Annotated in this window: 53 protein-coding genes and 1 pseudogene (1 of these 54 running past the window's edge); 21 read left to right on the top strand and 33 right to left on the bottom strand. The window is 41.8% G+C overall.

The features are described 5' to 3' along the window. Positions 1-171: 171 nt before the first annotated feature. The 4 genes from RMX98_RS18730 to RMX98_RS18745 form a co-directional block, all read right to left on the bottom strand. Positions 172-579 carry a response regulator gene (locus RMX98_RS18730; RefSeq protein ID WP_322678744.1) on the bottom strand — a complete coding sequence of 136 codons (408 nt, stop codon included), beginning with the start codon at positions 577-579 and terminating at the stop codon, positions 172-174. A gap of 114 nt (positions 580-693) precedes the next feature. Next, complete coding sequence (locus tag RMX98_RS18735; RefSeq protein ID WP_322678743.1) at positions 694-1071, bottom strand: response regulator; 378 nt, start codon at positions 1069-1071, stop codon at positions 694-696. Positions 1072-1299: 228 nt separating this feature from the next. Further along, complete coding sequence (locus tag RMX98_RS18740; protein ID WP_322678742.1) at positions 1300-3855, bottom strand: PAS domain-containing protein; 2556 nt, start codon at positions 3853-3855, stop codon at positions 1300-1302. Next, the gene (locus RMX98_RS18745; RefSeq protein WP_322678741.1) at positions 3852-5705 is read right to left on the bottom strand and encodes a response regulator; all 1854 of its coding nucleotides are present in this window, start codon (positions 5703-5705) and stop codon (positions 3852-3854) included. The genes RMX98_RS18740 and RMX98_RS18745 overlap by 4 nt, the downstream gene beginning before the upstream one ends. A 565-nt stretch (positions 5706-6270) precedes the next feature. Here RMX98_RS18745 and RMX98_RS18750 point away from each other — a divergent pair. From RMX98_RS18750 to RMX98_RS18780, 7 genes are all read left to right on the top strand, one after another. After that, positions 6271-6663, top strand: a complete 393-nt coding sequence (locus RMX98_RS18750; RefSeq protein ID WP_322678740.1) for a hypothetical protein — start codon at positions 6271-6273, stop codon at positions 6661-6663. A 403-nt stretch (positions 6664-7066) separates the two neighbouring features. Beyond that, positions 7067-9658 carry a chloride channel protein gene (locus tag RMX98_RS18755; RefSeq protein ID WP_322678745.1) on the top strand — a complete coding sequence of 864 codons (2592 nt, stop codon included), beginning with the start codon at positions 7067-7069 and terminating at the stop codon, positions 9656-9658. A 149-nt stretch (positions 9659-9807) separates the two neighbouring features. Further along, positions 9808-10023 (top strand): hypothetical protein, encoded by a 216-nt coding sequence (locus RMX98_RS18760; RefSeq protein WP_322678739.1) that lies wholly within the window; start codon positions 9808-9810, stop codon positions 10021-10023. A 264-nt stretch (positions 10024-10287) separates the two neighbouring features. Then, positions 10288-11646 (top strand): ABC transporter substrate-binding protein, encoded by a 1359-nt coding sequence (locus RMX98_RS18765; protein WP_322678738.1) that lies wholly within the window; start codon positions 10288-10290, stop codon positions 11644-11646. Between the two features lie 406 nt (positions 11647-12052). After that, positions 12053-12964, top strand: coding sequence for a sugar ABC transporter permease (locus tag RMX98_RS18770; protein ID WP_322678737.1), 912 nt, complete (start codon positions 12053-12055; stop codon positions 12962-12964). 3 nt (positions 12965-12967) lie between these two features. Beyond that, the gene (locus RMX98_RS18775; RefSeq protein WP_322678736.1) at positions 12968-13852 is read left to right on the top strand and encodes a carbohydrate ABC transporter permease; all 885 of its coding nucleotides are present in this window, start codon (positions 12968-12970) and stop codon (positions 13850-13852) included. Positions 13853-13926: 74 nt separating this feature from the next. Continuing rightward, complete coding sequence (locus RMX98_RS18780; RefSeq protein ID WP_322678735.1) at positions 13927-15018, top strand: ABC transporter ATP-binding protein; 1092 nt, start codon at positions 13927-13929, stop codon at positions 15016-15018. Positions 15019-15322: 304 nt separating this feature from the next. Here RMX98_RS18780 and RMX98_RS18785 read toward each other — a convergent pair whose 3' ends face one another. The 4 genes from RMX98_RS18785 to RMX98_RS18800 all read right to left on the bottom strand — a co-directional run bounded on the left by RMX98_RS18785 (position 15323) and on the right by RMX98_RS18800 (position 19307). Next, the gene (locus tag RMX98_RS18785) at positions 15323-16711 is read right to left on the bottom strand and encodes an ATP-binding protein (RefSeq protein WP_322678734.1); all 1389 of its coding nucleotides are present in this window, start codon (positions 16709-16711) and stop codon (positions 15323-15325) included. Between the two features lie 95 nt (positions 16712-16806). Next, positions 16807-16986, bottom strand: coding sequence for a hypothetical protein (locus RMX98_RS18790; protein ID WP_322678733.1), 180 nt, complete (start codon positions 16984-16986; stop codon positions 16807-16809). Positions 16987-17368: 382 nt separating this feature from the next. Beyond that, on the bottom strand, positions 17369-19033 hold the full coding sequence (locus RMX98_RS18795) for an FAD-dependent oxidoreductase (RefSeq protein ID WP_322678732.1): 1665 nt from the start codon (positions 19031-19033) through the stop codon (positions 17369-17371). Between the two features lie 64 nt (positions 19034-19097). Further along, the gene (locus RMX98_RS18800; RefSeq protein ID WP_322678731.1) at positions 19098-19307 is read right to left on the bottom strand and encodes a hypothetical protein; all 210 of its coding nucleotides are present in this window, start codon (positions 19305-19307) and stop codon (positions 19098-19100) included. A gap of 224 nt (positions 19308-19531) precedes the next feature. Here RMX98_RS18800 and RMX98_RS18805 point away from each other — a divergent pair, with 224 nt between their 5' ends. Beyond that, positions 19532-20590, top strand: a complete 1059-nt coding sequence (locus RMX98_RS18805; protein WP_322678730.1) for a glycosyl hydrolase — start codon at positions 19532-19534, stop codon at positions 20588-20590. Between the two features lie 194 nt (positions 20591-20784). On the opposite strand, the gene RMX98_RS18810 is transcribed toward RMX98_RS18805, so the two are convergent. From RMX98_RS18810 to RMX98_RS18820, 3 genes are all read right to left on the bottom strand, one after another. Continuing rightward, positions 20785-20982: an NblA/ycf18 family protein gene (locus tag RMX98_RS18810; protein WP_322678729.1), complete on the bottom strand. Its 198-nt coding sequence runs from the start codon at positions 20980-20982 to the stop codon at positions 20785-20787. Between the two features lie 886 nt (positions 20983-21868). Then, complete coding sequence (locus tag RMX98_RS18815; RefSeq protein WP_322677673.1) at positions 21869-22591, bottom strand: TerC family protein; 723 nt, start codon at positions 22589-22591, stop codon at positions 21869-21871. Positions 22592-22690: 99 nt separating this feature from the next. Then, a complete protein-coding gene (locus RMX98_RS18820; RefSeq protein WP_322677674.1) occupies positions 22691-22822 on the bottom strand; it encodes a hypothetical protein in 132 nt (43 codons plus the stop codon). 40 nt (positions 22823-22862) lie between these two features. On the opposite strand from RMX98_RS18820, the gene RMX98_RS18825 reads away from it, so the two are divergent. Together RMX98_RS18825 and RMX98_RS18830 are read left to right on the top strand one after the other, a co-directional pair. Beyond that, positions 22863-23099, top strand: coding sequence for a DUF433 domain-containing protein (locus RMX98_RS18825; protein ID WP_069068569.1), 237 nt, complete (start codon positions 22863-22865; stop codon positions 23097-23099). Then, positions 23096-23449, top strand: coding sequence for a DUF5615 family PIN-like protein (locus tag RMX98_RS18830; protein WP_322677675.1), 354 nt, complete (start codon positions 23096-23098; stop codon positions 23447-23449). The genes RMX98_RS18825 and RMX98_RS18830 overlap by 4 nt, the downstream gene beginning before the upstream one ends. Before the next feature lie 21 nt (positions 23450-23470). On the opposite strand, the gene RMX98_RS18835 is transcribed toward RMX98_RS18830, so the two are convergent. The 10 genes and pseudogenes from RMX98_RS18835 to RMX98_RS18880 form a co-directional block, all read right to left on the bottom strand. Beyond that, positions 23471-24856 (bottom strand): EH signature domain-containing protein, encoded by a 1386-nt coding sequence (locus RMX98_RS18835; RefSeq protein ID WP_322677676.1) that lies wholly within the window; start codon positions 24854-24856, stop codon positions 23471-23473. Between the two features lie 13 nt (positions 24857-24869). Continuing rightward, complete coding sequence (locus RMX98_RS18840) at positions 24870-25535, bottom strand: flagellar motor protein MotB (RefSeq protein ID WP_322677677.1); 666 nt, start codon at positions 25533-25535, stop codon at positions 24870-24872. After that, entirely contained in the window at positions 25513-25743 is a 231-nt protein-coding gene (locus RMX98_RS18845; protein ID WP_322677678.1) for a hypothetical protein, read from the bottom strand. The genes RMX98_RS18840 and RMX98_RS18845 overlap by 23 nt, the downstream gene beginning before the upstream one ends. 47 nt (positions 25744-25790) lie before the next feature. Continuing rightward, positions 25791-27044: a MotA/TolQ/ExbB proton channel family protein gene (locus RMX98_RS18850; RefSeq protein ID WP_322677679.1), complete on the bottom strand. Its 1254-nt coding sequence runs from the start codon at positions 27042-27044 to the stop codon at positions 25791-25793. Between the two features lie 31 nt (positions 27045-27075). Then, a complete protein-coding gene (locus RMX98_RS18855; protein ID WP_322677680.1) occupies positions 27076-27423 on the bottom strand; it encodes a hypothetical protein in 348 nt (115 codons plus the stop codon). A 152-nt stretch (positions 27424-27575) separates the two neighbouring features. Beyond that, positions 27576-27773, bottom strand: coding sequence for a hypothetical protein (locus RMX98_RS18860; RefSeq protein WP_322677681.1), 198 nt, complete (start codon positions 27771-27773; stop codon positions 27576-27578). Positions 27774-28079: 306 nt separating this feature from the next. Further along, the gene (locus tag RMX98_RS18865) at positions 28080-28520 is read right to left on the bottom strand and encodes a hypothetical protein (protein WP_322677682.1); all 441 of its coding nucleotides are present in this window, start codon (positions 28518-28520) and stop codon (positions 28080-28082) included. 68 nt (positions 28521-28588) lie between these two features. Then, positions 28589-29278 (bottom strand): hypothetical protein, encoded by a 690-nt coding sequence (locus RMX98_RS18870; RefSeq protein WP_322677683.1) that lies wholly within the window; start codon positions 29276-29278, stop codon positions 28589-28591. Positions 29279-29370: 92 nt separating this feature from the next. Beyond that, positions 29371-30074 (bottom strand): annotated as a pseudogene (locus RMX98_RS18875) (Uma2 family endonuclease). 54 nt (positions 30075-30128) lie between these two features. Beyond that, the gene (locus RMX98_RS18880; RefSeq protein ID WP_322677684.1) at positions 30129-30773 is read right to left on the bottom strand and encodes a restriction endonuclease subunit R; all 645 of its coding nucleotides are present in this window, start codon (positions 30771-30773) and stop codon (positions 30129-30131) included. 519 nt (positions 30774-31292) lie between these two features. On the opposite strand from RMX98_RS18880, the gene acs reads away from it, so the two are divergent. From acs to RMX98_RS18915, 7 genes are all read left to right on the top strand, one after another. Continuing rightward, positions 31293-33266 carry an acetate--CoA ligase gene (acs, locus tag RMX98_RS18885; protein WP_322677685.1) on the top strand — a complete coding sequence of 658 codons (1974 nt, stop codon included), beginning with the start codon at positions 31293-31295 and terminating at the stop codon, positions 33264-33266. A 263-nt stretch (positions 33267-33529) separates the two neighbouring features. Continuing rightward, on the top strand, positions 33530-34210 hold the full coding sequence (locus RMX98_RS18890; RefSeq protein ID WP_322677686.1) for a tetratricopeptide repeat protein: 681 nt from the start codon (positions 33530-33532) through the stop codon (positions 34208-34210). A gap of 173 nt (positions 34211-34383) precedes the next feature. Beyond that, positions 34384-35583, top strand: a complete 1200-nt coding sequence (locus tag RMX98_RS18895; protein ID WP_322677687.1) for a nucleotide kinase domain-containing protein — start codon at positions 34384-34386, stop codon at positions 35581-35583. A gap of 47 nt (positions 35584-35630) precedes the next feature. Beyond that, entirely contained in the window at positions 35631-36122 is a 492-nt protein-coding gene (locus RMX98_RS18900; RefSeq protein WP_322677688.1) for a DUF1643 domain-containing protein, read from the top strand. Positions 36123-36229: 107 nt separating this feature from the next. Further along, complete coding sequence (locus RMX98_RS18905) at positions 36230-37183, top strand: nucleoside triphosphate pyrophosphohydrolase family protein (protein WP_322677689.1); 954 nt, start codon at positions 36230-36232, stop codon at positions 37181-37183. Further along, complete coding sequence (locus RMX98_RS18910; RefSeq protein WP_322677690.1) at positions 37180-37875, top strand: dCTP deaminase domain-containing protein; 696 nt, start codon at positions 37180-37182, stop codon at positions 37873-37875. Before RMX98_RS18905 ends, RMX98_RS18910 begins: the two co-directional genes overlap by 4 nt. 150 nt (positions 37876-38025) lie before the next feature. Then, positions 38026-38784 (top strand): Uma2 family endonuclease, encoded by a 759-nt coding sequence (locus tag RMX98_RS18915; RefSeq protein ID WP_322677691.1) that lies wholly within the window; start codon positions 38026-38028, stop codon positions 38782-38784. Here RMX98_RS18915 and RMX98_RS18920 read toward each other — a convergent pair. The 6 genes from RMX98_RS18920 to RMX98_RS18945 all read right to left on the bottom strand — a co-directional run bounded on the left by RMX98_RS18920 (position 38781) and on the right by RMX98_RS18945 (position 46399). Beyond that, on the bottom strand, positions 38781-39362 hold the full coding sequence (locus RMX98_RS18920) for a Uma2 family endonuclease (RefSeq protein WP_322677692.1): 582 nt from the start codon (positions 39360-39362) through the stop codon (positions 38781-38783). The genes RMX98_RS18915 and RMX98_RS18920 overlap by 4 nt on opposite strands. 50 nt (positions 39363-39412) lie before the next feature. Beyond that, positions 39413-41008 carry a DHA2 family efflux MFS transporter permease subunit gene (locus RMX98_RS18925; RefSeq protein WP_322677693.1) on the bottom strand — a complete coding sequence of 532 codons (1596 nt, stop codon included), beginning with the start codon at positions 41006-41008 and terminating at the stop codon, positions 39413-39415. 178 nt (positions 41009-41186) lie between these two features. Then, complete coding sequence (locus RMX98_RS18930) at positions 41187-42437, bottom strand: MFS transporter (protein ID WP_322677694.1); 1251 nt, start codon at positions 42435-42437, stop codon at positions 41187-41189. 130 nt (positions 42438-42567) lie between these two features. Next, positions 42568-44040, bottom strand: a complete 1473-nt coding sequence (locus tag RMX98_RS18935) for an HlyD family secretion protein (RefSeq protein ID WP_322677695.1) — start codon at positions 44038-44040, stop codon at positions 42568-42570. Between the two features lie 159 nt (positions 44041-44199). Next, a complete protein-coding gene (locus RMX98_RS18940) occupies positions 44200-44667 on the bottom strand; it encodes a MarR family transcriptional regulator (RefSeq protein WP_322677696.1) in 468 nt (155 codons plus the stop codon). A gap of 73 nt (positions 44668-44740) precedes the next feature. Then, positions 44741-46399: a glycosyltransferase family 39 protein gene (locus RMX98_RS18945; protein WP_322677697.1), complete on the bottom strand. Its 1659-nt coding sequence runs from the start codon at positions 46397-46399 to the stop codon at positions 44741-44743. 137 nt (positions 46400-46536) lie between these two features. Between RMX98_RS18945 and RMX98_RS18950 the strand changes: the two genes are divergently transcribed. After that, complete coding sequence (locus tag RMX98_RS18950) at positions 46537-47181, top strand: class I SAM-dependent methyltransferase (protein WP_322677698.1); 645 nt, start codon at positions 46537-46539, stop codon at positions 47179-47181. An 845-nt stretch (positions 47182-48026) separates the two neighbouring features. Here the strand turns inward: RMX98_RS18950 and RMX98_RS18955 are convergent. After that, complete coding sequence (locus RMX98_RS18955; RefSeq protein WP_322677699.1) at positions 48027-48278, bottom strand: hypothetical protein; 252 nt, start codon at positions 48276-48278, stop codon at positions 48027-48029. Between the two features lie 401 nt (positions 48279-48679). After that, positions 48680-48979, bottom strand: a complete 300-nt coding sequence (locus RMX98_RS18960) for a ferredoxin (RefSeq protein WP_322677700.1) — start codon at positions 48977-48979, stop codon at positions 48680-48682. A gap of 728 nt (positions 48980-49707) precedes the next feature. On the opposite strand from RMX98_RS18960, the gene RMX98_RS18965 reads away from it, so the two are divergent. After that, positions 49708-50730, top strand: a complete 1023-nt coding sequence (locus tag RMX98_RS18965) for a Gfo/Idh/MocA family oxidoreductase (protein WP_322677701.1) — start codon at positions 49708-49710, stop codon at positions 50728-50730. Further along, positions 50730-51515 (top strand): type I methionyl aminopeptidase, encoded by a 786-nt coding sequence (map, locus tag RMX98_RS18970; protein ID WP_322677702.1) that lies wholly within the window; start codon positions 50730-50732, stop codon positions 51513-51515. The genes RMX98_RS18965 and map overlap by 1 nt, the downstream gene beginning before the upstream one ends. Positions 51516-51714: 199 nt before the next feature. Here map and RMX98_RS18975 read toward each other — a convergent pair whose 3' ends face one another. The 3 genes from RMX98_RS18975 to RMX98_RS18985 all read right to left on the bottom strand — a co-directional run bounded on the left by RMX98_RS18975 (position 51715) and on the right by RMX98_RS18985 (position 56586). Continuing rightward, positions 51715-53067, bottom strand: coding sequence for a pentapeptide repeat-containing protein (locus RMX98_RS18975; RefSeq protein WP_322677703.1), 1353 nt, complete (start codon positions 53065-53067; stop codon positions 51715-51717). 231 nt (positions 53068-53298) lie between these two features. Further along, entirely contained in the window at positions 53299-54942 is a 1644-nt protein-coding gene (locus tag RMX98_RS18980) for an acetolactate synthase large subunit (RefSeq protein ID WP_322677704.1), read from the bottom strand. A gap of 276 nt (positions 54943-55218) precedes the next feature. Then, positions 55219-56586, bottom strand: coding sequence for an NAD-dependent succinate-semialdehyde dehydrogenase (locus RMX98_RS18985; protein WP_322677705.1), 1368 nt, complete (start codon positions 56584-56586; stop codon positions 55219-55221). 226 nt (positions 56587-56812) lie between these two features. On the opposite strand from RMX98_RS18985, the gene RMX98_RS18990 reads away from it, so the two are divergent. Continuing rightward, complete coding sequence (locus RMX98_RS18990) at positions 56813-57436, top strand: Uma2 family endonuclease (RefSeq protein ID WP_322677706.1); 624 nt, start codon at positions 56813-56815, stop codon at positions 57434-57436. Between the two features lie 99 nt (positions 57437-57535). On the opposite strand, the gene RMX98_RS18995 is transcribed toward RMX98_RS18990, so the two are convergent. Next, positions 57536-57671: the 3' portion of an EAL domain-containing protein gene (locus tag RMX98_RS18995; protein WP_322677707.1), read on the bottom strand. It continues 2873 nt past the right edge of the window; 136 of the gene's 3009 nt are visible here — the last part of the coding sequence; its start codon lies beyond the right edge, outside the window — the gene reads right to left on this strand; it ends in the stop codon at positions 57536-57538.

The raw sequence follows: 57671 nt of genomic DNA on the forward strand, positions 1-57671 counted from the left end.
TGTTTATCGTGTAGTTGCTTGGCGCGCGGCGCGGCTACACCGCGCCATTGCTTGTGACAGTTGCGTAAGTCCTGTTTGAGAAAGTTCTGATTGTTGAATAGCGATCGCTAAGTGTGTTGCCAATTGTTGAAGGGAAGGGAGAAAAATACTTTGTTAGTTTCAGTATTCAAATCAAGTAAAATCCCAACCCAGCAGTTGAGCAACCTGAGCAGGTAGGGTAACTGGATTAAAGGGTTTGGGGATTACACCTGCGACTTGATACTGTTGCAAAATTTGCGAATCCAACCATCGCGCTTTAGCACTGAGCAGCACTACAGGAATAGCTTGAGTTTCTGGATGATTTCTTAGTTTATTCATAAAGTCAAAATTAGCTAAATCGCGGATTGAGATATCTAATACAATCGCATCAGGACTATGGTGTACCGCATTCTGTAATCCTTCTAATGGAGAATCTGCTGTCAGCACATTCCAACCAGCTAAATCTTGGAGGCAAAATTGTACTATCTCACGTACATTCAGTTCATCATCAATGAGCAATATCGTTTTGCCGATTATACTTACCTCCTGTAGCATATTCATGTCATTTCATATACCTTTTTAGGGGTATAAAATATTTTTATCTGTAAACAAAAAATATAGATGACAAAAATAAAAAACTAATAAAGATATAAATTCTGTTACAAAACTTAAAAGTTAACTGTCCCAGCCCAGAATCTTAGTAACTTCGTTGCAGATAGAGATGGGTTCAAAGGGTTTGGTAATAATCCCGGCAATTCCCATCTGGGCAAAACGAGCGCGATCACTCCCTTGGACTTTCGCTGTTAACAGAATCACTGGAATCCCTTGGGTTGCTGAATTTGCCTGAAGTTTTTCGTAGACTGCAAAGCCGTCCATGTCAGGCATAGAGACATCAAGTAGAATGGCATCAATATGTTCTATCTGGGCGATTTTTAGTCCTTCTGCTCCTGATGCAGCAGTCAGGGTATCCCATCCTCCCAAGTCTTCTAAACAAGCTTGTACTAATTCGCGGATTCGTTCTTCATCATCCACAATTAACAATCTTTTAGTCATTTGTCATTTGTCATTTGTCATTTATCATTTGTCATTTGTCATTGGGCATTGGGCATCCCTTCTCTGCGAGACGCTACGCGTAGCTTGCTTCCACGAAGTGGTACGGCTTACCTCGGCTCCGTTCGGCACAAGTCGCTCAGGGCAAGTGGGCATTGGGCATTGAGCATGGGGATTGAATCTTCAATTTTGAATTTTGAATTTTGAATTTTGAATTGATTTCTCCCCTGCCTAATTTCCCGGCAATGGCAGAGTGAAGAAAAACGTGCTGCCAACACTAAGAGTACTTTCAGCCCAGATTTGCCCACCGTGCTGATCAATAATACTACGACAGATTGCCAATCCCAAGCCTGTGCCGCCTTTGGTGCGAGAATCAGAGGCATCTACTTGCTGAAATCGTCCAAAGATTGCTTCTAACTTATCTGCTGGGATACCTCGTCCTTGATCTGCGATCTGGAATAGTACGCGGTCTGTTTGCTGTTGGACACTCAGGGTAATAGTAGAATTGGCAGGCGAGAATTTAATTGCATTACCTAACAGATTGGTGAGTGTCTGAACAATGGCATCAGCAGCCGCCCAAACTTGAGCATTGGTGGGGTGGATCTCAAAGGTAATATTTTGCTGATTGGCGATCGCTTGCACTCCGGCTACTGCTTGTTGAATTAAATCAGCCGCATTGCAGGTGGTTTTTTCTAAAACTGCTCGATCCGATTCTAAGCGTTCCAAATCGAGAATATCGTTGACAAGACGCACTAAGCGATCGCTATCGATGGCTGCAATCTCAATCATTCGCTTGAATTTGTCTGGTTTTTGATCGTAGATACCAGTTTGTAGTAGACCCAGTGCGGCGCGAATTGCAGTTAAAGGAGTGCGGAGTTCATGACTAACAATGGCAATAAACTCACTCTTAATCAGATTAACCTGCTCTAGTTCAGTGATATCTTCGGCAATACCAGCAATCCGAACTACCTCGCCTAGTTCATTTTTGATCGGAAATGCGCGATCGCGAATCCAACGGATTGAACCATCAGGACGGATAATGCGATATTTTTTATCGTATTGCCCTGATTGAAGCTGTTCAACAAATTCTATTTCGACGCGCTGGCGATCTTCTGGGTGAATTGCATCTAACCAATCTGAATAGTTGTGATACAAGTTTTCACAACTTCTTTGCCAAATCGTTTGGTATGCATTGCTTACATACAGAACTTGCTGACTTTGATTATCGATCATCCAAAATACTGCTTGGATGTTTTCTGCCAGCTGACGAAACTTTTCTTCGCTCTCGCGTAAAGCTTCTTGAATGCCTTTGCGCTCAGTGATATCTTGGTGAACCGCAACCAGAACGTCGCCATAGTCGGGATGTTTAAATACAGAAGCCGTCACACTACACCAAAATGATGTACCATCTTTTTTAAGATTTTGAATTTCGTAGCTGGCTTCAGTATTTTGTAAAAAGGCAGATAGAATTGCTTGATTTACATCTTCAGTAGTTAGCGATTTGGTGACACAGTTGAGAATCGAAACGTGCTGACCGTTGAGTTCGCTAGAGTTATAGCCAAACATCTGCTCAAACTTAGGATTGGCATAGACAATAACTGCATTATCAATTCTTACTAAGCAAATGCCTTCGCCCATATTTCGGGTGATTACAGCCTGAAGCTCTAGCTGATGTGCCTGTTCTAAAAGTGTAAGTTGGGTTTGTTGCTGCTCTATCACTGTTTTTCGCAGGCGATCATTCGTCTCTGTCAGTTGTGCAGTGCGTTCTTGCACCCGTTGCTCAAGTTCGGCATTCAGTTTTTGTAGGTCAATTTCTGCCTGTTTGCGCTCTGTCAGTTCTGTCTGTAACTGTTTGAACAAAGCTGCTTGCTGGATAGCAATGCTTACCTGCGCTCCTAGCTGCCGCAACAGAGCAATTTCTGAAGATTGCCACTCACGAGGAGCCGCACATTGATGAGCCGCCAGTAATCCCCACAATTCATCTCCTAAAGGAACGGGAACGACAAGATTTGCCCTCACCTGAAGACTTGCCAAAAATTCAACGTGACAGGGACTAATTCCGGCAGTATAAATATCAGTTTTCGCAGTGACTAAGCCTTGTTTAAAGGGTTCGACGTTCTCTTCACCAATGCAAGGGTCATGAATCTGGAGTGGTAAAAGAGCCATCCATTCCGGTGCAACAGACTCAACAATAATCGTTCCACCCCAACCTGGATAAAATTGGAAGATAGTGACGCGATCGCACTCTAGAAATTGCCGCACTTCCTCGACAGTGGTTTGCAAGATATCTTGTAAATTCAGCGATCGCCGGATGCGCTGGCTCATCTCCATCACTAAACGCTGTTGCTCAAATTGCTGTTGCAGCGTTTCTTGTGCTTGTTTGCGTTCCTCAAGAGTCATCCGCAATTGCTCGGCATTTTCTTGAGACAATTGTTGGTTGAGTTGTTGAATCTTCTGTCTGCTGTACTGAAGATTGCCTGTTACCAGATTAATTATCAAGGCAACTAGTAGGAAAAGTCCTAGCCGCAATATATCTCCTGGTTGATTAATCCCCAATTGATATTGAGGTGGAATCAAGAAATAATCAATTGCCAGTGTGGAAAGGACAACTGTAACGATCCCTGGTCGAAAGCCACCATACCAAGTACTGGCAATGATAGCTATGTAGAAAAATGCACCAGTGGTTCGAGAAATTAGCGGTTCTAGCCAAAGAGACAGCAGCAGTGCGATCGCAGTTGAGCCAATAGCAACACCGTACTTCAATAATCGCAGATAATTTCTGATCATTGTTTACCTCTCCCCGCCTGAGAGCGCCAGCGCGTTCTTTGAATGCGGCTCAGTACCCGTGTTACAAGTTCTGGCCCTAGCACTGGCTTGCTGATAAAATCATCGGCTCCGGCAGCAAAAGCTTGCTGAAGAAATTCTGCTTCAGTATGAGCTGTTACTACTAAAATAGGTAAATCTCCCCACTGGGCATCCTGGCGCACGACCTGGCATAACTCTAATCCGTTAACTATTGGCATTTCTAAATCTAGTACAACCAAATCGGGAGATGTTGTAATTAGCACCTTCCAAAATTGTTGTGATTGGGAGAGGGTGATTACTTCCAGCCCCCAAGGAGTTAGTAAAGCCGATAATCCAGCTAGTATTATAGGGTCATCATCTACGATTAAAACTTTGGCTTCAGAAGTTTTCGGTTGAGGTACGACACGAGCGATCGCCTGAAAAATCTGCTCGGTTGTCGCCGGTTTATGCAAAAATTGTTTAGCTCCTAAACGCGATACTGCCAGTCGATCTGCCAGGGTGTCTCGTCCTGTAAAAACAATCACTGGGATATTTGGCGATCGCTCTACTATCTCGCTCAATAATATTAATCCATCTTCCTCTGTTGTTGGAAAACTCAAATCTAGTAAAACAACGTCAGGAGTTTTTAAGGAAAAAAGCGATCGGGCCATTGCTAAATTTGGTGCAACCTTCATTCTGATTCCCCATAAGTCGGCTTCTGCCTGCAACTTCTCTGTCAGCGTCGTATCATCATCGATTACTAACAGACGATAAGTTTGCTTCACCGGGAAGTTTTGAGCAGTGGAAGTGACAGCAGGCTTGGTTAACTCTTGCTGCAATGCTGTCACCAGTTGCGAGAAATCAGAAATTTGATCGGCAGATAGCGAGGAATTTTCAAGCAACAAATGCTCTATTTTCCGTGCTAGCCGGGAACCCTCTGGATAACCGAACGACCCCATCGAGCCTGCTAGCTTATGGGCTTCACGCAATGTATGCTGTTGTAAATCTTCATTTAAATTCCCTGCTAAGAGTGCAGTTTTTGCCTGTTCCAGCACTCCAACCTGTCCAACAAAGGAATTACGAAATCGCTCCAGCACCCGATTTACAGAAGTCATATCTTTGAAGCCAGGTTTTTTCTTTCCATCTTGATTTTTTTGCACAATAGAGATGGAGCGATTCGGTGCAGGCTTGATGCGATAGCCCATGCCATATACTGTTTCTAGAAATTCTTCTGCTAGACCTGCTGTTTTCAATTTCTTTCGCAAGTCTTTAATATGAGTCGTAACTGCATTTTCAGTTGGTGCATCCTCAAATCCCCAAAGCCGATCTAGAATTACTGCACGACTAAATATCCGATCTGGGTTTTGCAAAAACAACTCCAGCAGTTTGTATTCTGTTGCTGTGAGGGGAATTTCCTCCTGATTACAAGTGACTCTGCCGGCATTTGGATCTAAACAGAGATTTCCCCAGGTTAACGTAGATGGTGAGATGGCCTCATTGCGTCGTAATAAAGAGCGAATTCTTGCTAGTAATGCTTTTGGGTCGAATGGCTTAATGACGTAATCATCTGCTCCGGCATCTAACCCGGCGATAATATCTGCATTAGAATTTTTCCCTGTTAGCAACAGAATAGATTTACGGTAGCCTTGCTTTCGCAGTTGCCGACACAAGGTAATGCCATCCAGTTTTGGAATTAGCCAGTCCAGCAAAATCAACTCATATTCAGCCGATAACGCTAGTTCTAATCCAGCTTGTCCATTGCTTGCGATGTCGATAGTATAATGATTTGCACTCAACAAGTCTGCTAGCGCTGTACTTAGTAATACGTCATCCTCTACCAACAAAATTTTCATAAGTTGCACCCAAATAAGATGCCTATGACACCTTTGTTATCAAAAGCACGTACAATTTGCGTGGCTAAGTTTACTATGCAGTTTTAAGATATTGTTACGAAGTTTACAACAAGTTAATTTAAATCTTTTATTATCATAATTTTTTTTACAAAACTTAACTAAATTTAATATTTATCTAGAATTGGATTATGAGAAATTTATCCATAGGATTCATATTTAATTTCTGAAAAATTCAGTACAACTCAAAGAGGCTTCTTGCCTACAAACCTCTTGCAAAAAGCACTTTTGCAAGAGGGGAAAAGGCTAAAGGTTATGGTTCGGCAAGCTCACCAACCAGGGGAAGGGGACAATACAGAACCTTTTACCCTTTTCCCTACTTATGCAAGAAGTCTATTGCCTATTGCCTCTTACCTCTTACCTCTTGCCTCCTACGCCACGCTGTGCGAACAGAAATCAAATCGGATTCCTATAGATAGATATTTTTTCTATAAAAACCTAGAATCCTCATTAAATCTTTAGATTTAGAGATTATTTTATTTAAAGTCTTAATTCTGTTCTAGAAATTATGCAATACCTCTACAATCTGGCCAACGCTAGTCTTACACTGCGTGTTGTTGAATATTTTAGTAGGAATGACTTTTCTGCTGATGTTGAGTATATTACTGTAATTAATCAATTTCATGGTTGGATAATTAACGTTAAAATGAAATCTTTTGTTTCGGTACAAAAGCATAAAGATATTGAAGCTTTCTTGAGTGAGATGGGAATTATTTACTTACCATCCGAGGTCATTAGTAAAGTTCTCAGCAGTTTGGAAGCTGGACAATCAGCAATTAATGTTATGGAACGCTATCAGGTAGCGATAGTTTCTCATGGTAGACCGCAGCCCGATGAGATTGAAGTGTTCCGACAAAGTTATATCCGAGGATTGGGCTACTGTCCACAAAACTTAGCTTGACTTTAAATTGTATCACTCCGGCTACTTAGTTACAGTTAGCACATTTGTGCAAAAATTGGAAAACTCTCTTTCCCGTCTGTTACCCCTGCTATAGCTAAACAAAGGTATTACCTTTACAGTCAAATTTCCTTTGCAAAACTAAACTAGCAGTTATCTGTTTATCTAACTCACGTTGGGATTCAAAGTGAGTTAGATAAACACGATCAATGTATTCTTTCAGAAAGTCCTATTGGCAAAGCTCCGATATACCGCATCTCTCTTGAGATAGATAATAATTATATCTTTGGAAATAGAAAAATTTCATTCTGATTTCATGATTTTATGAAACCCTATGAATAGGGTGAACGGTAAGACATTTCAGACATTTATATACCTTCATTGATGACAAGTGATTGCTAAAAATATGTTAGCCAGGGGTAAAATTCTCTGGTTGAGGCTTTCCCGTCAGATGCTTCGACCCAGGCGGTTAGCTTTCGTGGAAGCTTGCCTGATTGGTTTAGTTTCTGGACTAGCAGCAGTTCTTTTAGGACAGGCAGTGGATTGGGCCGGTGCATGGCGAGTGCATGTTTCTTACCAGTGGCCTGCCTACTTGGTACTACCAGGTATTGGGCTAGTAGGAGGAATCTTAGCTGGTTGGCTAGTAGAACGCTTTGCACCGGAAGCATCAGGTAGTGGGATGTCTGAAGTCAAAGCGGTATTGGCTCGCGTGCCGATGCCGTTAAATCTGCGGATTGCTTTGGTGAAGTTGATCAGCGCGACATTAGTGTTGGGTTCGGGAATGCCTTTAGGACGGGAAGGGCCGACTGTCCAAATTGGGGCAGCCTTGGCAAATCAACTTAGTAACTGGGTTCCGACTTCACCAGAGCATCGTCGCCAACTGATTGCCGCCGGGGCTGGGGCGGGATTAGCTGCGGCTTTTAATGCACCGATCGCAGGTGTACTCTTTGTAGTGGAAGAATTACTCCAAGATGTATCAGGTATTACTCTTGGTACTGCGATTTTGGCTTCTTTCATCGCTTCAGTCATCTCCCGGCTCTATGGTAGTCACAGCTTGGATCTGAATCATCTGAATTTAGGTCTTCCCGATACAACTTTCTTTGCTCAGGAAATCCCTTTCTACTTGATTTTGGGAGTGCTGGCGGGACTTCTAGGTATTCTGTTCAATAAAAGTATTCTTGAGAGTTTGGCATTTAACCGTCGCCTGGTAAGCTTGAGTTTACCCTGGCGAATTGGAATTGTTGGGTTAATCAGTGGTCTGGCGATCGCTTTATTACCTATAACCTTTCGCAATAATGCCGGACTCAGAGAGATTCTACTTATAGGTAATGTTAACTGGGTATTTGCAGCGATCGCTTTTTTGGTTCAATTTGCCCTAATTATTTTAACCTATGGCTCTGGAGCGCCAGGGGGTTTACTAGTTCCTACCCTGGGTTTGGGAGCTGCCCTTGGTTACTTAGTGGGTGCTGTTGAACACAGTTTACTGGGAATGAGTGCTGCAACAACTTATGCTCATGTGGGCATGGCTGGCTTTTTTAGCGCCGTCTCTAAGGTTCCAATTACAGCAGTTGTTATTGTGTTCGAGATGACGACAGATTTCAATCTGGTGCTACCGTTAATGATTGTATCTGTAATTGCCTATTTAGTAGCCGAAAAAATTGACCCGCGATCGCTCTACGACCTTCTACTAGAGTGGAAAGGGATTCACATCAGCAAAGAGCCAAGTACAGAGGGGCTTTTAGCCAAACTGAGTGCCGCAGATGTGATGCAACGGCGTGTGGAAACTCTCTCAAGTCAAATGAGCGCTAATGAAGCAGTACAGGCGTTTTCTGACTCTCAGCATCGCAACTTTCCGGTTTTAGAGAAAGGTAAAGTTGTTGGCATTGTCACTCAAAAAGATTTAGTTAACATTGCTTCCCAACATTTAGGCAAAGATACAACTATCAGCGAGATTATGACACCAGAGCCAGTAACAGTAAGTCCCAGAGCTACACTGGCTCATGTCTTGCATATACTCAATCGTTATCACCTCAGCTGCTTGCCTGTTACAGAAAATCGTAAACTAATAGGAATTATTACTCGTAGTGATATTATCCGCGTAGAAGCAGAGCAACTGAGTGGCAATTCCCAACAAATAGAACCCAAATCAGCACCTTCTTATGTAGTTTACCAAACTCACGCTCCGGCTACAGGCAAAGGACGGTTACTAGTACCACTTTCACATCCACAGACGGCAGAGACTTTACTAGAAATGGCAGTTGCGATCGCCAAAGATCGCAATTACGAAATAGAATGCTTACAAGTGATTATCGTTCCATCTAACCGCATCCCATCAGAAACACCAGTGCAAATCAGCAAAAGTCTTCAACTTTTGCAACACGCAATACTATTAGGCGAGAAGTGGCGGATTCCCGTTCACACCCAGATCCGAGTTACCCATAATGTTGCTGGGGCAATTTTGGAGACTGTCAAAGAACGACACATTGACTTAGTGTTGATGGGATGGAAAGGCACTACCTCAACTCCTGGTAGAGTATTCAGTCGAGTGGTGGATACGGTAATTCGACAGGCAGGTTGTGACATTATCTTAGCTAAATTGGATAATAAAAGAGCTTTTGACCGTTGGTTGCTGCCAATGGCAGGCGGCCCTAACTCCAGCCAAGCAATTAAGTTATTACCAGCTCTTGCTTCTCTAAGTACATCGCCGCAAATCAAGCTATGTCAGGTTTTCCAGACTACTGATTCCATTCCTGACACAACATTACTAGATAAATCTGTCCACTTTCTCCAACGCCGAGTTAGTGGTCAGGTGATAGCTACTCCAGTTCGTGCCAATTCTGTTTCTGATGCTGTCTTGAAGTGTGCAGAACAAGATAACAGTGATGTGATTGTTCTGGGGGCTAGCCGTGAAAGTCTATTGCAACAAGCGATTCAAGGAAATATTGCCGAGAATATTTCTCGCAAAAGTAATTGTACAGTGATCATGGTCAAAACTTAATTACGAATTCTGGTTTGATTGCACTTGGATTTATTGAGATGATTGCTCACTTGTGCCAAAAGAGCAATTACCTATTTTTTATATAGGACTCATATTTGATTTTTGGAAAAAATTCGGTAGACCTTAATCTTCTGAAATCCTATTGCCTATTGCCTACCAAGCCAAGTGATTTCAGTAATCAAACCGGATTCCTATATATTAAGAATGATGGGATGAGGGGGCTAGCACTGCAATCGTTAAAGTATTGCTACCAATATAATTTTCATAATCAATCCCTGTGGTTAGGGATTAATTATGGCGATCGCTCCTACGGAACTGCGATCGCTTCTCTAATGGATCAACCCGCCATAGCTTCTAGAATTTGAACGTCACTAGACTTCTTGGCATTGTGGGGAAAAGGGGTAATTAAACAGTTTTTTCTCATTGAATGGGCTACTGTATACTTAGGATATTTTAGTAAAATTATTACAATAATTTACAATCGAATTACTTATTTTTCAGCCAGTTTTATTTTAAGTTTATTGACTTGGTTATTGGTTACTAAAACATTTTGATACAAAATAATCTTTTTTAAGATATTTTATGTTTTTATTTCTGAATAATTACCACTAGCGATCGCTACATTGATAATGTTGTACCGAAAGCCAATAAACAAGTTACAAAAATTTATCCAAAAACAAAGTTATTTCCATATAGGGGTTTTCCTGGCAACTCTGTTGAGCATCATATTGTTCAGTTGGGTAGCCCTCTCACAGCAACCAGTTACCCTCAATCTGTTAATGACCGCCCCTGATGCCGAACCTTGGAGGCAGGGTTTGATTAGAGACTTCGAGGCTGAGAACCCAGGTATTCGCATTAACCTGGTTGAAGGGCCGAATGCCACAAATTTGCTCGAAGACCTGTATACCTCATCTTTTATCTTAGGTGAATCCCCTTATGACCTAATCAATATGGATGTTATTTGGACATCCAAGTTTGCTGCTGCTGGATGGTTGCTACCTTTAGGCGATCGCATTTCTAAACAGGAGTTAGGAGCATTTTCATCCCAAGATGTAGAAGGGGGACGTTATCAAGACAAGCTGTACCGCATTCCAATACGTTCCGACGTGGGAATGCTCTACTACCGGGAAGATTTAATTAAACAAGCAGGATTGAAACCACCTGAAACATTTGATGATTTGATCCGAATTTCCCAAGTCTTGCAGAAGAAAAACCAAGTGAAGTGGGGCTATGTTTGGCAGGGTCGGCAATATGAAGGACTTGTGGCGATGTTTGCGGAAGTTCTCGGTGGCTTTGGTGGCTTCTGGGTTAATCCCGACACCCTCGAAGTTGGACTAGATCGACCAGAAACATTACAAGCTATTGAGTTTCTGCGTAGTACTGTCAAGGAGGGCGTTTCTCCTCCTGGAGTCACGACTTATCAAGAAGAAGATACCCGGCGCTTGTTTCAAAGTGGTGAAGTTGCGTTTTTACGCAGTTGGCCTTATGCGTGGCCTTTAGCCCAGGCAAAAAATTCGCCAATCCGGGGCAAAATAGCAATTAAACCGATGGTTCATGCTCCTGGTAAAACGGGAGCGGCAAGTCTTGGGGGCTGGGGTTTAGGGATTGCTAAATCTTCTCAACATCCTGAAGAAGCTTGGAAAGCAATTCAGTATTTTACCAGTCGGAAAGCACAGCGCCGATTTATTTTCAGTGCAGGCTATGTGCCAAGTCGCCGGGATTTATTTACAGACCCAGAGATTGTTGCTAAATACCCCCACTATCCGCAATTATTGAAGGTCGTGGACAATGCAGTTTTACGTCCACCGATCGCCCAATATGCTCAAACATCAGATATTTTACAGCGTTATCTCAGCGCCGCCTTATCCGGTCGGATGAATTCTCAACGAGCAATGCAAGCTGCTGCTGCCGAAACGCGGCGATTGTTGGGGGCAGGGGGCAGGGGAAGCAGGGGAAGCAGGGGAAGCAGGGGGAGCAGGGGGAGTTAGAAGTTAAAGCATTGGCTTAAAGACTTGTTCATCCACCTCGGATACTCATTAATCCACCTCGGATACTCATTAATCCACCTCGGATACTCATTAATCCACCTCAAAGACTCATTAATCCACCTCGGATACTCATTAATCCACCTCGGATACTCATTAATCCACCTCAAAGACTTATTAATCCACCTCAAAGACTTATTAATCCACCTCAAAGACTCATTAATCCACCTCAAAGACTCATTAATCCACCTCAAAGACTCATTAACGGAGTTCAAAGACTCATTCATCCACCTCAAAGACTCATTAACGGAGTTTAAAATCCCCAATGCCCAATTCTCAATGCCTCATAACAAATAACCAATGACAAATGACAAATGACCAATGACCAATGACAAATGACAAATGACAAATGACAAATTTACATACCCTCAGAAGTCGAGAACAACAGACAGCCTGGATATTACTAACACCCGCATTGCTGCTGCTGTTGTTTGTATTTGCCTACCCGATTTTACGAGCATTTTGGTTAAGCGTATTTACTAGAAATCTGGGAACAGAACTACAACCTGTATTCTCTGGTTTGGAAAATTATGTGCGGATGGCGGGGGATGGTCGTTTTTGGCAGAGTTTGTGGGCGACAACGGTATTTACAACAGCATCAGTAATCTCAGAATTATTGCTAGGACTGGGAATTGCGCTAGTTCTCAATCAGGCGTTTTTTGGGCGCGGCATAGTGCGTACAGTCGCCATTATCCCTTGGGCTTTGCCTACTGCTTTGATTGGTCTAGCTTGGTCTTGGATTTTTAACGACCAGTTTGGGGTTGTGAACGATATTCTGCGGCGGTTGGGGCTGATTGGGACTGGAATTAACTGGTTAGGAGATCCAACGCTGGCGATGATCGCAGTAGTTTTTGCTGATGTTTGGAAAACTACGCCGTTTATCAGCATCCTGTTGCTAGCTGGGTTGCAATCGATATCACAAGACCTCTATGAAGCTTACTCAGTCGATGGGGCGAATGCTTGGCAAAGCTTCCGCAATATTACTCTGCCACTGCTGCTGCCACAAATCTTAATTGCAGTGCTATTTCGGTTTGCTCAAGCTTTTGGGATTTTCGACTTGATTGCTGTGATGACCGGGGGTGGCCCTGGTGGCGCTACGGAAGTGGTGTCATTATATATTTATTCTACGGTGATGCGCTACTTGGATTTTGGTTATGGAGCAGCCCTGGTAGTAGTGACATTTTTAATATTAATTGCTGCGGTGGCGATCGCTAGTTTCTTACTTAACAAATACCGTGCCAAAACATCAGGAGCCATTTAACCCATGAGTGTTACTCCCCAAGCAGTTCCAACGACTCCAAAACCAAAAGGGGAAAGCAAGTTTTCTCTTAAAAAAATCTTGCTGCCCATAATAGTTGTATTAGTGGTGGTATTTAGCTTATCCCCAGCCATCTGGCAATTACTGACCTCGTTTAAAGTGAATGAGGATATTGCCGCCGTTCCTACTGTCTATTTTCCTACACGATTCACTTTCAATCACTACGTTGAGTTATTCACCCGCCGCCCATTTTGGCGCTATATCTTCAACAGTGCCTTTGTCTCGATTACTTCTACAGCTGTATCTTTAGCGATCGGCGCACCTGCGGCTTATGCTCTGGCACGGTTACGCCCTTGGGGTGAACAATTTATCCTCGCCAGCGTTTTAATTGTTACCTTATTCCCTGGAATTCTGTTGTTCTTAGGATTGTTAGAAATTATCCAAGCGCTTAAACTCGGCAACAATTATCTGGCGCTGATTATACCCTACACTGCCATCAATTTACCGCTAACAATTTTGGTGCTGAGAAGCTTTTTCCAACAATTACCAAAAGATTTGGAAGATTCTGCTAGGGTCGATGGCTACAACACCTTTCAGTTACTATGGCAAATTGTGTTGCCGATGACCCTTCCCGCCTTGGTGACTACTGGAATCCTCACCTTTATTTTTGCTTGGAACGAGTTTATTTTCGCTCTCACATTTATGACCCGTGAAGAGTTGAAGACAATTCCCGTTGCTGCGGCTCAGTTGGGTGGTGCGACAATATATGAAATTCCTTATGGCCCGATCGCTGCTGCAACTGTCATCGGGACGTTACCCCTGATTTTACTAGTTTTGTTTTTCCAGCGCCGGATTGTCCAAGGTCTTACTGCTGGTGCTGTCAAAGGATAAGGGGGAGCAGGGGAGCAGGGGAAGCGGAGGGGAGAATAATAATTTCTGACAAAATGACCAATGACCAATGAAAAATGGCTAAACTCGAACTTATAAACTTAAACAAAACCTATAATCCTAAAGTCGTTCCTGTCAAAGACGTTAGCTTAAGTGTAGATAACCATGAGTTTCTCACTTTACTTGGCCCTTCTGGCTGTGGCAAATCTACCGTTCTACGCATGATTGCGGGTCTTGAAGAACCGACTCGTGGTCAAATCAAAATTGGGGAAGTGGATGTTACCTATAAACGAGCAAGCGATCGCAACATTGCAATGGTATTTCAAAGCTATGCACTCTATCCTCACATGACAGTGTACGAAAACCTCGCTTCTGGACTCAAGCTGAAAAAAGTACCACCTACAGAAATTAAACAGCGAGTCGCAGAAGTGGGAGAAGTTTTAGGATTAGTAGAGTTAATGAACCGCAAGCCTGGACAAATGTCTGGAGGTCAACGGCAGAGGGTTGCTGTTGGTCGTGCTTTGGTGCGTAATGCTGATGTATACCTGCTAGATGAACCTTTAAGTAACCTGGATGCACTACTGCGCGAAAGAGTCCGAGCCGATATCAAGCAAATTTTTGCAGCCCAAAAAGTGCCAGTTGTCTACGTTACCCACGACCAAACCGAAGCGATGACGCTTTCTACGAAAGTTGCATTGCTCAACGATGGCTATGTCCAGCAACTTGACCCACCTGATCGCATCTATAACCATCCAGCGAATCTATTTGTAGCTGGATTTGTTGGTAGTCCACAAATGAATTTGCTGACTCTACCTTGTAAGGGAAAATATGCGTTGCTGGGTAACTTTCAGGTTCTTCTCCCAGATATACCAACAGTACCACCGCAGATTGTTTTAGGAATCCGCCCAGAAGATGTCCGCATTGCTCAACCAGGTGATACCCAGACTATCCAAGGAAAAGTGTTTTTAGTGGAAAACTTGGGTATGCACTATTTGGTTAGTGTCAAGATTGAGGGTTCACAAACCGAAGCGATTACGGTACGGGCTTTGTTGCCAACAGATCAAAATTGGAGTGGTGAAGATATTAAATTAGCATTGCCTCCTGAGAATATTCACTGGTTTGATGTTGAATCTGGCCATGCTGTTGTTAGGAGACAAATGTTAACGTGAGTTTGATGAACCTCTCCCGGACAACCTCCCTCTCCCACGGGGAAAGGGAGGAGCAACGATAAATTAGGGTTTTGGCTCCCCCTGCTCCCTGCCCCCTGCCCCCGGTCACTGAATCTCGACTCACTTCGACGCCGCGGTAGTTGAGCGTAGTCGAAACTCAGTGCAAGTCGCTCGATTTCCGCGTTGGTCATTGAATCTCGACTCACTTCGACGCCGCGGTAGTTGAGCGTAGTCGAAACTCAGTGCAAGTCGCTCGATTTCCGCGTAGCCGAAATGAGCCGAAGTGCTGCCCCCTGCCCCTACCCTATAAGGGCAAGCAAATGGCGAAACAAGTTTTACCTGGCTGCGACTCAAATGAAAGCGTACCGTGATGGCGATTTTCTACAATCCGGCGAACGGTTTCTAAACCAAGTCCTGAACCATGCCCTACTGATTTGGTGGTGAAGAAAGGTTCAAAAATGCGGGTTTTAATTTCAGGTGGAATTCCACTACCAGAATCGATGATGTCAATATGGGCATAGCGATCGCAATGGTATGTTGTAATTTCCAGCAGTCCCTTACTATCCATTGCATCGATGGCGTTGTCAATTAAGTTTGTCCACACCTGATTGAGTTCACTGCCATAGGCAAGAATTTTCGGAAGACCTCGATCGTAATTGCGTTGCACTTGGACACCGCACTTGAGTTTATGAGCAAACAATCGCAAGGTATCTTCTATGCCTTGATGTATATCTACTTCTTGCTGAGTGCCTTGATCGAGGTAAGAATAAGACTTCATCGCTTGCACAAGTTCGGAAATCCTCTCAGATCCTCGCAAACCATGTTTAATCATCGACATGACTTCAAAGGAAAGCGCTAGCCAGTGCAATCCCATTTCTCGCAATTCCGTGGTGTCGTTGCGCCAACGTTCCATGAGTTGCTCTAGGGTTTCGACCTCAACACCACCCTCCGCTAAAGGTTCTGCTAATTTCCACGCCTGCTTCACACCATAGTCTTCTAACCATTCCAACAATATGTCTTCGCGATCGCTTAATGTCACCGGATCTAGACGATTATTCAAAATCGCATCATAGCCTTGATCGCGTACTTTAAACCAGTGCTGAGTATGGGCTTCGTCAACATTGCGTTGCCCATAAACTAAGTTCATTCGTTGTAACTCTAAGATGGCGGCGGGCATTTCTTTTAAAGTCCGAACGAGAGCTGCGGCTGGGTTGTTGAGTTCATGAGCTAGACCGGCGGCAAGTGTCCCTAAAGCTGCCATCTTTTCCCGCCCACGAATGAAAGACTCTAGCCCCCGGACACGACGTTGCATAATCCGAAAAACCATCCGCTCAAAATCACGACATTCATGCAGCAGTGTACGGAAATCTTCTCCCTTCATTTCATAGATATGGCAATTTGCCGATGCCCGCATTGTCACAGGTGCTGGTTCATCTGTGAGTACTGGAATTTCACCAAAAAAGGATGGGGCTTCGTGTTGCCCGATGGGAATTTCAACTCCTTCACTGCGGCGGGTGATGTTGATTTTACCTTTGACTAAGATAAATAAGCGACATACAGGGTCTCCCTCATGGGACAACACTTCTCCGGGGGAAAGTTCAACTGTTTGGGTGCGATCGCAAACCCACTGCAATCGCTCTTGGGGAAGTTGTTGAAACGGATCTAAGTTGATTAATTCTTCAACACATAGCATAAATGAACCTCCTTCAGTGTGCAGGGGAGCAGGTTACGGTGTAGACACAAGTCTGGAGACAAAGCATAGCTTTGGCAGGGTGGGGTTCTTCGAGTTTAATAAGTAATCAAGCGGACATTATATGACAATGCGAATGCATCGACCTGCAATGCTAATGTATCAACTTGCAATGCCATTGCATCGACCTGCAATGCTAATGCATCAATTTGCAATGCCATTGCATCAACTTGCAATGCTAATGCATCGACCTGCAATGCCATTGCATCGACTTGCAATGCTAATCATCGACTTGCAACAATTAACCCACCCTACTGGCGTGGCAAGGCTAAAGTAGTGCATTAGCAAACTCTTGTGGGATGGGCTTCTAGCCCGTCCTAATTGGCGGGCAAGATGCCCGCCCCACAAGAAAATTTATTGCACTATTTTAGCTGTGTCAGTCCACTACGTTAACGTGAGTTCGACGAACCTCTCCCTCCCAGCCTCCCTCTGGGAAACCCAAAGGGGGGAGCAACGAAAAATTCAGCTTTTGCTCCCCTGCCTCCCCTGCCTCCCCTGCTTCCCCTGCCCCCGGTCACTGAGCGTAGCCGTTGGCGAAGCCTCTCGTAGAGAAGTGCTGCCCCCTGCCCCCGGCTCCCCTGCCTCTTTTGACCGTTTCAGTTAAACATTACTTAGGTAGCGGTGAACGAATTGAATGGCGATCGAACCTTCTCCCACACCGGATGCCACGCGTTTAATTGAGCCGTAGCGGACATCTCCGGCTGCGAAGATTCCCGGAATGTTGGTTTCTAATAAGAAAGGAGACCGTTCCAAATTCCATCCACGAGGAGATTTGCCATTATGCACTAAGTCTGGCCCTGTGATGATAAACCCGTGAGCATCGCGGTGAATAACACCATCAAGCCAATCAGTTTTGGGGCTAGCACCGATGAAAATAAACAGCGATCGCGCTGGTACGGTTTCGGTTTGTCCAGTTTTGGCATGGGCAATTACAATTGCTTCTAAATGTTCCTCTCCTTTAACTTCTACAACGCTGCAACTTGTACAAACTTTGATATTTTCAGTGGCAGCAATTTGGTCAATCAAATATTGGGACATACTCAATGAGAGTGATTCACCCCGCACCAGCATAATCACTTTGCTGGCATACTTAGAAAAGTGCATTGCTGCCTGTCCGGCAGAGTTTGCCCCGCCTACCAAGTAAACCTCTTCATTGGTGCAAGCGATCGCCTCAGTCATAGCAGCACCGTAATAAATTCCTGCTCCTGTGAGCTTATCGGCTCCTGGAACATTTAGCCAACGGTAGGAAACACCGGTTGCAACTAAAAGTGCATGGCAACTAATCTCGCTACCATCTGCCAATTGCAGAATCCGATAAGGATCTTCCAATCGAACCCCAGTTACTACTTGAGGAGTGAGAATTTCTACCCCAAATCGCCGCGCCTGGGTGACTCCCCGCCTTGCCAAATCACTGCCACTCAAGCCAACAGGAAAGCCCAAATAGTTTTCAATCCGCGAACTCGTACCTGCTTGTCCTCCTGGCGCTTCACGCTCAATTAAGACAGTACTCAATCCCTCGGAAGCACCATAGACGGCGGCTGCCAGTCCGGCAGGGCCAGCACCGACGATCGCTAAATCATAGAAGGGTCGCTCTGCTTGAGTTTGCAGTCCAATTTTAGCGGCAATCTCTAAATTAGATGGTTGAATTAACCGGGAACCATCGGGAAACAGCACCAATGGTAATTGCTGTCTGCCATCAGCTTGAGCGTATTCTACTAATTTTGCGGCATCCGGCTCCAGTTCAATATCTAACCACTTGAATGGAACCTGGTTACGTGCTAGAAAATCTTTTACCTGATGTGAAAAAGGCGACCAGCGATTACCAATGACTCGAATGCCTTCAAAAGGCGGGCAAAATCCAGCTAGCCAGTCATCTAGCAAATCATCTAAAACCGGATATAGCCTCTCTTCTGGTGGATTCCAAGGCTTGAGTAAGTAATAATCAAGTCTGGCACTATTAATCGACTTAATCGCAGCATCGGTATCTGCATAGGCCGTCAACAAAGCGCGTTTCGCATTGGGAAAAATGCCTTTTGCCTGTTCAAGAAACTCCACGCCTCCCATTTGGGGCATTCTTTGATCCACTAGAAATAGAGCAACTGCTTCATTCCGTAATTTGAGCTGCTGTACCACATCCAGAGCCGTGATCCCGGAATCTGCCCGGACAATGCGGAAGCGATCGCCATACTGATACCGCAAGTCTCGTGACACCGCTTGTAAAACTTCTGGATCGTCATCGACGGTTAAAATTGCTGGTTTCGCCATAACTACTGTTACTCAACAATTGCAGTGCCTAGCCGTTATCTTCAAAAATCCGTCGTTAAAATATCTACTCTTTAACCAATTGCTTTAAACGAAAGTATGCCTCTTCTGGTGTCAGAGGTTCTGATTGACTTTCATTAGGTATATAAAATACCCAAGTATCGAGAAAGTAATGTACCACAAAGCTTGGAATCAAACCCAAGCTAACTGCTTTCTTTCCAAGTTTTTCAGTTTGTTCTTCTAAACTCAGTTGGTCATGAAATGGGTGTTCAGCCATACTTTTTTATCTCCCTGAACTTTATTTGACCCTGGAAGAAGGTTTAACACTAGCATTACACGAATCAGTTAAAGGTGATTCACCAGGTTCCAGAGTGAGCTTGAGAATATTTTGGTTGTAGACCTAAATAATTTCAAAAATGCTTTCGTAGAGAATCATAAAACTATTTTGGTCATTCAGGGTAATCTGAAATTGGATTAAATATAGTGTTTCCTGACGCTCTTATGAGTCACCCAAAAACCCCAAATCATGAACCGGGATTGATCTTAATGCCTGGAACTGAAGGCTGGTGGGATTCTGAACGAGTTTCTTCGCCGCAAGTCTTATACTGTCCCGATGGAACTTGGAAGATGTGGTACTACGGTCGAGATGCGTCCTTTGATCGGCAAATCAATTTACCCACTGGTCGCTGTGGTTTAGCGATTTCTGCTGATGGAATTGATTGGCAACGCGTCCAGGGATTATTAACTATGGGGGCTGTCTTTGAGCCTAACCGAGATTCTAGTCGGTTTGACTCAGCCCATGTTGGTGTGAGCAATGTCTACTTCCACGATGGTCTTTATTGGATGTGGTATTTCGGTGGAGACCACACAGTTGTTGAGATGGCAGGCTTTAAAGCTAAAGGGTTAAATATGCGCCCTGGCTGTGCTATCTCGCGTGATGGTATAAATTGGGTACGGTTGGAAGGTAATTATCAAGGAGCTTTTCTCGATTTGGGTAAGGCAGGGGAGTTTGATGCCCTGTTTTGCGCCTGGCCACAAGTCTTGCCTGATGATGATGGAACTTGGAAACTTTACTACCATACCTTAAATCCTGACAGAGGATTCTTAGTCGGTTTAGCTGTGTCTGACGATGGTTTTAATTGGCAAAAAGTTGGTGAGATTTTAGAGCCAGGCGAGTCTGGAAGTTTTGATGAGAGAGGCATTGGTACTCGCAATGTTCTGAAAATAAACGGACAGTACGTAATGTTTTACGAAGGTGTTAACAGCAATGGTTATCACTCCATCGGTCTAGCTGTTTCTGAGGATGGGATTCATTGGCAAAAACATCGTGGGCAAGAAGTTGGAGGTGCTATCTTTTCTCATGCTCAAAAGGGTTCTGGTCGTTGGGATGCACGGGCAGTAGGCACGCCTTGTGTAGTAGCAATGAATGATGGCAGTTTCCGTATGTACTACATTGGCGCAAACGAAGGTGGCCACGATGAACTATCTTCACAGCACCAAATTGGTTTAGCTGTGAGTGCCGGAACAGATTTTTGCCAGTGGCATCGTTGGGGTGAATAATACTCTACACTTACCCGTAGGGTGAGTGGTTACAAACTTGGGATCTGCGATCGCACCCAGTGTCAAGCGTCATAAGTAGCTGATTTGAGACATTAAACAAATGCGATCGCACCAAAGTTGATACTGCAACTAGCGATCGCATTTCGAGAGAACTTGTTATATCCGCAATACATCCTCATATTCCAAGGTATGCTTTAGCCAAAGTTTGGGTCTGAACCAATTTCCCACTGATGTTTAAGCAATTCTTGGTAAGTCGTTTCCCGAATTATCATCTGCTTATAGAGCATAAGCAAAAACTCTTGAGCTTGTTCACGAGACATCTGCTGCACTTGGTCAGCGAAAGTTCTCAGGCTAAATTCTTGTTCTAAAGATAATGTTATGGGTTGATTCATTGCAGGTTCAATCGCCCAACTAGGCGAAAACTAAAAGGTCAATGTTGGCAATCTTGAGAAGAAGCGTCCATACCTAGCTGCCATTAGCAGTAATAGACTCATTAAGCTATTAGGCATTCCCCGACTTAGCCGTGTTACCCCTAAACATGAACTTCTGTTAACTAGTATAACAAAATATTTACAAATCTGGGATTATGGCAAATTAATGGTTTAATATATGTCCTCCGGTTGATACCCCAGATATCCTGGTGACGTTCGTCAGTCTGCCCCAGCCAGACGCTTTCACATTCCTCCATATTTTGCAGCAGTGTCTCGAATACATCCTTGCAGCTGCAAATAGATTATGGCGTTGCTGATTGCGGTATAGAAAAATAATTTTGCGTTATTTCAAAATCCTTGTAGAGACGTTGCAATTGCTAGTCTCTACATCCAAATTCATACCTCGATTCAGCAACACCTAAATTATTAATGCGGTATTGCATATATGCGGGAGCATAGCAGCGAAAGGGGGATGATTTGGCAACTTCTAAAATCCCTCTCCAGCAATCGGCCGTTTCATATCATGTCCGGCTAATTAGTTACAGTTACCACATCTATGCAAAAATCGGAAAACCCTCTTTCCCCCTTCCCCCCGGTCACTGAATCTCGACTCACAACGACTGCGCGGTAGTTGAGCGTAGTCGAAACTCAGTGCAAGTCGCTCGATTTCCACGTTGGTCATTGAATCTCGACTCACAACGACTGCGCGGTAGTTGAATCTCGACTTCGCTCGATTACCGCGTAGCGATGCACTGAGCGTAGTCGAAGTGTCAAAACTCAGTGCAAGTCGCTCGATTTCCGCGTAGCCGAAATGAGACGAAGTGCTGCCCCCTGCCCCCTGCTCTTTTTATTTCGAGACTTCGCTCTTTTCTGGTTCTACTTGGGGCAATTCAGTGGCAACACGCTTGGAAAATCCCCAGCCTAAAATCAGGAAGATGGCAGCAATCATGATCCATTCTGGTGGAACTAAACTATCGTTGACCACTTTCAACAACAAGCGCAAGCCCACCAAGGCTACAGTTACATAGCCTGCGTCTTCTAGGTTTTCATATTCGTCTAGCCAACGGATAAACAATCCCGCCATGAATCGCAGCGTAATAATACCAATTGTTGCACCCGTCAGCACTAGCCATTTTTCTTGAGAAACTGCGATCGCAGTTGTCACGCTATCCAAAGAAAATGCCAAATCTGTAAATGCAATCACGGGTATGGCTTGCAACAATGAATTAAAACGCGGCCCGTGATGGTGATCGTCCTTAGATTCTTCCGAGGTAAAGTGTTGGAATACCAACCACAGCAGATAAGCAGCGCCCAATAATTCAAATTGCCAGAATTGTTGTACCCAAGTGGCAGTGAGAATCAAGGTGATTCGCAGCACATAAGCAACGACTAAACCAAAGTTGAGTCCTTTACGCTCAAGTTCTTCGTCTTCCAGCCCCCTAGCGATCGCAGCGAGGGCGATGGCATTGTCGGCAGATAACAGCGCCTCTAAAAGCACCAGGATCAGCAGAACTATCGGGGCTTCAATGCTGAAATGAAAGTCGAGGTAATCAAAAATTTGGTCTAGCATTCCGGGTTTCTCAAGCAGAAAAAATTAAAATTTGACAAGAACAGAGATTTGCATATTAAAAAGCGCAATAAATTGCCACTCTAATTCAGCTTAACGTGGTTATGGTGCATTTTGAAGGGGGTTAAATCTGTGCGATCGCCCTACGAGTGGGGTAATTTGCGTATAAGTCAATACACCCAAAGTTTTAACATCTGCTGGGTGCGATCGCAATGGACTGCTGTCAGTTCGCATCTAGAATTAGAAGATGACAACAAAAATATGGTAAGAGTTTATGGATAACACACTTCTACAACGCATCACTCATAATCCAAATATCTGCCACGGTAAACCCTGCATTCGAGGACTTCGTTATCCAGTTGAGTTTATTTTGGAACTGCTCAGTTCTGGCATGACTACTGAGGAAATATTGGCAGATTATGACGATTTAGAATCTAAAGATATTTTGGCTGTCTTGTTATTTGCCGCTCGACTCAGCCAAGTCAAAAGCATTCATCGAATCGCCTCATGAAATTTATTGTCGATGCTCAGTTACCAGTTCGTCTTGCCCGTTTTCTCAAAACTTTAGGTTATGACACGATCCACACCAGAGACTTACCAAGGGAAAATGCTACGCCAGATAATGAGATTAATACCGTATCAATTCAACAAAATCGAATTTTAATTACTAAAGATGTGGATTTTGTCAACTCTTTTTTAACAGTTCAGCAACCTTATAAACTCCTTTTAATCACGACAGGGAATATCAATAACTCAGAATTGGAATCTCTATTTATAGCTAACTTCCAATCTATAGTTGAATTGTTTAAGCAGCATTCCTATATTGAAATAAATCGAGACACCATTATTGTGCTTCAGTAGTTTCTATAAAAATTCCTAACATCACACGTAGGCTCTAGCTTCCCTTTCTAGACGTTCAATCTCTCTTTGCCACCGCTCAAGCTGGTTTTCTCGATCTCGTAATTCATCTGCTGTCGGGTTTGTGTAAGGTTTAATACCTGGGTTTGGGTTAATTCCCTTGTTTGCAAGCCATTGACGGCAAAAAAACTGCCAAAGAAACACATGATCGTGCCTATCGCCACCAAGACAACGAATTCGTTTCACCGAAAGTGTGGATTCACCAAAGAGAATTTGCTGATTTCTAGAATTGTTAGGAAGCAAGAGCATCTCACTACCTCTTCCGCGAAAGAATTCGACTACAAACCACTCGCCGAAATCAAATATACAAACCTCTGTCGAGTCGCTACCATCATCCTGTAATAGATCAATATCACCTTGGATTTGATACCCTATGGCAATTTGTGATGTCTTAGGTAACAAGATGCGAAGCCGTTCAAAGCGGTTACTGTAACTAGCCCAAAACTTTCTGCGACTACGTAGCCGATCTGACTCGAACTTTTGCAAATCGAGCTTGTTTAATATTATATCTACTAGCTTTTGGAAATCAGCATAATTGATACCTCCAATCCACTCTCGAAGTCTTTGCCTTGCTGAATCTGAAAGCTTATACCAATTTTCACCATTTCTATAGTTGTGTTTCAACCAATCAATCAGTACAGAATGATTGCTTGCTATATCATTAGAAACATTAGTGAGTAAATGATCAACAGCTTTTATTTGCTGACTCTCTGACATTTCATCCAAACAACTTAACAACCATCTTACTTGCTGCTGACTTGGAGAGCAAATTGTAGTAAAATAGGGAGTTATTTCTTCTATAAACGTGCTGAATAATGGAATCCAAATAGGTAAATCTTCTTTGATTATGTTTAGCAATCCAGTTCGATTAACACGCTTTTCACAAGCAATTTTTGCTAATTCTATACCTGCTTGTGTACTGCGAAGCGCCCGAATAATTTGAACTGGTAGCAGGTGACTAACTAAACCAGAACTAGCAAAAATATCAAAAGATTTAGCTATAGACTGTGCTAACGCCTGTTCTTGGCGATCGCCATAATAAAGAGCTAAACGCCACACTAGCTGATGCTGCAACCATAAATTAGAAATTGCTACGTTCCAAATGGCTGCTGATGTTTTCCCGGATCGGTCAATATTTTGCTGATCCCACTGTGCTTTAGCATGGATGCAATAAATCCAGTCCAACTTACTTATTTGATCAGCTTTACCCTGTTCAATAGCTTCCAATACTTTATCAACACTTGGGATTGATATTGTTACATCTGGTAAGTTACTTGCAAGCTGAATAAGTTGATTAGGACTACACTGAGGAGTTTCAGGTAGGGAAGGAATAGAAAACTGATAATTCAAGATTATTTCTCCTTTAAAGAGAAGTTTTGGTGATATTTTTCTTTAACTCATCACTACGAAACTGAAAACGGAAAATTACCTTGCGATCGTCTGGATTATCATGTTTCTTATCAGATTCAATTTCTCCACGACCAGCAGCTAGTATTTTCTGGCTTAAAGGTACTTTGGTAAGGAAATTCATCTCATAAAAAATGTATTTGTAAACTGATGCCGATCGCAACAAGCTTAGTTGTAGATTGGTCTTATCGTCTCCATCTGAGCTAGTGTGACCTTCTATAACTACGCGACTAATTTCCTGCTCAAATTCTGGTTTTGAGAAAATCACTCCACTGTAAACGGGAATAAAGCGGCGTAAAAAAGCTTTACCATCTGGTTTAAGCTCGGTACTTCCCTTGGCAAAAAGAATTGATTCTTGGATACTTACATCTCCAGTTTCTGGGTTAACTTTGACATTGATATTGTTGCTTTTCATCTGCCCAACAACATTACCAATTACTACCCGTTTTGGTACATCTTTTTGTGCAAGCTGGAGTAGTACAGTGATAAAGAGCAAAGCAAAAAACATTAGTAAACTAGACATCAGATCGGCAATAGACAGATAAATACTAGAGTCATCATCCTCTATAATTTCTGCATCAATTTCACCTCTGATAAAATCATCCATGATTGCTTCTACCATTAATAAATTGGTGGTTATCGAGTGCAGCACGCAGCACTTCTGCTGTCTGTAGTAAACGTCCGCAAACTCTAGACATAGAAGTATCTGCTTCTTGGAAAAAGCTTAACTGTGAATTAACACTCCTTTGCATAGAAACTTCAAGATGACTCTGCCAAGACTGAAGGCTATTGTCAAATTTTTCATTCAAATTTTTGTATGAATTGTCCACTGTTTGCACTTGTTCACCAATATTACAAGCGAGTTCTCGCAGTTGAATTAATCGTTGTGTAAAACACCTCTTGTATCTGTTTTGAAGTGATTTAGAGTGTCTCCCAAATTGTTAGCAAATTTCTGGAGTTCTACCAAAGTTTCTTGTTGAAAGTTCTGAATTGTTAAAATGGAACTTGCCAAACTTTCAGAGATACCACCGAGTTCTTTATGCAGTATTAGCACTGCTGTGGAAGCTTGCTCAGTTAACTTTGCACTTTTATCTAGTCGATCTGCAATCGGTTCGAGTACCTGAACTCGCATATCCTTGATGAGTTCTTCTAAAACTCTCTGTCCCTGATTTTCTTGGAGTTCTCGGAGTTGTTTCTGCTCTTTGAAAATTGCTTCTAAAGCTGGAAATATCTGCTGACGAACGGCTAGGCCAATAGCTTGGGCTGACAACTGATTTAAACCGACAAATTGTTCTGCAATACTCTTACCTACAGCTTGTCCAATGGCTTCTGCATTTAGCTGCTTTAGTTCGGTTAAGTTTTTTGCTACAAGACTAAGTGCTTCAGCTACTTCGCGGTTGGCATTTTGTTCTGCAATACTCTTACCTACGGCTTGACCGATGGCTTCAGCACTGGGTTGGTTTAACCCTGACAACTTATTTCCTACACGGATAAATGCTTCAACTAGATTGCTATTGCTATTATCTGTTGTTTTCAAAGTTGCGATCGCATTGAGTTTATGGCGTAAACTATCACGCTTTGCCTGCCGTCCCGAATCACATACAAACAAAACTAAAGTGAATACACTACCAGAACCAAGCCCCATCATGGAAGTGGAAAAAGCTGTTTTCATTCCTACCAGTAGCTCTTTACTGGCAGTCATTAGTTCGTTGGTATCTTTTGTAGATAAATTGATTCCTTGGAGTCCTTGTTGTATACCATAAAAGGTTCCTAAAAGCCCAATGGCAGTACACAAGGTTGTCACAAAACGCAGGGAACTTCGAGGTATTGGACGGGCTAAGACAGATGGATATTTTATCAGTATGTAATTACCATCTTGCTGTCTAAACCTACTAGAGTCATCGGTTCCTATATGGTCTTTTAACCATTTGTTAACTCCGTTTGAAAGCTTTATCTTTTTACCCTTTTTCAAATTACTCAAAAACTTAATAGAGGCTCTAGTTGTGCCACATTCTGAACGCCAATACTGCCCTAATGTGTAAAACTCGACAAGAATTGCGACTAATAATACAAAAGCAATTGCCCAATGAAAAGGTTCGTTATGCCAAATAATGCCCCAAACTTTTGCCATTTTGACGCTGTACCCCTCTTATTTATTTTGGTTATATCTTTTTAAATTGCTCTAATTCTTTATCCGCAAGAACTTCTTGATCTACCCGCATTGGGAGATGTTCTGCATCGAGGCGGTTTCCTATAAGTTTTCGGAGACGTAAGCTGTAAAGTGGCTCACCCTCAGACTTTTTGTCCTCAATTAAATAAACCTGTTCTGGTGCATAGCTTCGCAATAGACGCACCTGCAAACAGGTTTTTAAATCCCGCGAAGAAATAGATAGCGGTGAATCTTGTCCAAATAATTCACGAGCCACTTTCCAAGCGTGGTTAACCGCCACAATTTCGTTAACCAATTTTTCGACTGAGGGATACAATAGTTTTGCAGTTTCACTAATCAATGCTTTTGACCTACTTGCTTGAGCTTCAGTAGGTCTATAATTCCCAAAAGGGAAACTTATTTAACTTTTGTTGATAAAGCTATATTTATAAAAGTAGTTTTTGATGCCAAACTGCTCTTTAGACGTTGAAAAAGTGTAGTGGCGTGTCAAGGCTAAAATGTTTGTTGCAAAAAAATTGTAGGTTGCGGAGCCACTACGCCCTTGTGGTTTCCCGCATTGTAGCAAGTGGCGTTGGAGGATTTGCGTAACTCAACATCCTGTATATGTTGGGTTGCGCTCCGCTCCACCCAACCTACGTCTAATACACTTTCAGCATTAGTCACAGTTATTTCAACATTGATAAGCAACATTTGAATGTTCGTAACGAATGCTTAAATGTTGGTCACAATTATTTCAACATTGATAAGAAACATTTGAATGTTTATAACAAATGCTTAAACATTTATTATCAATGCTTGAATGTTAATCACAATTGTTTCAATCTTAATAAGAAACATTTGAATGTTTACAACAAATGCTTCAATATTTATAATTATGAGCGACCCAAGCCTTTGCTTATCCTACCTTGTGCGTGATATTTTTATCCACAATCTACATTGAGGATTTAAAAAATGTAAATAGCGTCTGAAAGCAATTTACTACAATAATTTCAAATTTCACAAAATCTCTGCCAGCTTTCCCACCAAACTATTTACTAAATCTAAGAACCTGATATTATCTGTATCAATGCTATTTCCTTCACCAGCTAACAACTGTCTGACAGCAGATAGCCTGTCATTTACTTCAGAAATTCTCCAAGATTCATCTAAGTTTACTGCAAAATCAAACAGCGATCGCTCTCCTAAATGCTCTCTTACCTTCACAGCTACACTATCATTACTTACCAAAAATTCTTTGATAGTATCTAATTGAAAATTACCTAAAATCTCGTCATGTCCCCACGTTTCTAGCCAGTCTCCCTCTACATCTTCAACGTAAATATTGACAAAATCAACTCCATAAGTTAGCCAGTTTTGCTGCATTTGTCGCGCCGTTGCTAAAGCTTCAGCAAATGTATCTACTTGATTGTTGCAGTGAGTTTCTCTTTTATTAGGCATAAAAGCTGTAATTAGCACGTAAGTATATAGGCTAGAACACAAACCCGAAATCTCAAATTCCTGAAAAGTCACGAAAATTTTAAATATTTGCCACCAGAAAGGTAATCACTGTTATACAGGGCCACGTTGACTAACTGGTTGACAAAATTAGCATCCTTGGGATTGTAACTTAAGAACAGCCCCCTCTCGATTTCCCACGATCGCAGTGTATTTTGCCAAGCTTCATACTTTTGGTGATTAAGTTCTTCACTAACACTGGTAACTTGAATGCACAGTGGTTGATTGTTACGACTAACAATTAAATCTGTTGCCATTGAAAGGTCGGCTATATAACGCTGCCAAAAACTACCTTCTCGCTGAACAATATCTTGGGCTATTGATTTAATGATATCATCATCTACCTGATTAAATTCGCCTGCCATCAATTTTTGCTTCCAAATATAAAACTTGGAGTCACTTGCATTAAACCATCTGGGAAATAAATAACCATACCAGTATCTCTCAATCGGCGTCATCAGCTCGAACTTTGCTTTTTGTTCTTCTTCTGACGGTAAGGATTTGATTATCAGCCAAATTGTCGAATCCGTAATTACCTCTAACAGAAAGGCAATGACAAAAGGTTTTGCAGTCAGGGAACCTGGTTTGATGTCTTTTATCCAACGATTGATTTCATCTAATCTTCTCGCTAAATTATGATCTATCGAGGAGGCTTGCTCGATAAGGGACTTTAGCTGATCCTTAATTTCTGTTGCTTGCAAACGATGCCCTACTTTCAGAAGATTACGCTTTTTTTACACACTTTTAACTAGATTTTAACTTGAAAATGTCTTTAATTAATTTCCTGATGTCATTAAATATTCTCTAGGTTGATGCCTTGTGTACGTAAAACCTCCCGCAGTGGAGCAATTTCTTGCTCTGCTCGTTCGGCACGTTCTTCTGCCTGTTCGGCACGTAAACGTTCAAGTTCCCCCAATTCTTCTGATGATAGTATCAATTGATTTTCAGTAGTGAAGAATCTTAATTTACCTTCATAAACTCCCAAATAAAGTTCTAACTGCTGACTCCACAAACGGCCATCAGTGGTTCCTTGGATTTCTTGATACTTACCATCAACTAGATGAAATCCCTGAAGTTCCATTGTTACAGGGTCAAACCAGAAATAATCTGGTGTACGGAATGTATCTTGGTAAACTTGTTTTTTTAAACCTTTATCAACTGCTGTCGTTGAACTTGACAAAATTTCCACAATCACATTGGGATATTTGCCGTCTTCTTGCCAAACTACCCAACTTTTACGGTCTTTTTTCTGGGTTCCCAAAACTACAAAAAATCTGGGCCACGAAAATATTCTGATTTTTTCTGGTTATGACTATAGTAAATGGTCAAATTGCCAGAAGCATAAAAATCTTGCCTATCTCGCCACCATAATTTGAGGATGCGAATTAGCAAATCGATTTGCTTTCGGTGTAAGTCACTTTCCAACGGTGGTTCGTCACTCAGTATATCACCAGAAGGAAAAATAACTTCGTCCTCTGAAATCCTATCAGAGATGATTTATAGAGTAGCAGGTTCAGATATCAGCGATCGCCCCGCAATTATACGTTTATTTTACTGAAAATTCGGTAACTTGCAGAGGGCTTTGAGAACTTGTAATAACTCAATTGCACCAGGAGATTCATTCAGATTTAATAATGGCATTAACTGATAAATTGACTGTTCGTCATGTCTTAAATAAACAAATTGATAACGTAGTCCGTTAGTTACTAAACCCCAAACAGATGGTTGTTGTTCTAAACTTTTAAAAGCATAAGCGAGTAATTGAGGCAAACCTTCACCCACTTCAATCGCACTATTTTTCGTTTCAATTACTACAACCCAAAAAGGCGGTGCAATATTACTTTGAGGATTGTTGATTGCTAAAATATCCATCCGTCCGGTAATTCTTCTGTCTTCATCTTCGACTGCGATCGCAATGCTATCTTCCATTGTCAACCGAATCGGTACATCGTAAAATCCAGCTAGCCGCATTAATGGTGCGATCGTTAAAAATTTAACCAACCCTTCAGAAATTTTTCGATCGCTTAGATAACGATCAAAGTCGTTTCTGATTCTTAATAAATCCTGCTGTTCAAACTCAGAGAGTGGTTCTAAAGTTAAGAAGTCTGTAAATGAAGCATTAGAAAGCTTTTCCAGTTTGAGAAAGCGATGAACATCGTTGAGAGATAAGCTGCTAGCTTCGACAGTGAGGGGCATAATTTCAGGCGTTTTTTGTCAAGATTACTTATATTTTGCAACATTGGCGGTAGATATGAATTTTCACAGTATGTGGAAAACCTCTCTCTAAATTTCTCTCCTAAAAGGAGAGAGACTTTAAATTTTCCCCCTTAGAGCATCGGGAAGGGGGTTAGGGGGTTAGGTTAATCGTTAGCTTTTCCACAACATGACCTGAATTGTCAGTTTGGTAGATATAGGAATCCGGTTTGATTACTGAAATCACTTGGCTTAGTAGGCAATAGGCACTCTTGCAATAGGCAAGAGGATTTTAGAAGATTAAGGTGTACCGAATTTTTTTCAAAAATCAAATATGAGTCCTATAGGTTCCAATGTAACCTCTTTAAATTTCTTGATCGCTTGCTTTTGCTAGATGAAAATCAATGTAAACTAAATAACTCAGCAATTTCTACCTAGCTTAACGAAAATCTAAATAGTGTCTAGCACAACTGGGCTAAGAATAGTTTTTAATCACAATAGCGATCGCACTCATAAGTAACTATGTCTGAACCAAATATCGAATCAATCCTCCAAGAGAACCGCCTCTTCCATCCTCCTAGTGAATTTTTGCAGAATGCCCATATTAAAAGCTTGGATGACTATCAGCGTCTCTACGACCAAGCCAAAGCCGATCCGCAGCAATTTTGGGCAGATTTGGCTGGAAAAGAATTAGAATGGTTCCAAAAATGGGATACAGTATTAGATTGGCAACCGCCTTTTGCGAAGTGGTTCGTTGGTGGTAAGATAAATATTTCTTACAACTGCCTTGACAGACATCTCACTACCTGGCGCAAAAATAAAGCAGCATTGATTTGGGAAGGAGAACCAGGTGATTCGCGTACCCTCACTTATGCCCAACTGCACCGAGAAGTTTGCCAGTTTGCCAATGTATTGAAGCAACTAGGCGTACAAAAAGGCGATCGCGTTGGTATTTATATGCCGATGATTCCCGAAGCGGCGATCGCAATGTTAGCCTGTGCCAGAATTGGCGCACCCCACAGCGTAGTATTTGGTGGTTTTAGTGCCGAAGCTTTACGCGATCGCTTAATCGATGCTCAAGCTAAACTGGTAATCACGGCTGATGGTGGTTGGCGCAAAGATGCGATCGTTCCTCTCAAAGAACAGGTAGACAAAGCCTTAGCTGATGGTGCTGTTCCCAGTGTTGAAAATGTCCTCGTTGTCAAGCGTACCGGACAAGAAACTTATATGCAATTGGGGGGACGTGATCATTGGTGGCATGATTTGCAAAAAGGTGCATCAGCAGATTGTCCCGCCGAACCAATGGATAGCGAAGATATGCTGTTTGTCCTGTACACTTCCGGCAGCACGGGCAAACCGAAGGGCGTAGTGCATACAACTGCTGGTTATAATTTGTATACCCATATCACCACCAAGTGGATCTTTGACCTGCAAGACACAGATGTATATTGGTGTACCGCCGATGTAGGTTGGATTACGGGACACAGCTACATAGTATATGGCCCTCTTTCCAACGGTGCAACCACGGTGATGTATGAAGGTGCGCCCCGTGCTTCTAATCCTGGCTGTTTCTGGGATGTAATTGAAAAATACGGCGTTAATGTTTTTTATACTGCACCTACGGCAATTCGGGCATTTATTAAGATGGGAGAACAACATCCCAATGCGCGAAACTTGTCTTCGTTGCGTCTGCTGGGAACCGTCGGCGAACCGATTAACCCCGAAGCTTGGATGTGGTATCACAAAGTTATTGGTGGAGAACGTTGTCCAATAGTTGATACTTGGTGGCAAACAGAAACCGGCGGTATCATGATTACACCGCTACCAGGGGCAATTCCTACTAAACCCGGTTCCGCAACTCTTCCCTTCCCAGGAATTATTGCAGATGTCGTAGATTTAGAAGGAAACACTGTACCCAATAACGAAGGCGGTTATCTAGCGGTGCGCCATCCGTGGCCAGGAATGATGCGGACAGTCTACGGCGATCCAGAACGCTTCCGCCGCACCTACTGGGAACACATTCCACCTCAAAATGGTAACTATACTTACTTTGCCGGTGATGGTGCAAGACAAGATGAAAACGGCTACTTCTGGGTAATGGGTCGTGTGGATGACGTATTGAATGTATCAGGACACCGACTTGGTACAATGGAAGTAGAATCAGCTTTAGTGTCGCATCCAGCAGTTGCAGAAGCGGCGGTAGTGGGTAAACCGGATGAACTTAAGGGTGAAGAAGTAGTGGCTTTTGTGACTTTAGAAGGTACTTATCAGGCAACTGAGGAACTGAGTAAAGAACTTAAGCAGCACGTTGTTAAAGAAATAGGTGCGATCGCACGTCCGGGAGAAATTCGCTTTACAGACGCTTTGCCCAAAACGCGATCGGGTAAGATTATGCGCCGCTTATTGCGAAATCTAGCTGCCGGACAAGAGGTATCTGGTGACACTTCCACATTGGAAGATCGGGGTGTGTTGGATAAGTTACGAGAAGGTGTGTAAATAATTCCAAATTAGCTTAATAAGGGCGCATATCAATACTGCACGCTTTGTGGATTTCTAACTCGGAATTGGATTTGGGAAAAGGTTAAGGGGTAAAGGTTAAAGGTTTTTTCTTTCCCCTTTTCCCTGCCCCTTTTCCCCAAAACCCGACAAGTATTGGGGTGCATATATATGCGCCCTTATCGTCTCTCTTGTGATGCATTACGCGCTAACACAGCCCAATTTATCATAAAGATTAGAACATTATTGAGGCATTCAGGGCGATGAAGGTGAAGTGCAAATCCAAATCAGCATTTGTTCAACCTATTGGCTGCATGATGCTGAGTATTATCAGTGTAATGGGGATATCACCATTAGTGTTAGCGGTTCCTGGACAAGTTTCTTTGCATTCGCCAGAACAGTCTGCACAGAGACAACCACAAAAAATAGCACAAGCTTCAGGTACAGATTCACCACAGCGATCGCAGCTAATCCAACAAGCTAATGCTTTGTATAGTCAAGGAGACTTTAAAGGTGCAGAAGAAAATTTACGCCAATTTATTAAAAAATTCCCAGAAGATGCTTTTGGGCACTTTCAATTAGGAAACGTGCTTTTTCAGCAAAAAAAATCAGATGAAGCAATTAGCGCCTATCGAGAAGCTATTCGCCTCAAGCCAAAATATGCTCTAGCATACAATGCAAGCGGTATGGTTTACGCAAGTCAAAGTCGCTGGGAAGAAGCCATTACCGAATATAAGAAAGCTCTGGAAATTAATCCGAATTATGGCGAGGCGCTGACTAATTTTGCCTTAGCAATGTGGCAAACAAATAAAAAAGATGAGGCGCTATCTTCTTTAGAAAAAGCTTTAAATATTTTCAAAGAACAGAATAGAGGTGAAAAAGTTAACCAAGTTGAGCGAATTTTAAAAGAGATCAAAACTGCTGAAGATCCTAGTGTTTCCTGAAAATCATATTATTCAGTGGATAAAAGTTAAAAAGAGTTGCTGCGATCGGCTTTAAGGATGCTTTGCCAGAAATGCGAGCGGGTAGGAAGATTATGCGGCAGTTGTCGCATAATCTTCGCTTATGAATAAAAAACAAGTTTGAAACTGATAACAATAAACGAGGAGAACCGTGTATGCAAGTAAGACAAGAAATTTTTGATACTTATTGGCGATTTGCTGCTATGCGCCAGGAAGTATTTTTCAACAAAATTAACAACTTACCACCACCGTGGACGAGTGACCCGATTATTAATACTTATAAATTTTGTAATGCATATCGAGCAAGCGATCGCGTTTCACAATATCTGATCAAAAACGTAATTTACGATGAAAATAGAAGCAAGAATGAAGAAGAAGTAATTTTACGGATTCTGCTATTTAAAATCTTTAATAAAATCGAAACATGGGAATACTTAGAAAAAAAAATAGGAGATTATATTACACTGTCTAATTTCGATTCAAATGTATATTCAGATATATTACAAGAGGCTATGAATCTTGGATATGTCATTTATACCAGTGCATATATGTCTTGTGCCAGCAAAGAGTTTGGTTATGATAAAAAACACCAGAATCATTTGGCATTAATTGATAAAATGGTTATACAAGATAGAGTAGTCAATCGCATAGTTAAAGCAAAAAAGTTTGAAGACGTTTTTCAAATCATTCAAGGATATCCATTGTTAGGTAAGTTTATGGCTTACCAATTAGCGACAGATATTAACTACAGTGAAATTATCAACTTTGACGAAAACAGTTTTACTATAGCAGGCCCAGGAGCCGAACGTGGTATCAGCAAGTGTTTCATTGATACAGATGGTAAAACATATACTGATATAATTCATTGGATGACTGAAAATCAAGAAAGAGAGTTTCAACGATTAGGGTTAAATTTTCAATCACTCTGGGGTCGTCTGCTACAAGCTATAGACTGTCAAAATCTTTTTTGTGAAACTGATAAATACTGCCGAGCAGCATTTCCTGATTTGAAAAGTAATCGCAAAAAAATAAAATCAAAATTTACTTCAACGCCTCAACCAATTGATTATTTTTATCCACCTAAATGGCAACTTAACGATAAAATTCAAGAAAACGTAGGACATAAATTGCCAAAATTAGATATTGTTAGTTTACAACAAATCAATAATAGTTATCAGCAATTGTCTTTGGAATTAGACTCAACGGTAAAAGCAACGTCTCTAATTATAGAAAATGGATCAAAAGCTTATAAAACATCTGATAAGGAGTCTCAATTTAAGCACAAAAGTAAAAGATCAAAGGCTTTACAGAATACACAAATAGAAAAATCTCAACAATTGTGCTTATTTGAATAAAACTGGGTATCATAACTCAGCAGTAATTCAAAGTTAAGCACGTTGATATGGAAAGATATGCCGACTTCGACACCACTAAAAAGTATCGCTACTTACTAGGGCGTAGGTGGGATGCAAATTTGCCGCAAGTTACTTTTGTGATGCTTAACCCAAGTACCGCAGATGCTGAAAAAGATGATAGGACACTCACTAGATGTATTAACTTTGCTAAGTCTTGGGGTTATGGTTCTCTTGAAGTGGTTAACCTATTTGCTTATCGTGCTACGCAACGTGCGGATCTTTACATAACGCCTGATCCTGTAGGATCAGAAAATAACTGTTATATTCAATTAGCAACAAAACGGGCTGACTCAATTATTGTGGCATGGGGTGGGGGTAAGTATCCCAAAATCCAGAATCGGAATAAACAAGTGCTAAATCTAATTTATGATAAATCTCCCTACTCTCTGGGTCGTCTAACAAAAGATGGACATCCACGGCATCCTGTACGTCTTGCGGCTACTACAGAAAGAATTATTTTTCCTATTAATTCCTTATAACGGTAATTGATTTTTCTAATAACAAGAATTTTTATTTATTATTAAATTTCTATTTTAATCAGTTATGAAAATTACCATAAAAAACTGTAAAATGGGGTAGCTTAATTATGAATTTTTCTGATTATCAAACACAAGCACTTAGTACAGACCAAATTCCTGCTGTCGAAGGTACTGAACTAATCATACCACTACTAGGTTTAGTTGGTGAAGTTGGTTCTTTGATGACTGAGTATAAAAAACATTTACGTGATGGTGATGCACACAAACTATTTAAAGAAGGCATCGCGGAAGAGTTGGGAGATATGCTTTGGTATATTTCCAATTTAGCAAGCAAATTTAACCTGAATTTGGAAGAAATTGCGGAAGATAATTTGAGAAAGTGCCGTGATCGCTGGGGATGGAGAGATTCAGATATAATAGATGATAAAGCTACAAGCTACATATTTGATAATAACTTCCCTGAAGATGAAAGTTTACCACGAAAGTTTGAAGTAGAAATTACGGAGGTAAGCAAAGATAATTCAGTTAAAATGAAGGCATTTATAAACAAAAAACAGATTGGAAATGACCTCACTGATAATTCCTATATAAGTGATGGGTACCGCTTTCATGATGTTTTCCATTTTTCCTATGCCGCAGTTTTAGGTTGGTCAGTTGTCACTCGTAGTATGCTTAAACGTAAGCGCAAAAGTAATTCTAATATTGACGAAGTTGAAGACGGCGGCCGTGCAGTAGCTATTGAGGAAGGTATATCAGCACTTGTATTTAGCTATGCCAAAGATCACGGTTTCTTAGAAGGCGTTTCAACATTAGATTACCAACTATTAAAGACTATCAAAAATATGACATCCCATTTAGAAGTTTCTCAGTGTTCGCTAGGTGATTGGGAGAAAGCAATTCTGATGGGCTATGATGTCTGGCGACAGGTAGAGAAAAATCGAGGAGGAAGGATAGTCGTTGATCTTGATGCACGCTTGATAACCTATTTGGAAGAGTCTAGTCTACGTTTAGCCTGTGTGGAAATAAAACATTCACTTAACGGCTTGCAGGGAAAAAAATGAGTTTTTGGTCATCACAAACTTTGAGTTCTCGTCTTCCCAGTTTAATTGAACCATTTAATGAGGCTCAAGTTCAGTCTGCATCATACGAATTGTGTTTAGGGGAAGAAGTTTATATTTCAGCTCTTCCTGATACACCTCCGAAAGAACGAAAAAAAATTATTCTTGGACAAAGGGAAACTGTTTCTATCCCTCCAGGACAGTTTGCATTTCTGATAACTTCTGAAATAATCAAAGTTCCTAACAATGCACTTGCATTGATTTCAATTAAATTCAAATTTAAGTCAAAGGGGCTGATTAATGTTTCCGGTCTTCATGTCGATCCTGGCTATAGTGGCAAACTAATTTTTGCTGTTTATAATGCTGGGCCTCTTCACCTTCATATAGCTAGAGGCGAAAAAGTTTTTTCTATATGGTATGCAGACTTAGATAAAGACGATGAAAAGCCACGAGATAAGAAAGGTTATGATTTCATCCCCACTGATTTAATGAATAGTCCTGATTTAGTTTCTTCTCTTCCTTCTTTAGTAAAACGTTTGGATGAACTGGAGAAAAAAGTAGAAAATTATTCTATTAAACAGACTTTATTCTTGACGATTGCTATTGGGGTTCTACTTGCTTTTGCAAAGCCAATAGTGGATATATTTATACAGCCATTACTCAATATAATTAAATCTTCTCTTGCCATGTATTAATTTTCAATTGGTGAAATGAATCTAAGTTGTCGCTATATACTTACACGAAGTAAGTGCAAAATTTTTAAGTATCAAATTCTCTAGGACAACAAAGCTTGTTAAATTTATTAAGATAATAAATGAAATACAAATATAATCTAGGTTGTGCCTATGACTTCCCTATCGGCATTAACTTTACCTGACCACACCCAGTTACCAGACTCAGATGGTACATTCGTGAAGAATCTTCAAGAGCATCCGCAAAGCATTTTAATTACAGATTCAATTAAACCTGTTTTAGAGAAACTTCATCCCGACAGTCAATATTGTATTGGACAAGATTCTGGTATCTACTGGCGATTAACAGATCCTCCTGAGAAAGGGGCTGAAGCACCAGACTGGTTTTATGTACCCAATGTACCACCGACACTTAACGGTAAAATGCGCCGTTCTTATGTGTTGTGGAAGGAGTATGTTGCGCCCTTGATTGTGATTGAATTTGTCTCTGGAGATGGTTCAGAAGAACGAGATAACACACCGCCATCTCAAGGTGAAGGTGGAAATGTTGGTAAGTTTTGGGTTTATGAGCAGGCAATTCGAGTGCCTTATTATGGAATTTATGAAGTAGCAAAAGCGCAAGTGCAAGTTTTTCACCTACTCGATAATACTTATCAACTGATGCAACCCAATGAACGAGGACATTACCCAATTGCTCCTATGGGTGTAGAGTTAGGAATCTGGCAAGGATTTTATCAAAATGCAGAGTTACCTTGGTTGCGGTGGTGGGATGCACAAGGAAATTTACTGTTAACGGGTGAGGAACGTGCTGTGAATGAGCGACAAAAGCGGGAGAGAATTGTAGAGAAGTTGCGATCGCTCTCTGCTGAACAACTCAATGCTTTAGGAATTGATCCAGAAATGTTGGATTAGGAAATATTCTCGTCTACTAATATTACATCTTCATATATTTCTGCGATCACACAACGAAAATCAACGCTAGCTAAATGCACTTCTCCCGCTTGTTCATAAGGGTAAAGTACCCACTGTCCTTGTTCATTGCGGCGGAAGCATTCTACACTCATTCGGTCTGGTGAAATTATCACATATTCTTGTAATGATTCTAAGTGTCGATAACTAGCAAATTTTTTACCTCTGTCATAGCCTTCCGTTGACTCGGAAAGCACTTCAATAATTAAGGAAGGATGGGACTTAAAATATTCAAATTCTTTATCTCGTGGATCGCAAGTCACCATTACATCGGGATAAAAATAGCGATTTATAGCCTCGATTCGTGCTTTCATATCTAACATATAAACACGGCAACCACTACCCCGGAGATGGTTTCGCAGTAGAGAAAGCAAGTTTCCTACTATAGTGACATGAGCATCACTTGCTCCCGCCATTGCGTAGACTTGCCCATCAATATACTCGTGTTTGATTTCACTTACTTTCTCGCCCTCTAAATATTCTTCTGGGGAGATATAGTACTCACTTTGGCTAACGACCATTTTAGTACCTTAGTAGTTTTATCAAACATTTTAACCCATACGACACAAATCTAATGAGCAACAGCGCCACCAGTTGGCTTCACCTTTTTGAGGAATAAAATAGCAATCCCACTGAGTAATAATGCAATACCAATAAAGTAGAAACAATCGTTAAAAGCCATTACAAATGCTTCTCTGCGGACTATATTAGATATAGATGCGATCGCTTGATTTTGGGCTGTACTTAAATCTGCTCCGCGACTGACAAAATACTGCGTCATTTGGTCAATTCGCTGTTGAGTTTCTGGGTTATATAAAGATACTCCATCACCCAATCTATTCGAGTGGAATTGCTCTCTATTTGCTAATAAAGTTGCTAAAGAAGCAATTCCAATAGAACCGCCTAGATTCCGCATCATATTAAATAAACCACTTGCTGAACCTGCTTCTTTCGGACTCAAACCAGCAGTAGCAATAGAACTAAGCGGCACCATAATTAGGGGTTGTCCCATTGCGCGCACAAATTGCGACCAGCGTAATTGATCTAACCCTGTTTCATTAGTCATTCCAGAGTTCATAAATGCACTGATGGAAAACAAAGTCACACCAAAAGCTACCATGAAACGCACATCAATGCGTTGCATCAATTTCGGTATGAGGGGAATAATAAACAGTTGGGGAATACCAGCCCAAATTAATACTTCACCAATTTGCAGAGCATTGTATTTTTGAATTTGAGCGAGATACAACGGTAAAATATAAATTGAACCATACAATCCTACTCCCAACGACACATTGACAATACTGGCTAAACCAAAGTTTCGCCTAGACAAAAGCCGTAAATTAATAAATGGTTGTTTACGAGTTAATTCTATAAAGAAAAATATCGCCAAAAAAATTACCGCAACTACACTTAAGCGCACAATCAACGCTGAACCAAACCAATCTTTACGGCTACCTTCTTCTAAAACAACTTGCAGAGAACCTAAGCCAATAGCCATTGCAATAATTCCCCACCAATCACCTTGTTTAAGTAAACTGATTTGGGGTTTTTCTTGCTTAATTCCGTACCAAACACCAGCTAGCATTAATGCGCCTGGAATTACATTTATATAAAAGTTGTATTCCCAACCAAAGTTTTCTGTTAACCAACCTCCCAATGTTGGCCCAATTGAAGGTGCAAAAACTGCACTAAACCCAAATGCAGCCAGTCCGACTGATTGTTTTGATTGGGGTAAAGTTGTTAAGACAACTGTCATCGCGGTGGGAATTAGTACTCCTCCGCTAAAACCTTGTAAGGCGCGAAAGAAAATCATGGAATTAAGATTCCACGCCCAACCACAGCAGATAGAAAAGAAAATAAATAGTGCAGTATTCACTAACAGATAACGCTGCAATGAAAACACCCGCGATAACCATCCTGTTAGAGGAATTACCACAATTTCTGCGACGAGATACGCGGTAGAAATCCAAGAACCTTCTTCGAGAGTTGCTCCTAAACTTGCTTGAATATCTTGCAGCGAAGCATTAGTTATTTGAATATCCAATACCGCCATAAATGCACCAAGCATACTGGCTAATACACCAATCCAAGTTTTTAGCGGTACACGCTCTGGTGGTAAAGCAGGATTTTGCCCTTGCTGACGAATTACACCTGTATTAGCCATAACTTTGTTCCAGTTTCAAGGTTAAGTAGCAAAAACTTTATTATTAAATCTTATATCAATATGTTCTTTGCCTCTGCGTGAGCTGGAATCAGCAACGCTAAAAATTAAAAAATAATAGCTAGAGAAAGTTCAACAAAGATAAATCTAAATAAAAATGCGATTATTTATCTTAAATTTCTTAAGTCGTGATAATTCCCTTTTTCTCATAAATTGGACGCATTATTTTCCTTAAAGCAGGTAACTGTCTGCTAAAAACAATTGACCCTAAAATACAAGCTATTCCATCAATAATTAAAGTGTTGGGAGCGCCAATATGACTTGCTAGGAAACCTCCTAATAAATTACCCACAGGAATCATCCCCAAAAATGACATTGTGTATAAGCTCATCAATCGCCCACGTTTATCGTCTTCAACAATGGTTTGTAAAAATGTGTTGCTGGCAGCAATCTGGAGAATTGTTCCTAAGCCAACAAATAACATGGTAAATAACGAGAGTGGTAAAAATCGAGACAATGAAAAGCCAATTAGACCAGTTCCTAAAATTGCTGGTGCTAAAGCAATCAATTTACCAATTCCTAAGATTGTTTGGCGCGTAGCTAGATAAATACCACCAGTTAAGGCTCCAACTCCAGATGCCGCCATCAAAAAACCTACACTTTCTGCACCACCTTTGAGAACTTGTTCGGCAATAACTGGGACGAGAATAGTATTTTGCAGTCCCATCAGGCTAACTAAAGCTGATAGCAACAAGATAGATCGAATGGGTGAGAAGCTAAAGGCATATACAAATCCCTCTTTAACTTTTTGTAAGGGATTACCATTAGTTACCGAATTTTTCCAAGGCTTAACTTTCATCGCCAATAAAGCGGCGATTACAGCAACGTAACTTAAACCATCAATTAAAAAACAATAACCAGTTCCAACCCTGGCAATTAATAAACCCCCGATCGCAGGGCCAATTAATCTAGCACCGTTGACCATCGTGGAGTTGATGGCGATCGCATTGGCTAAATCTTCTCTACGATCAACCAATTCTGGCACAAATGCTTGGCGGGCTGGCGCATCTAAGGCGTTAATAAATCCTTGAAACAAGCTCAAGGCGATGATGTGCCATACCTCAATCACTCCAGTTAGCGCCAGCGCTGCTAATGTTAACGATTGAATCATCGCCAAGACTTGCGTACTAATTAAGGTACGATACCGAGAAAAGCGATCTACAAATACTCCGCCAAAGGGAGCTAAAAAAAAGTTAGGAATTTGACTCGAAAATCCCACAACTCCCAGCATTAATGGGGATTTTGTCAAGTCATAAACTAGCCAAATCGTGGCAAGTTGCGTCATCCACGTCCCAATTAGGGAAATACCTTGTCCGGCAAAAAACAGTTGGTAGTTTCTTGACCTTAATGCAGGTAGTAGCGGTTTTTTCATCTCAGGCTTGTTTTATACCAATCTGCTTTCATAGATATCATCTCACCTCATCTCTATACGCCTCTCTTTAGATGTAAGAGAATGTCATAGACAGAAGGAGGTTTTTCATCTGTTTTCAGCCGATTTGGTATTACTTGACTTCTACCGCAACTTCCGCAGACATCCCCGGAGTAATCCGCGATTCGTATCCTTGAATGCTCTTTTGGTCGAAAACTACTTTTACTGGAATGCGTTGGACGACTTTAGTAAAGTTACCTGTAGCATTATCCGGTGGCAATAAGGCAAACTGAGCGCCGGAAGCTGGCGAAATACTGTCAACACGACCGATAAAGGTGTGATGAGGGAAACTATCTAGCTTGATTTCTACTGGCTCTCCTGGGCGCATCTTTTCTAATTGAGTTTCTTTGAAGTTCGCAACTACCCAATAGCTGTTATCGACGATCGCCATTAATGGTGTTCCTGCTGCGACGCGGTTGCCAACTTCCACATTTTTCCTACCTACCCGTCCAGCACTGGGGGCGGTAACATTTACATAAGATAGTTGCAGTTGTGCGTCTTTGAGCGATGCTTCTGATTGGGCGATCGCTGCTTTTGCCGCTTCGTATTGGCTACGCTTAACTGTGGTATCTTGTCCGCCTGCGGTAGCTTGTTGCAATCCTCCCTTAGATGCTGCCAATTTAGCTTGGGCGTTAGTAACATTTTCTTGCGCCTGTGCTAGTTGAGACTGGGCTTTAGCGACACCAACTTTGGCGGAGGCTAACTGGGCTTGGGCTTGTTGTACTCCTTGAATCGCAGCGTTTTTCTGTGCTTTAGCTACATCATAAGCAGCCTTGGCTGTGTCTAGTTGCTGACGAGGAATCGCACCTGTTTTATACAATTCGTTGTAACGATTGTAATCTGCTTGGGCTTTTTCCAAATTCGCATTTGTTTGCGCTACCTGCGCTTGAGCAGCAGGAATCCCAGCTTGAGCTTCTTGGACTGCTGCTTGCGCTGCTGGTATCCCAGCTTGAGCTTCTTGGACTGCTGCTTGGGCTGTGGAAATTGCTGCTACTGCACCACTGACATCTCCTTGTGCTTGAGTTGTCTTACCAGTGGTGGTTTGTGAACTCAAAGCAATATTTGCTTGAGCAGCTTGCGCTTGACCACGAGCATTTTCGAGGGCGGCTTGTGCTTGTTGCACCTTGCTTTCATAGTCCCGTGGATCTAACTTCACCAACAATTGTCCCGGTTGCACCAGTTGGTTGTCATTCACCAGCACTTCACTTACAGTTCCGGGAATGCGACTACTAACTTGGTGAATATTTCCCGCGACGGTGGCGTTGTCTGTTTCTTGGTGGGTGGAGGCGTATTGCCAGTAGTGAAGACCAAAAGTACCTGCGGCGATCGCACCTACGCCTAATCCTGCCAAAATTAAACCAGTCGGTCTTTTCCGCTTCGGTTTTGCGGGAACTTCTTTCTCTGTCTCAGGAGTTACAACAGGCGCTTCTGCTGTTGCGGATGTCTCTGCTGTAACAGTTTCTAAAGTCTCAGTATCAGGAATCAATTGTTTTTCTAAAGTTGGGGTTTTGTGTCCGTTGCGTCCGTTTAAAGTATTAGCACCCATATTCTTAGCTCTCTTCTTCGTTCAATAATTTGATTGACAATCGTTTATTTAGAATGCGTAGTATTTCCCGAAAAATTTTTATTTCCTTAGTATGCGTAATATTATCTCAAAATAAATCTTTATATTGCCTCACCCGAACGGGTGATTGTGGAATCATCTTTAGGAGAGGTTAGCGATCGCCCGATTCAAGATTTGGGAAAACAGTTCCCGATCGGCAAAGGAAATACCGTCCATCGCTTCATCGCGCACGGCTGCGGCGATTGGTGGTAAAACAGCCTCTAGTTCTTTACCTGCATCCGTTAGCCAGATGCGCCAAATGCGCCGATCTTGAGTGTCGCGTTCGCGACGCACCAAACCGCGTTCTTCCATCCGATCTAGTACGCCTGTTAAAGTGCCTCCTACTTGTTTGAGTTTGTCCCCAATACTAGAAGTAGGTAAGCCATCTTCTTGCCAAAGACAGCACAACACCAACCAGTGAAATGGCGTCAGTCCAAAGGGTTCTAATTTCTCAGTAAACTTGCGACTCAACAGTTGTGAGACTAATTTGATTCTGTAGCCCAAATTGTATGGTGCTAGATTTTGCTGCCACGACTCTAAAGCTGGGGAGTGATTAGATGTAGAAACCATTTAAAAAATACTTAGTGTACGTACTATTGTAACTGGATTAATATTTTTTAGCAACAGGTGCTTTGCATCTGTCTTAGGGAAGAACTTCAATCAATTGGTACTCTTCAAGTGTACCGATAACGCGGTGAGGCCGAGATAATTTAGGGGATTGGTCACTATAGATCAAAGCATAGCTCAAAGCTGGTATTTGGGAAATAGAAACTACTTGTTGGGGGTGAATAGAAAGATAGAAATTAAGCAGTAATTGAGTTTTCTGGTCTATTTGCACATAGTAGATAGGATGAGATTGGATAATTGAGGCGATCGCACTTTGTTGTAAAAAAGTTCTCAAAACAGGGTTATAGTCATTTAACAGACCGATACAACCAGCCGTCGCCAAAGCCAGCCAGCAAGGAATTAACCATCCTGCAATCCAGTAACGGGCTGTGAGAAACTTCTTGCCAAAGTAGTAACGACTAATCCATACCCCAGGTAAAATTAACCAACTCAACCCTGTAACCAAGCAAAGAGTTGCATACTTCCGGATGTCAAAACCACCCCAACGAAGAATCACAATACTAGCTATAACCAGTAAAACACCAAATCCACCAAAGCCATAACTGAGATTCCGAGGAAGATTCTTCGTTGCAAAAAGGTTTAATATATTTATTTTACCCTTTTCAAGAGGGAATTGTGGGGGAATTTCTGTCTGGTAAATATTGCTTAACCAATTTAAACCCACAGATGCAAACAAAGCTATAAACGGGTAAAGGCAAAGACTATAGTGAGGTAAACGCGTGCTAAAAAGACTAAGTTCTCCAAATAAAACAAGTGGAAAGCCGACTAATATCGAATTGTAACGAGGAATCGGACGACGGATAGTTAAAAATAAACCTAAAAGTCCGAAAAAAGCCCAAGGAAATGCTTTTAAAGGAATATTCCATATATAGAACAGCAGCCCATTATTATCCTGAGCTTCAGAACCTAGCTGCACAACAAAGTGGAGCAACTCCTCAAAACTCTGATTTCCGTAGTGCAGCCAGCTTAACCACAGCCAAATACAGGTAGGTATTAGACCGACAAAAAAGCCTAAATATAAAATTGGGTTAGTAAGATGACGATGACGGCGATGTTCCCAAATTAAATAAGGCAATAAAGCTATAGTTGGCAAAAAAATCATAAAGCTTCTAACTAAGAAGCCTAAACCTAAACTGAAACCAGCGATAAAACTCCAAAAATAGTGATATTTAGGATGTAATTCTGTTTTTATTAAAGACAAAATTGCTAAAAGTACCAATAAAATCATCGGTACATCAGGCGTACTTAAACGCGAGTATTGCAGCCAGAGAAATTCCACACTTAAAATTGCAGTAGCAAGCCTTGCCAATTTTTTGCCTAGCATAATTTTGCCAATTTCATACACCAGCCATAAACTAAAAATTCCAGCAATCATACTAGGAAGACGCGCACTAGTATCACTGACACCAAACAAGTTGTAGAAACTGGCAATTAACCAATAAGGGCCAGGGGTTTTATGATGCGCTTTTTGCCAAGGAGTTATCCAATTACCAGAATCAAACATCAGACGCGCACGCGAAGCGTAAAGCGCTTCATCATGAGCAATCAGACTATTGTGCCCAGAAGTAAATAATAATAAGGGCAGTATCCAAACTAACAAACTTAAATAGGGTAATAATCTGACTAGGCGGATTGGTCGCCAAATATGCTGCAAGAAGTATAGTTTATATAACATTGAATTGATACAATTGAATGCTGCTATTTAGACTCATTTATCTGTCCTGCTGTTATTAAAATATGTTACATAGTGATTGTTAAAAAATACCTGAAATTGCCGCAAGTTTCGCAAAAAGTTCTCCAAAACAGAGATTTATGCAGTTAAGACCGAATCAACGCCTAAAATTAGACGACACAGACGATAAGCTGTTTTATGCTTATCCCCGCTTCGTCACCCATGTCGATGAAGGATTTATTCAACAACTAACGGATTTATATCGCGATCGCCTGAAACCCAACACCCGCATTTTTGATATGATGAGCAGCTGGGTGTCTCATCTACCAGAAGAGATGCAGTTTGACCATGTAGAGGGACACGGACTCAATGCTGAGGAACTAGCACGTAATTCCCGCTTGAATCATTACTTTGTGCAAAATCTGAACGAAAATCCGCAGCTACCTTTACCAGATGAAGATTTTGATGCTGTTCTCAATTGCGTATCTGTGCAATATGTGCAATATCCAGAAGCAGTATTTTCCGAAATTTACCGCATCCTGAAACCCGGTGGTGTTGCAATTATCAGCTTTTCTAACCGGATGTTTTTTGAAAAGGCAATTCAAGCTTGGCGGGAGGCTTCAGAAGCAGCTCGAGTGGAATTAGTCAAAAATTACTTCGCCTCAGTCCCTGGATTTACAACCGCAGAAGTTATAGCTCATAAGTCAACATTACCGAATTTCTTACAGTGGTTGGGTGCAGCTGGAGGAGATCCATTTTATGCTGTCATCGCTCACCGCAGTTAACCCAAATAGTCAGTAGTACTTTGTCAAACTAGTTTTGAGGGGGCGTTGCTGATTGTGGTATGAAAAATAATTTTGCGTTATTTCAAAATCCTTGTAGAGACTAGCAATTGCAACGTCTCTACATCCAAATTCATACCTTGATTCAGCAACACCTTTTGAGGGTTTGTAGTAAGAACTTTAGTGCTTAAAAAATAAGGACTAAAGCCCTGACAACGAACTTACAGCAGATTTCAAGGAAAGTGAGGTACACAGGCTAAGTCGGCGTTGCAGAACAGAGGGATGAATTTAGGCAGGCAGGGGAGGCAGGGGGTGCTTTGGGAGCAGGGGGGGAGATTTTATAACTTGCAAAATCATCCCGCAATTATGCAACGCCGCTAAGTCTTTTACCCAGGTATAAAACGTGTTTTACTCCTAAATCCTGTATTCTAAATTCTAAATTCTGCTGTATTTACCATCAATTTAAATTTTACAAAATACTAGTGGTCTGTTTCATTAGACTTCTTGGCAAAAGTCGGGGTAAAGGTGAAGGGGAAAAGGGTAAAGAAACTCAAAACCCTTTCCCTTTAACTTTTATCCTTTACCCTAAGAGTGCAAAAATATATTTTTGCAAGAGTCTATTAATTATGAGACAGACCACTGAGTTTTTATGACTTGTGTGGACACCATAGTCTAACCTCAAAAGCAACCTCACTTTTTCAACTATGAGTTTGCGTAAATTACTTGTTTGATCTTTATAGCTGTGTCAGGTAATACTTCATGGGTAGGCTACAACCTCGGATTCTATGGGAATTTATTACTGACATTAAGAAAAAATAATTATACTAACCTCTTCTAGCTAAGTTGTATTAGGTAGACAACTCTTCTAGCCCAATCCATTCAGTGATGGATTGCCATTGGCTTGCGTAAACAGTAGCCTTACTACGTTTTTCTTTTTGAGGCTTTCTAGGTATTTTTCCCAGCACAGCATCGGCGAATGATCTGGACTCATTTGCATTATAGATAGGCATTTCCTGCCAGCAGTGGCGACAAAACCAATAAGTCTCTGCACCACGTATATGTTCTAAAAGTAAACTTGAGCAGCAAGGACAATAATTCATATTTTTCTCAAATCCTGTTAAGAAAAGTGTTGTTGCAAATCAGAGTTGCCAGTTGAAAATTTCGTAGATATTAAAACAATGTGTCTATATTTTGACTATAATCTTTAAATATGAGGAACTTGTGAGGAAATTTAGAATACTTAATAAATTTGAAAAAATTATACACATTTTTTAAGTAATACTTTCAGGCTTATTTAGCTATCTTTTTAGAATATTCTCATTAAAAAATTAAGCAGGAACACAACATTTACTGCGTTCCTGCTTACCACTAAACTAGGCTTTTTTTGAAAGTCGCTTTTAGATGGACATACGGCACTGCAAGAGTATTAACCCTAGATGCCCTGCTTCTATTTTGTCAACATTAGTAACTCTTGCAAGTTCATTGTTGAATCGCTTAACTCTTAGTAAAGGTCTTCTTCTTTATGAGTTTCGATTGTTACGTCAGAGGTTGGGTAAGCGACACAAGTCAGTACATATCCCTTTTCTATTTGTTCATCATCTAAGAATGACTGATCGCCCTGATCGACAGTACCACTAGTGATTTTACCAGCACAAGTTGAGCAAGCACCAGCGCGACAAGAGTAGGGCAGGTCAAGTCCCTCATCTTCGGCAGCATCGAGAATATAAACATCATCAGCAACGTCAAGAGTTTTGTCTAGTCCTTCGTCAGCGTTGATTAATCTCACTTTATAAGTTGGCATTGAGTAATCCTCTCTTTTGCAAATGGCAGTATAAGTTATCTTAAGGCAAAGATCACGGCTGTTCTATGGGATTTAGCCGTTTGGTTTAAATTTGCTTCAATTCTGATACTACGAGAAAAATTAAACGATGTGACTGGAAATTGAACCCGATTAGTAATGAAATTTAGTTGCTTAATCCCGATAAGTTTTATTTATATAATTTCCGGCTCTAGTCAGGTTTTAATTAGAAAAATTTATATTGCGGAGAGTAAGACATGAGTAAGATTAATGCTGTCTATATAGCGTAAGACTTACGCAGAAGAGATCCGCCAACTCCTTTAACTTTTGAAATTTTCCCTTTTGAGGATACATACTTCTGTATATAGGAATCCGCTTTGATTTATGTTCGCGTAACGTGGTGTAGCCATACTGATTTGTGTAGACGGGGAATAGGGATGAAGGCAATAGGCAATAGGCAATAGGCAATAGGCGATAGGCAATAGGCAATAGGCGATAGGCAATAGGCAATAGGCAATAGGCGATAGGCGATAGGCAATAGGGATGAAGGCTTCCTAGTTATACTGAGCTTTTTCACACAATCAAATATGAGTCCTAATAACTTCAAAAATCACCTATGCATCTTTGAGAGGGTTGGCCGAATGTTGTAGAGTCTAGACTGGTGAAGCCGATGAAGAGAGAATCTCACCATTAGAAGCGTGGGAGGATCAAAAACAGAACTAGTGAGGATCATGTATAATTCAGAAGCAGCTTCGGAAAAAGCAAAAGTGCGTGTAGGTTTGGTAGGTACTGGGTATGCAGCAAAGTTTCGAGCTGAGGCATTGCTTCATAATGAGCGATCGCGATCGCACATAGTCGCAGTTGTTGGTCATACAAAAGACAAAACCGAAACCTTTGCCAAAGAGTACCAAATTGAAGCTTTGAATACTTGGCAAGAGCTAGTAGAACGTGAAGATATAGACCTAGTAGTAATCTCTACTATTAATCGAGATCATGGTGCGATCGCTCGTGCAGCCCTTACCAACGGCAAACACGTAATTGTAGAGTATCCCCTTTCGTTGGATATAGTCGAAGCTGAGGAACTGATTGCCTTAGCCAAAACACAACAAAAACTCCTGCACGTTGAACATCTGGAACTTTTGGGTGGTTTACATCAAGCTTTAAAGCAAAACTTAGACAAAATTGGCGAAGTATTTTATGTTCGCTATAGCACCATCAATCCCCAGAATCCTGCACCCCGCAAATGGACTTATAACCATGAGTTGTTCGGTTTTCCCTTAATGGGGGCATTGTCTCGCCTACATCGTCTCACAGATTTATTTGGTAGAGTATTTACTGTTAACTGTCACCAACGATATTGGGAAATAGAACCGGAGTACTACCAAACCTGTTTTTGCACGAGCGATCTGTCCTTTAATAGTGGAATTTTAGCCCAAGTAGTCTATGGCAAAGGTGAAAGTATTTGGCAATCAGAACGCAAGTTTGAAGTTCACGGTGAAAAAGGTGGTTTAATTTTTGATGGCGATACCGGAATTTTCATCCAGCCAGGGGAAACAACACCTATAGAGGTTGGCCCTCGTCGGGGTTTGTTTGCCAAAGACACAAGTATGGTTTTAGACCATCTTTTTGATGGCGCTCCTTTGTACGTTACCCCAGAGGAGAGCTTGTATACCCTAAAAGTTGCTGATGCTGCACAAAGAGCTGCACAGACAGGGTTAACTATATTTATGAAAGATACTTTAGATAAAAGTTAATGAAAACCGAACTAATTGTTATTTTATCCCAACGAGAAATAGAAAAAATGCGTCAAGCTGGGCGTTTAGCAGCTAAACTTCTCCAGCATCTCGAACCGTTTGTGAAGCCAGGGGTTAGCACTCTGGAACTAAATGATGAAGCCGAACGTTGGACGCAAGCGCATGGAGCAAAAAGCGCACCCCTTGGCTATAAAGGTTATCCCAAATCGATTTGCACTAGTGTAAATGAGGTAATTTGTCACGGCATTCCCAATGCCAAACAAATTCTTAAAGAAGGTGACATTATTAATATTGATGTAACGCCCATTGTTGAAGGTTATCACGGCGATACATCCAAGACATTTTTTGTTGGTACACCTTCGGCAAAAACGAGAAAACTGGTAGAGGTGACAGAAGAGTGTCTCCGTTTGGGTATTGCCGAAGTAAAACCTGGGGCGCGCATTGGCGATATTGGTGCAGCCATTCAAGAGTATGCTGAAGGGCAAGGCTTTTCTGTGGTGCGAGATTTCGTTGGACATGGCATCAGTAATATTTTCCATACTGCGCCGGATGTTCCTCATTATGGCACACGCGGTAAGGGCAAGCGCCTAAGACCAGGGATGGTTTTTACTATTGAGCCAATGATTAACGAAGGTACTTACGAAGTCGAAGTTCTAGGCGATAAATGGACTGCGGTAACGCGCGATCGCAAGCTTTCTGCTCAATGCGAGCATACCTTAGCTGTAACCGAAGACGGCGTAGAAATTCTTACACTACCTGAAGGCGAGAATTACTGGGCTGTATGACAACACCTACGAAAAAATTCCTTTCGTTTGGGAGCAACCAAAGCCAAAAGCTATTTGATATTTTTGTATAGTTTTATGGTGTTGCTGAATCGAGGTATGAATTTGGATGTAGAGACTAGCAATTGCAACGTCTCTACAAAGATTTTGAAATAACGCAAAATTATTTTTCATACCGCAATCAGCAACGCCAGTTTTATAACTATCTTCCCAACTTATTAGGAATACCTTCACAACCACCAGGAATAGTACCTCTAGTTTTTTCACCACCCCAAGTACAACAGTAGCAACGCGCAGGCTCAGACATCCGTTGCACATTGCTGAAATCGGCATTTTCTACCACAGCGCCAGTTTGTTCGCCAGTTTCATAATCTGGTGGTTGACTGCGACTGCGAGGTGATGCTTTATCTACTACACCGTAGAATAAGCGAATCCCGTTGATGTCAGCACCATTGAGATTAGCACCGTATAAAATTGTGCGGGAGAGGTTAGCTTTTACTAAATCACAACCAGCCAGGTTAGCGCGGACAAGATTAGCCTCGCTTAGGTCAGTCCAACGTAAATCAGTACCAGAAAGGTCGGCTGCGGCTAGCATTACGCCTAAATCGATGACGCGCACACCTTCGAGGCGGTCTTCTGCATATCCACCAGTACCGTCGAGAATGGCTCGACCTAATAAGCGATCGCGTTTTAGGGGTGAGAGCAACTTAGAACGTGAAAGAAACCGGAGAATTTTCGCTTTACCACTACCATCGACACTACTCAAAATTGCCGCAGTACGTCCTTCAGCGATCGCTCTTTCTTGAGGCCAATCTTCTAATAATCCTTCTTCATCTAATACCAAGTCTGAAACGCCTTGAAAATAGGAATCAATTGTCTGTTGCTGGGTGATAATATTTTGCTGAACTGTTAGCAGGTTTTGCTGAATTGTCAAGTCTTTGGAAATAACATATTGTCGCCATGCTACATAAACGGCAATGATGGCGATGAGAATTTGCCCCAAAGCGCCAAACCAATCTGCGAGGGTTCCAGCAATATCCCAGTTAATTTGGCGTCCTAAAACAAGCAAGCGATCGCCTACACCGGTGAATCTGATCAAGCCGATGATGGCTACTAGTAATCCCAAAAAGGCCACAAACAGAGTGCGTTCTTGGGGTGAAAACCACTCGTCTAAAACTTGTTGAAACCAAGGCAATAATATTGCTAGGGATAGCAGCAAACTTATCAGCGTTCCGATAATGCCAACGATCCAGTTATTGAGGATAATTCCAATAAAGGTGATGGCGATCGCGATTAGAGTAATCAGCAATGCCCTCGGCTTAACGATAAATTCCTTGGTAATCGGTTGCTTGAAATCAGAACGGGTTTGTTGTAAAGCAATTGTCTGTTGCGGAGATTTTAAAGATGCGATCGCCGCTAGTGCTTGTTTTGTCGCTAGTACTTCTGAGTTGAGGTTTTTCTCGGTTGCACTCCCGTCAAAGTCATCTGGTTGCAAATCGTTTTCGGGGGCTGGTTCTGGGGTTGGTAGATTAGAGGAATCGGATTCAATCGTCATGTTATCTATTTTGCCCCCTCAATCCACGTTATGCAGCGTTCCTATAGCAGTAAATTCTTAAAAAACAAGCTGAAGATTATTTTGCTTGTTCTTTTGGCAACTACGACTATTGCCCTCAAGCCCAAGTATGACCCGAATGGGACTTTCCAGAATTATTTTTATCTGAAATACGGCAGTTAAAGACGCGATTCATCGCGTCTCTACAAGAGTGATTAATCGCGTCTCTACTTTTTACAATGCACAAGTCAACTCGCCGGCTTTTTGGCTAAAGCGGTGATTTTCTCGATAATCTACGGGACAATCTATCACCGCAGGTACATCTTGAGCGAGGGCTTCTTTCAAAGTGGGAATCAAATCTAAAGCTGATTCAACTCGGTAGCCTTTTAAACCCATGCTTTCGGCAAGTTTGACAAAATCAGGATTGCTAAAATGCACAAAAGATGAGTTTCCTTTGCCAAATTGATTTTCTTGCTTCCACTCAATTAACCCATAGCCACCATCATTGAAAATGATCGTGACAAAGGGTGTACCGACACGCAAGGCTGTTTCTAATTCTTGAGAATTCATCATAAAGCCGCCATCGCCTGTTACAGCAACGACTTTGCGCTTAGGATGAACAAGTTTTGCTGCTAAAGCGCCAGGAATGGCAATACCCATAGCTGCGAAGCCATTGGAAATTATGCAAGTATTGGGACTATGGCAATGATAATGACGAGCCATCCACATCTTATGTGCGCCAACGTCAGAGATGACGATATCATCTGGGCCCATCACTTGCCGTAAGTCATAAATTAATTTTTGCGGCTTAATTGGAAATCCGTCATCATGGGCGTATTGTTCGTAATCAGCCCGAATTTCTGACCTTAAGCTAATAGCAAAAGGATCGGGTTTACCTTGTCGGTCTGCTAATTTTAAAATTTCATAGAGGGAATCTGAAATATCTCCCACAACTTCGGCGTTGGGAATATAACTACTATCAATTTCCGCCGGATTTACCCCAATATGCACAATCGGAATTTCACCATTCCGATTCCATTTTTTGGGGGAAAACTCAATCAGATCGTAGCCGATCGCAATTACTAAATCTGTGTTATCGAAAGCACAGGTAATGAAATCTCTTTGCTGTAATCCCACTGACCACAAAGCTAGTTGATGTGTGTAGGGAATCACGCCTTTACCCATAAAAGTATTGGCAACAGGTATATTCAGCAAGGTAGCAAATTGCGTTACGGCATCACTAGCATGAGCGCGAATTGCCCCATTTCCAACTAAGATTAATGGGTTCACAGCTTGGCAAATTGCGGCGGCGGCTGCCCGAATGCTAGCAAAAGATGCATAAGTTTTTTCGCTATTATCCTTACGCAAAGGTTTGCCTTCTACAGGCATAGCAGCAATATTTTCTGGCAAATCGATGTGAACTGCACCGGGTTTTTCGGATTGCGATCGCTTGAATGCTTTCCGTACTACTTCTGGTGTAATACTCGGTCGGACAATCTGCTTATTCCACTTGGTAACAGGTGCAAACATTGCCACCAAATCTAAATATTGATGGGATTCAATGTGCATTCTATCTGTTCCCACTTGACCAGTAATCGCCACTAAAGGCGCACCATCGAGGTTAGCATCTGCTACCCCAGTCATCAAGTTGGTTGCCCCAGGGCCAAGAGTAGAAAGACACACTCCGGCTTTTCCTGTTAAACGTCCGTAGACATCGGCCATGAATGCTGCACCTTGTTCATGACGAGTCGTAATAAATTTAATCGAAGAATGTTTTAACGCTTCCAAAACGTGCAGGTTTTCTTCACCAGGGAGTCCAAAAATATATTGCACTCCTTCATTTTCTAGGCACTGCACCAATAACTCTGCTGTATTCATTTTATTTCCTAACTATTGACGAATAAATATTGGGGACTGGGGACTGGGGACACTTCGACTGCGCGGTAGTTGAATCTCGACTCACAACGACTGCGCTCAGTGCAAGTCGCTCGATTACCGCGTAGTCGAAACTCAGTGGATCGCTGGGGACTGGGGACACAACGACTGCGCTCAGTGCATCGCTGGGGACTGGGGACTGGGAAAATCCTTCCTAATACCTAATTGCTAATTTTTAATATCTAATCCCAATACCCATTCCCTAATACCCAGTCCCTATCAATTCACCCAGATGGTTTTAACATTGACAAACTCATGTATACCTTGGATACTCAATTCTCTGCCATATCCAGAACGCTTGATGCCACCAAAGGGCAACCGAGGATCGGATTTGACCATACTGTTGATAAATACCGCACCGGCTTCGATTTCTTCAACTAAACGATCGCTTTCTTGTTTATTGGTTGTCCAAGCACTTGCACCTAAGCCAAAGGGACTGTCATTAGCGAGTTTAATGGCAGCATCAATATCTGGAACCCGGAATAACAAGGCTACCGGGCCAAAGAATTCTTCTTTGGCGATTGGTGTGTCAGTGGGGATGTCTATGATAATCGTTGGTGGATAAAAGTTTCCAGGACGATCTGATAAAGGATGTCCACCGATGAGGACTTTACCACCGCTTTTTGTAGCAGCTTGCACTTGTTGATCTAAATCCTGGAGAATCCCAGGAGTTGCCAGTGGGCCTAAATCGGTATCTGGTTGCATGGGATCGCCAACTTTGAGTGCCTCAAATTTTTCTAAAAGCAATTTTTCAAATTTGTCTGCGATCGCTTCTGCGACAATAAAACGTTTCGCTGCAATACATGATTGCCCGTTATTTAACATCCGCGCTGTAGTAGCTGTGACAACTGCTGTCTCTAAGTCAGCACTTTCTAACACAATAAACGGGTCACTTCCTCCTAATTCCAAAACTGTTTTTTTAATTTGTTTGCCGGCGGCGACGGCGAGGGATGCGCCTGCTGGTTCGCTTCCGGTTAAGGTAGCAGCTTTTACGCGGTCATCAGCCATTAAATCGGCAACTTTGGCAGCACCGATTAATAGAGTTTGAAACGCACCTTCAGCAAAACCTGCGCGTCGGATAATCTCTTCAATTGCCAAGGCGCACTGCGGCACGTTGGAAGCGTGTTTGAGTAAACCGACATTTCCCGCCATGAGTGCCGGTGCAGCAAAGCGGAACACTTGCCAGAAGGGGAAATTCCACGGCATCACCGCGAGAATTGCACCTATTGGTTGATAACGTACAAAACTCTGGCTAGCATCAGTTTTTACACTGACATCTGCTAAGAAACTAGAGCCATGTTCGGCATAGTAGCGACAGACGGCGGCACATTTTTCGACTTCCGCGATCGCCGCTTTAAATGGCTTACCCATTTCTAGAGTCATCAACTTCGCAAATTCTGCTTTGTCTTGCTCTAAAATATCGGCAGCTTTTGAAAGCCATTGCGATCGCTCAGAAAAACTAGTCTGACGATACCGTTCAAAAGTTTGATCGGCTAAATCGAGTTTAGCGGCAATTTCTGTATCATTGAGCGCCTCAAAGGTTTTAAGCGTCTCCCCAGTGGCGGGATTAATGGTGGCGATCGCCATTACCTGACCTCCCGTTAAAAAATAGCTTCGGTAGGCTTCCTAGTGTTACACAGATCAATTCTGGAAGCTACCACCCAAATTCTAGTCTTATAACCCAGAATTGGTTGCAGAATATTACAATTTTGCAATTATTTTTGAAACAAAATATACCAATTAATAAGTATTAATATTGATGAATTCAATAGAAGTAAAGTTGCTATAATTTGCACAATTGAGGAATCAAGCCATGACTCAAGTCTTACGCAAAGTAGTTACATTCGATGAATTCGTTGCTAAATATCCAGATAACACAGGGAAACGTTACGAACTATATGATGGAGTAGTAGTAGAGATGCCACCACCAACAGGCGACCATGAAGAGGTGATTGGATTTTTAGCCACAAAAATCACTTTAGAATATAGTCGCTTAAATCTTCGTTATTTCATCCCTAAAACAGTATTCATTAAACCAGTTGAGAACGAATCTGCTTATTCCCCAGATATCCTGATACTAAATCAGCCTAATTTAGTTAATGAACCTCGGTGGAAAAAAGAATCAACTGTTACTCAAGCAGCATCAATTCCTTTAGTAATTGAGGTAGTAAGTACCAATTGGCGTGATGATTATCTGAAAAAATATGCTGATTATGAAGAAATGGGAATTCCTGAATACTGGATTGTCGATTATGCTGCATTGGGCGGTAGAGAATTTATTGGTAAGCCCAAACAACCGACTATTTTGGTTTGCTGTTTAGAAGAAGGTGAGTATCGCGTTAGTAAATTTCGAGGAGATGACCGCATCGAGTCATTAATTTTTCCAGAGTTTAATTTGACCGCAGAGCAAATTTTTTGCGCTGGCACAGTTAGGTAATAGTCCTTTGTAGAGACGGCGATTTATCGCGTCTTTGTAATGTAGAATTTTCATCAAAAAACTTTAACCGAACCGTATTACCCCCACTTCCCATAGGCTTTAAGCAAATACCAAAGGACGTGGTTTAGCCACCCCATAGCCTTGAGCATAATCGACTCCTAAAGCTTTGAGTCGTTGTAGGATAGCGTCATTTTCGACAAACTCAGCAATGGTTTTTACCCCCATAACATTGGCA

Source organism: Nostoc sp. DedQUE02, assembly GCF_034531035.1.
Lineage (GTDB): Bacteria > Cyanobacteriota > Cyanobacteriia > Cyanobacteriales > Nostocaceae > Nostoc.

Bases quoted from the DNA above. Each gene is read 5' to 3' on its own strand.
- RMX98_RS18730 (WP_322678744.1), bottom strand. From the start codon at position 579: ATGAATATGCTACAGGAGGTAAGTATAATCGGCAAAACGATATTGCTC.
- RMX98_RS18735 (WP_322678743.1), bottom strand. From the start codon at position 1,071: ATGACTAAAAGATTGTTAATTGTGGATGATGAAGAACGAATCCGCGAA.
- RMX98_RS18740 (WP_322678742.1), bottom strand. From the start codon at position 3,855: ATGATCAGAAATTATCTGCGATTATTGAAGTACGGTGTTGCTATTGGC.
- RMX98_RS18745 (WP_322678741.1), bottom strand. From the start codon at position 5,705: ATGAAAATTTTGTTGGTAGAGGATGACGTATTACTAAGTACAGCGCTA.
- RMX98_RS18750 (WP_322678740.1), top strand. From the start codon at position 6,271: ATGCAATACCTCTACAATCTGGCCAACGCTAGTCTTACACTGCGTGTT.
- RMX98_RS18755 (WP_322678745.1), top strand. From the start codon at position 7,067: ATGTTAGCCAGGGGTAAAATTCTCTGGTTGAGGCTTTCCCGTCAGATG.
- RMX98_RS18765 (WP_322678738.1), top strand. From the start codon at position 10,288: ATGTTGTACCGAAAGCCAATAAACAAGTTACAAAAATTTATCCAAAAA.
- RMX98_RS18770 (WP_322678737.1), top strand. From the start codon at position 12,053: ATGACAAATTTACATACCCTCAGAAGTCGAGAACAACAGACAGCCTGG.
- RMX98_RS18775 (WP_322678736.1), top strand. From the start codon at position 12,968: ATGAGTGTTACTCCCCAAGCAGTTCCAACGACTCCAAAACCAAAAGGG.
- RMX98_RS18780 (WP_322678735.1), top strand. From the start codon at position 13,927: ATGGCTAAACTCGAACTTATAAACTTAAACAAAACCTATAATCCTAAA.
- RMX98_RS18785 (WP_322678734.1), bottom strand. From the start codon at position 16,711: ATGCTATGTGTTGAAGAATTAATCAACTTAGATCCGTTTCAACAACTT.
- RMX98_RS18795 (WP_322678732.1), bottom strand. From the start codon at position 19,033: ATGGCGAAACCAGCAATTTTAACCGTCGATGACGATCCAGAAGTTTTA.
- RMX98_RS18800 (WP_322678731.1), bottom strand. From the start codon at position 19,307: ATGGCTGAACACCCATTTCATGACCAACTGAGTTTAGAAGAACAAACT.
- RMX98_RS18805 (WP_322678730.1), top strand. From the start codon at position 19,532: ATGAGTCACCCAAAAACCCCAAATCATGAACCGGGATTGATCTTAATG.
- RMX98_RS18810 (WP_322678729.1), bottom strand. From the start codon at position 20,982: ATGAATCAACCCATAACATTATCTTTAGAACAAGAATTTAGCCTGAGA.
- RMX98_RS18815 (WP_322677673.1), bottom strand. From the start codon at position 22,591: ATGCTAGACCAAATTTTTGATTACCTCGACTTTCATTTCAGCATTGAA.
- RMX98_RS18820 (WP_322677674.1), bottom strand. From the start codon at position 22,822: ATGCGAACTGACAGCAGTCCATTGCGATCGCACCCAGCAGATGTTAAA.
- RMX98_RS18825 (WP_069068569.1), top strand. From the start codon at position 22,863: ATGGATAACACACTTCTACAACGCATCACTCATAATCCAAATATCTGC.
- RMX98_RS18830 (WP_322677675.1), top strand. From the start codon at position 23,096: ATGAAATTTATTGTCGATGCTCAGTTACCAGTTCGTCTTGCCCGTTTT.
- RMX98_RS18840 (WP_322677677.1), bottom strand. From the start codon at position 25,535: ATGGTAGAAGCAATCATGGATGATTTTATCAGAGGTGAAATTGATGCA.
- RMX98_RS18850 (WP_322677679.1), bottom strand. From the start codon at position 27,044: ATGGCAAAAGTTTGGGGCATTATTTGGCATAACGAACCTTTTCATTGG.
- RMX98_RS18860 (WP_322677681.1), bottom strand. From the start codon at position 27,773: ATGTTGCTTATCAATGTTGAAATAACTGTGACTAATGCTGAAAGTGTA.
- RMX98_RS18865 (WP_322677682.1), bottom strand. From the start codon at position 28,520: ATGCCTAATAAAAGAGAAACTCACTGCAACAATCAAGTAGATACATTT.
- RMX98_RS18880 (WP_322677684.1), bottom strand. From the start codon at position 30,773: ATGCCCCTCACTGTCGAAGCTAGCAGCTTATCTCTCAACGATGTTCAT.
- acs (WP_322677685.1), top strand. From the start codon at position 31,293: ATGTCTGAACCAAATATCGAATCAATCCTCCAAGAGAACCGCCTCTTC.
- RMX98_RS18890 (WP_322677686.1), top strand. From the start codon at position 33,530: ATGAAGGTGAAGTGCAAATCCAAATCAGCATTTGTTCAACCTATTGGC.
- RMX98_RS18895 (WP_322677687.1), top strand. From the start codon at position 34,384: ATGCAAGTAAGACAAGAAATTTTTGATACTTATTGGCGATTTGCTGCT.
- RMX98_RS18900 (WP_322677688.1), top strand. From the start codon at position 35,631: ATGGAAAGATATGCCGACTTCGACACCACTAAAAAGTATCGCTACTTA.
- RMX98_RS18905 (WP_322677689.1), top strand. From the start codon at position 36,230: ATGAATTTTTCTGATTATCAAACACAAGCACTTAGTACAGACCAAATT.
- RMX98_RS18910 (WP_322677690.1), top strand. From the start codon at position 37,180: ATGAGTTTTTGGTCATCACAAACTTTGAGTTCTCGTCTTCCCAGTTTA.
- RMX98_RS18915 (WP_322677691.1), top strand. From the start codon at position 38,026: ATGACTTCCCTATCGGCATTAACTTTACCTGACCACACCCAGTTACCA.
- RMX98_RS18920 (WP_322677692.1), bottom strand. From the start codon at position 39,362: ATGGTCGTTAGCCAAAGTGAGTACTATATCTCCCCAGAAGAATATTTA.
- RMX98_RS18925 (WP_322677693.1), bottom strand. From the start codon at position 41,008: ATGGCTAATACAGGTGTAATTCGTCAGCAAGGGCAAAATCCTGCTTTA.
- RMX98_RS18930 (WP_322677694.1), bottom strand. From the start codon at position 42,437: ATGAAAAAACCGCTACTACCTGCATTAAGGTCAAGAAACTACCAACTG.
- RMX98_RS18935 (WP_322677695.1), bottom strand. From the start codon at position 44,040: ATGGGTGCTAATACTTTAAACGGACGCAACGGACACAAAACCCCAACT.
- RMX98_RS18940 (WP_322677696.1), bottom strand. From the start codon at position 44,667: ATGGTTTCTACATCTAATCACTCCCCAGCTTTAGAGTCGTGGCAGCAA.
- RMX98_RS18945 (WP_322677697.1), bottom strand. From the start codon at position 46,399: ATGTTATATAAACTATACTTCTTGCAGCATATTTGGCGACCAATCCGC.
- RMX98_RS18950 (WP_322677698.1), top strand. From the start codon at position 46,537: ATGCAGTTAAGACCGAATCAACGCCTAAAATTAGACGACACAGACGAT.
- RMX98_RS18955 (WP_322677699.1), bottom strand. From the start codon at position 48,278: ATGAATTATTGTCCTTGCTGCTCAAGTTTACTTTTAGAACATATACGT.
- RMX98_RS18960 (WP_322677700.1), bottom strand. From the start codon at position 48,979: ATGCCAACTTATAAAGTGAGATTAATCAACGCTGACGAAGGACTAGAC.
- RMX98_RS18965 (WP_322677701.1), top strand. From the start codon at position 49,708: ATGTATAATTCAGAAGCAGCTTCGGAAAAAGCAAAAGTGCGTGTAGGT.
- map (WP_322677702.1), top strand. From the start codon at position 50,730: ATGAAAACCGAACTAATTGTTATTTTATCCCAACGAGAAATAGAAAAA.
- RMX98_RS18975 (WP_322677703.1), bottom strand. From the start codon at position 53,067: ATGACGATTGAATCCGATTCCTCTAATCTACCAACCCCAGAACCAGCC.
- RMX98_RS18980 (WP_322677704.1), bottom strand. From the start codon at position 54,942: ATGAATACAGCAGAGTTATTGGTGCAGTGCCTAGAAAATGAAGGAGTG.
- RMX98_RS18985 (WP_322677705.1), bottom strand. From the start codon at position 56,586: ATGGCGATCGCCACCATTAATCCCGCCACTGGGGAGACGCTTAAAACC.
- RMX98_RS18990 (WP_322677706.1), top strand. From the start codon at position 56,813: ATGACTCAAGTCTTACGCAAAGTAGTTACATTCGATGAATTCGTTGCT.